This window comes from Brevundimonas sp. FV1ye7S (genome assembly GCF_058680995.1).
Map to the genome: position 1 here is coordinate 2,961,597 of NZ_CM178726.1, position 55,263 is coordinate 3,016,859.

Annotated in this window: 55 protein-coding genes and 1 tRNA gene (1 of these 56 cut by a window edge); 30 read left to right on the forward strand and 26 right to left on the reverse strand. The window is 67.3% G+C overall.

All coding sequences use genetic code 11. From position 1 onward, the window contains the following. The first annotated feature begins 387 nt into the window (after positions 1-387). From fliQ to cckA, 4 genes are all read left to right on the forward strand, one after another. Complete coding sequence (fliQ, locus tag ACW18C_RS14425; RefSeq protein WP_008258892.1) at positions 388-651, forward strand: flagellar biosynthesis protein FliQ; 264 nt, start codon at positions 388-390, stop codon at positions 649-651. After that, positions 651-1,436 (forward strand): flagellar biosynthetic protein FliR, encoded by a 786-nt coding sequence (gene fliR, locus ACW18C_RS14430; RefSeq protein WP_183198784.1) that lies wholly within the window; start codon positions 651-653, stop codon positions 1,434-1,436. Before fliQ ends, fliR begins: the two co-directional genes overlap by 1 nt. Then, positions 1,429-2,505, forward strand: coding sequence for a flagellar biosynthesis protein FlhB (gene flhB / locus ACW18C_RS14435; RefSeq protein WP_008262919.1), 1,077 nt, complete (start codon positions 1,429-1,431; stop codon positions 2,503-2,505). Before fliR ends, flhB begins: the two co-directional genes overlap by 8 nt. A gap of 63 nt (positions 2,506-2,568) precedes the next feature. Next, on the forward strand, positions 2,569-4,617 hold the full coding sequence (cckA, locus tag ACW18C_RS14440) for a cell cycle histidine kinase CckA (protein WP_008264323.1): 2,049 nt from the start codon (positions 2,569-2,571) through the stop codon (positions 4,615-4,617). Positions 4,618-4,644: 27 nt separating this feature from the next. On the opposite strand, the gene ACW18C_RS14445 is transcribed toward cckA, so the two are convergent. From ACW18C_RS14445 to chpT, 3 genes are all read right to left on the reverse strand, one after another. After that, a complete protein-coding gene (locus tag ACW18C_RS14445; RefSeq protein ID WP_008259147.1) occupies positions 4,645-5,460 on the reverse strand; it encodes a CheR family methyltransferase in 816 nt (271 codons plus the stop codon). Continuing rightward, positions 5,457-5,834: a response regulator gene (locus ACW18C_RS14450; RefSeq protein ID WP_008263303.1), complete on the reverse strand. Its 378-nt coding sequence runs from the start codon at positions 5,832-5,834 to the stop codon at positions 5,457-5,459. Before ACW18C_RS14450 ends, ACW18C_RS14445 begins: the two co-directional genes overlap by 4 nt. Before the next feature lie 88 nt (positions 5,835-5,922). After that, positions 5,923-6,633 carry a histidine phosphotransferase ChpT gene (gene chpT / locus ACW18C_RS14455; protein WP_008259610.1) on the reverse strand — a complete coding sequence of 237 codons (711 nt, stop codon included), beginning with the start codon at positions 6,631-6,633 and terminating at the stop codon, positions 5,923-5,925. A gap of 66 nt (positions 6,634-6,699) precedes the next feature. On the opposite strand from chpT, the gene cysQ reads away from it, so the two are divergent. After that, the gene (gene cysQ / locus ACW18C_RS14460; RefSeq protein ID WP_492071630.1) at positions 6,700-7,527 is read left to right on the forward strand and encodes a 3'(2'),5'-bisphosphate nucleotidase CysQ; all 828 of its coding nucleotides are present in this window, start codon (positions 6,700-6,702) and stop codon (positions 7,525-7,527) included. A 37-nt stretch (positions 7,528-7,564) separates the two neighbouring features. Here cysQ and ACW18C_RS14465 read toward each other — a convergent pair whose 3' ends face one another. Then, on the reverse strand, positions 7,565-8,206 hold the full coding sequence (locus tag ACW18C_RS14465) for an NADPH-dependent F420 reductase (RefSeq protein ID WP_492071632.1): 642 nt from the start codon (positions 8,204-8,206) through the stop codon (positions 7,565-7,567). 98 nt (positions 8,207-8,304) lie between these two features. On the opposite strand from ACW18C_RS14465, the gene ACW18C_RS14470 reads away from it, so the two are divergent. Next, the gene (locus ACW18C_RS14470) at positions 8,305-9,195 is read left to right on the forward strand and encodes a LysR family transcriptional regulator (protein ID WP_492071633.1); all 891 of its coding nucleotides are present in this window, start codon (positions 8,305-8,307) and stop codon (positions 9,193-9,195) included. Between the two features lie 9 nt (positions 9,196-9,204). Here the strand turns inward: ACW18C_RS14470 and ACW18C_RS14475 are convergent, their stop codons facing one another. Together ACW18C_RS14475 and ACW18C_RS14480 are read right to left on the reverse strand one after the other, a co-directional pair. Beyond that, entirely contained in the window at positions 9,205-10,428 is a 1,224-nt protein-coding gene (locus ACW18C_RS14475) for a hypothetical protein (RefSeq protein ID WP_492071634.1), read from the reverse strand. 111 nt (positions 10,429-10,539) lie between these two features. Further along, positions 10,540-10,878 carry a hypothetical protein gene (locus ACW18C_RS14480; RefSeq protein ID WP_154726679.1) on the reverse strand — a complete coding sequence of 113 codons (339 nt, stop codon included), beginning with the start codon at positions 10,876-10,878 and terminating at the stop codon, positions 10,540-10,542. Positions 10,879-11,075: 197 nt separating this feature from the next. Here ACW18C_RS14480 and ACW18C_RS14485 point away from each other — a divergent pair, with 197 nt between their 5' ends. Further along, positions 11,076-12,356, forward strand: a complete 1,281-nt coding sequence (locus ACW18C_RS14485; RefSeq protein WP_492071635.1) for a polyhydroxyalkanoate depolymerase — start codon at positions 11,076-11,078, stop codon at positions 12,354-12,356. Next, on the forward strand, positions 12,322-13,050 hold the full coding sequence (locus ACW18C_RS14490; protein ID WP_426026456.1) for a M48 family metallopeptidase: 729 nt from the start codon (positions 12,322-12,324) through the stop codon (positions 13,048-13,050). The genes ACW18C_RS14485 and ACW18C_RS14490 overlap by 35 nt, the downstream gene beginning before the upstream one ends. A gap of 131 nt (positions 13,051-13,181) precedes the next feature. On the opposite strand, the gene ACW18C_RS14495 is transcribed toward ACW18C_RS14490, so the two are convergent. From ACW18C_RS14495 to ACW18C_RS14505, 3 genes are all read right to left on the reverse strand, one after another. Continuing rightward, entirely contained in the window at positions 13,182-15,293 is a 2,112-nt protein-coding gene (locus tag ACW18C_RS14495) for a transglycosylase domain-containing protein (RefSeq protein ID WP_492071636.1), read from the reverse strand. 106 nt (positions 15,294-15,399) lie between these two features. Next, a complete protein-coding gene (locus tag ACW18C_RS14500; protein ID WP_492071638.1) occupies positions 15,400-16,023 on the reverse strand; it encodes a class I SAM-dependent methyltransferase in 624 nt (207 codons plus the stop codon). Beyond that, the gene (locus tag ACW18C_RS14505; RefSeq protein ID WP_492071639.1) at positions 16,020-16,967 is read right to left on the reverse strand and encodes an alpha/beta fold hydrolase; all 948 of its coding nucleotides are present in this window, start codon (positions 16,965-16,967) and stop codon (positions 16,020-16,022) included. Before ACW18C_RS14505 ends, ACW18C_RS14500 begins: the two co-directional genes overlap by 4 nt. 109 nt (positions 16,968-17,076) lie before the next feature. Between ACW18C_RS14505 and ACW18C_RS14510 the strand changes: the two genes are divergently transcribed. Continuing rightward, positions 17,077-18,207: an aromatic ring-hydroxylating oxygenase subunit alpha gene (locus tag ACW18C_RS14510; RefSeq protein WP_492071640.1), complete on the forward strand. Its 1,131-nt coding sequence runs from the start codon at positions 17,077-17,079 to the stop codon at positions 18,205-18,207. A 165-nt stretch (positions 18,208-18,372) separates the two neighbouring features. On the opposite strand, the gene ACW18C_RS14515 is transcribed toward ACW18C_RS14510, so the two are convergent. Beyond that, positions 18,373-19,389: an adenosine kinase gene (locus tag ACW18C_RS14515; protein ID WP_492071641.1), complete on the reverse strand. Its 1,017-nt coding sequence runs from the start codon at positions 19,387-19,389 to the stop codon at positions 18,373-18,375. A 92-nt stretch (positions 19,390-19,481) separates the two neighbouring features. Here ACW18C_RS14515 and ACW18C_RS14520 point away from each other — a divergent pair, with 92 nt between their 5' ends. Further along, complete coding sequence (locus tag ACW18C_RS14520) at positions 19,482-20,354, forward strand: ATP-grasp domain-containing protein (RefSeq protein WP_492071643.1); 873 nt, start codon at positions 19,482-19,484, stop codon at positions 20,352-20,354. Here ACW18C_RS14520 and ACW18C_RS14525 read toward each other — a convergent pair. Next, the gene (locus ACW18C_RS14525; protein ID WP_492071644.1) at positions 20,351-21,814 is read right to left on the reverse strand and encodes a methyl-accepting chemotaxis protein; all 1,464 of its coding nucleotides are present in this window, start codon (positions 21,812-21,814) and stop codon (positions 20,351-20,353) included. The genes ACW18C_RS14520 and ACW18C_RS14525 overlap by 4 nt on opposite strands. Before the next feature lie 225 nt (positions 21,815-22,039). Here ACW18C_RS14525 and ACW18C_RS14530 point away from each other — a divergent pair, with 225 nt between their 5' ends. After that, entirely contained in the window at positions 22,040-22,486 is a 447-nt protein-coding gene (locus ACW18C_RS14530) for a MarR family winged helix-turn-helix transcriptional regulator (RefSeq protein WP_492071646.1), read from the forward strand. On the opposite strand, the gene nth is transcribed toward ACW18C_RS14530, so the two are convergent. Both nth and ACW18C_RS14540 read right to left on the reverse strand, forming a co-directional pair. Beyond that, complete coding sequence (gene nth / locus ACW18C_RS14535; protein WP_492071647.1) at positions 22,483-23,238, reverse strand: endonuclease III; 756 nt, start codon at positions 23,236-23,238, stop codon at positions 22,483-22,485. The two genes, ACW18C_RS14530 and nth, sit on opposite strands and share 4 nt — an antisense overlap. Next, entirely contained in the window at positions 23,235-24,536 is a 1,302-nt protein-coding gene (locus ACW18C_RS14540; RefSeq protein ID WP_492071648.1) for a flavin monoamine oxidase family protein, read from the reverse strand. Before ACW18C_RS14540 ends, nth begins: the two co-directional genes overlap by 4 nt. Before the next feature lie 123 nt (positions 24,537-24,659). Here ACW18C_RS14540 and ACW18C_RS14545 point away from each other — a divergent pair, with 123 nt between their 5' ends. The 5 genes from ACW18C_RS14545 to ACW18C_RS14565 are packed head-to-tail and all read left to right on the forward strand — an operon-like array spanning position 24,660 to position 29,227. Then, positions 24,660-25,739: an HlyD family secretion protein gene (locus ACW18C_RS14545; RefSeq protein ID WP_292148885.1), complete on the forward strand. Its 1,080-nt coding sequence runs from the start codon at positions 24,660-24,662 to the stop codon at positions 25,737-25,739. Then, entirely contained in the window at positions 25,736-27,343 is a 1,608-nt protein-coding gene (locus ACW18C_RS14550; protein ID WP_492071650.1) for a DHA2 family efflux MFS transporter permease subunit, read from the forward strand. Before ACW18C_RS14545 ends, ACW18C_RS14550 begins: the two co-directional genes overlap by 4 nt. After that, positions 27,343-27,957, forward strand: coding sequence for a TetR/AcrR family transcriptional regulator (locus ACW18C_RS14555; RefSeq protein ID WP_492071652.1), 615 nt, complete (start codon positions 27,343-27,345; stop codon positions 27,955-27,957). Before ACW18C_RS14550 ends, ACW18C_RS14555 begins: the two co-directional genes overlap by 1 nt. Before the next feature lie 26 nt (positions 27,958-27,983). Continuing rightward, positions 27,984-28,757: a creatininase family protein gene (locus ACW18C_RS14560; RefSeq protein WP_492071653.1), complete on the forward strand. Its 774-nt coding sequence runs from the start codon at positions 27,984-27,986 to the stop codon at positions 28,755-28,757. Between the two features lie 53 nt (positions 28,758-28,810). Further along, complete coding sequence (locus ACW18C_RS14565; RefSeq protein WP_008261317.1) at positions 28,811-29,227, forward strand: hypothetical protein; 417 nt, start codon at positions 28,811-28,813, stop codon at positions 29,225-29,227. Between the two features lie 126 nt (positions 29,228-29,353). Here the strand turns inward: ACW18C_RS14565 and chrR are convergent, their stop codons facing one another. Continuing rightward, positions 29,354-29,992, reverse strand: coding sequence for a cadmium/peroxide/UV radiation responsive anti-sigma factor ChrR (chrR, locus tag ACW18C_RS14570; protein WP_492071654.1), 639 nt, complete (start codon positions 29,990-29,992; stop codon positions 29,354-29,356). Then, positions 29,989-30,630 carry a sigma-70 family RNA polymerase sigma factor gene (locus ACW18C_RS14575; protein ID WP_492071655.1) on the reverse strand — a complete coding sequence of 214 codons (642 nt, stop codon included), beginning with the start codon at positions 30,628-30,630 and terminating at the stop codon, positions 29,989-29,991. Before ACW18C_RS14575 ends, chrR begins: the two co-directional genes overlap by 4 nt. A gap of 65 nt (positions 30,631-30,695) precedes the next feature. Here ACW18C_RS14575 and ACW18C_RS14580 point away from each other — a divergent pair, with 65 nt between their 5' ends. Together ACW18C_RS14580 and ACW18C_RS14585 are read left to right on the forward strand one after the other, a co-directional pair. After that, positions 30,696-32,051 carry an NAD(P)/FAD-dependent oxidoreductase gene (locus ACW18C_RS14580; protein WP_492071657.1) on the forward strand — a complete coding sequence of 452 codons (1,356 nt, stop codon included), beginning with the start codon at positions 30,696-30,698 and terminating at the stop codon, positions 32,049-32,051. Further along, positions 32,048-32,827: a DUF1365 domain-containing protein gene (locus ACW18C_RS14585; RefSeq protein WP_492071658.1), complete on the forward strand. Its 780-nt coding sequence runs from the start codon at positions 32,048-32,050 to the stop codon at positions 32,825-32,827. Before ACW18C_RS14580 ends, ACW18C_RS14585 begins: the two co-directional genes overlap by 4 nt. 5 nt (positions 32,828-32,832) lie before the next feature. Here the strand turns inward: ACW18C_RS14585 and ACW18C_RS14590 are convergent, their stop codons facing one another. After that, the gene (locus ACW18C_RS14590; RefSeq protein ID WP_492071660.1) at positions 32,833-33,279 is read right to left on the reverse strand and encodes an EF-hand domain-containing protein; all 447 of its coding nucleotides are present in this window, start codon (positions 33,277-33,279) and stop codon (positions 32,833-32,835) included. Positions 33,280-33,386: 107 nt separating this feature from the next. Further along, positions 33,387-33,884 (reverse strand): hypothetical protein, encoded by a 498-nt coding sequence (locus ACW18C_RS14595; protein ID WP_492071661.1) that lies wholly within the window; start codon positions 33,882-33,884, stop codon positions 33,387-33,389. 149 nt (positions 33,885-34,033) lie between these two features. Here ACW18C_RS14595 and ACW18C_RS14600 point away from each other — a divergent pair, with 149 nt between their 5' ends. Then, the gene (locus ACW18C_RS14600; RefSeq protein ID WP_492071662.1) at positions 34,034-34,738 is read left to right on the forward strand and encodes a response regulator; all 705 of its coding nucleotides are present in this window, start codon (positions 34,034-34,036) and stop codon (positions 34,736-34,738) included. Continuing rightward, the gene (locus ACW18C_RS14605) at positions 34,735-36,057 is read left to right on the forward strand and encodes a sensor histidine kinase (protein ID WP_492071663.1); all 1,323 of its coding nucleotides are present in this window, start codon (positions 34,735-34,737) and stop codon (positions 36,055-36,057) included. Before ACW18C_RS14600 ends, ACW18C_RS14605 begins: the two co-directional genes overlap by 4 nt. Here the strand turns inward: ACW18C_RS14605 and ACW18C_RS14610 are convergent, their stop codons facing one another. Further along, positions 36,058-36,957, reverse strand: a complete 900-nt coding sequence (locus tag ACW18C_RS14610; RefSeq protein ID WP_492071664.1) for a LysR family transcriptional regulator — start codon at positions 36,955-36,957, stop codon at positions 36,058-36,060. It abuts the gene before it with no gap. Between the two features lie 91 nt (positions 36,958-37,048). Between ACW18C_RS14610 and ACW18C_RS14615 the strand changes: the two genes are divergently transcribed. Continuing rightward, on the forward strand, positions 37,049-38,026 hold the full coding sequence (locus tag ACW18C_RS14615) for an NAD-dependent epimerase/dehydratase family protein (protein ID WP_492071665.1): 978 nt from the start codon (positions 37,049-37,051) through the stop codon (positions 38,024-38,026). A gap of 38 nt (positions 38,027-38,064) precedes the next feature. Here the strand turns inward: ACW18C_RS14615 and ACW18C_RS14620 are convergent. Both ACW18C_RS14620 and cpdR read right to left on the reverse strand, forming a co-directional pair. Next, positions 38,065-38,139: transfer RNA gene (locus tag ACW18C_RS14620), tRNA-Val, on the reverse strand. A gap of 138 nt (positions 38,140-38,277) precedes the next feature. Then, positions 38,278-38,634, reverse strand: a complete 357-nt coding sequence (gene cpdR, locus ACW18C_RS14625) for a cell cycle two-component system response regulator CpdR (protein ID WP_035310150.1) — start codon at positions 38,632-38,634, stop codon at positions 38,278-38,280. 114 nt (positions 38,635-38,748) lie between these two features. Between cpdR and ACW18C_RS14630 the strand changes: the two genes are divergently transcribed. Continuing rightward, positions 38,749-39,573 (forward strand): N-formylglutamate amidohydrolase, encoded by an 825-nt coding sequence (locus ACW18C_RS14630; protein ID WP_492071667.1) that lies wholly within the window; start codon positions 38,749-38,751, stop codon positions 39,571-39,573. A gap of 288 nt (positions 39,574-39,861) precedes the next feature. On the opposite strand, the gene ACW18C_RS14635 is transcribed toward ACW18C_RS14630, so the two are convergent. Then, entirely contained in the window at positions 39,862-40,545 is a 684-nt protein-coding gene (locus ACW18C_RS14635; RefSeq protein ID WP_008259721.1) for a DUF599 domain-containing protein, read from the reverse strand. 127 nt (positions 40,546-40,672) lie between these two features. On the opposite strand from ACW18C_RS14635, the gene ppa reads away from it, so the two are divergent. From ppa to ACW18C_RS14650, 3 genes are all read left to right on the forward strand, one after another. Next, complete coding sequence (gene ppa / locus ACW18C_RS14640; protein ID WP_154726613.1) at positions 40,673-41,233, forward strand: inorganic diphosphatase; 561 nt, start codon at positions 40,673-40,675, stop codon at positions 41,231-41,233. Positions 41,234-41,529: 296 nt separating this feature from the next. Beyond that, complete coding sequence (locus ACW18C_RS14645) at positions 41,530-41,931, forward strand: hypothetical protein (protein ID WP_492071669.1); 402 nt, start codon at positions 41,530-41,532, stop codon at positions 41,929-41,931. A gap of 206 nt (positions 41,932-42,137) precedes the next feature. Next, positions 42,138-42,701, forward strand: a complete 564-nt coding sequence (locus ACW18C_RS14650; protein WP_492071671.1) for a hypothetical protein — start codon at positions 42,138-42,140, stop codon at positions 42,699-42,701. A gap of 105 nt (positions 42,702-42,806) precedes the next feature. On the opposite strand, the gene ACW18C_RS14655 is transcribed toward ACW18C_RS14650, so the two are convergent. After that, on the reverse strand, positions 42,807-43,484 hold the full coding sequence (locus tag ACW18C_RS14655; RefSeq protein WP_492071672.1) for a DUF6624 domain-containing protein: 678 nt from the start codon (positions 43,482-43,484) through the stop codon (positions 42,807-42,809). Positions 43,485-43,867: 383 nt separating this feature from the next. Between ACW18C_RS14655 and ACW18C_RS14660 the strand changes: the two genes are divergently transcribed. Further along, positions 43,868-44,341 (forward strand): hypothetical protein, encoded by a 474-nt coding sequence (locus ACW18C_RS14660; RefSeq protein ID WP_492071674.1) that lies wholly within the window; start codon positions 43,868-43,870, stop codon positions 44,339-44,341. 290 nt (positions 44,342-44,631) lie between these two features. Here the strand turns inward: ACW18C_RS14660 and ACW18C_RS14665 are convergent, their stop codons facing one another. Next, a complete protein-coding gene (locus ACW18C_RS14665; RefSeq protein WP_492071676.1) occupies positions 44,632-45,666 on the reverse strand; it encodes a hypothetical protein in 1,035 nt (344 codons plus the stop codon). Positions 45,667-46,348: 682 nt separating this feature from the next. On the opposite strand from ACW18C_RS14665, the gene hslU reads away from it, so the two are divergent. Next, complete coding sequence (gene hslU, locus ACW18C_RS14670; protein ID WP_492071677.1) at positions 46,349-47,650, forward strand: ATP-dependent protease ATPase subunit HslU; 1,302 nt, start codon at positions 46,349-46,351, stop codon at positions 47,648-47,650. Here the strand turns inward: hslU and ACW18C_RS14675 are convergent. Continuing rightward, a complete protein-coding gene (locus ACW18C_RS14675; RefSeq protein ID WP_492071679.1) occupies positions 47,640-48,944 on the reverse strand; it encodes a YihY/virulence factor BrkB family protein in 1,305 nt (434 codons plus the stop codon). The genes hslU and ACW18C_RS14675 overlap by 11 nt on opposite strands. A 93-nt stretch (positions 48,945-49,037) precedes the next feature. Between ACW18C_RS14675 and prmC the strand changes: the two genes are divergently transcribed. From prmC to ACW18C_RS14690, 3 genes are all read left to right on the forward strand, one after another. Continuing rightward, the gene (gene prmC / locus ACW18C_RS14680) at positions 49,038-49,952 is read left to right on the forward strand and encodes a peptide chain release factor N(5)-glutamine methyltransferase (protein WP_492071681.1); all 915 of its coding nucleotides are present in this window, start codon (positions 49,038-49,040) and stop codon (positions 49,950-49,952) included. Between the two features lie 868 nt (positions 49,953-50,820). Further along, complete coding sequence (locus tag ACW18C_RS14685) at positions 50,821-51,867, forward strand: GmrSD restriction endonuclease domain-containing protein (RefSeq protein WP_492071683.1); 1,047 nt, start codon at positions 50,821-50,823, stop codon at positions 51,865-51,867. Between the two features lie 155 nt (positions 51,868-52,022). Next, positions 52,023-52,334, forward strand: a complete 312-nt coding sequence (locus ACW18C_RS14690; protein WP_492071685.1) for a hypothetical protein — start codon at positions 52,023-52,025, stop codon at positions 52,332-52,334. On the opposite strand, the gene clpB is transcribed toward ACW18C_RS14690, so the two are convergent. Next, positions 52,331-54,919, reverse strand: coding sequence for an ATP-dependent chaperone ClpB (gene clpB, locus ACW18C_RS14695; RefSeq protein ID WP_492071686.1), 2,589 nt, complete (start codon positions 54,917-54,919; stop codon positions 52,331-52,333). The two genes, ACW18C_RS14690 and clpB, sit on opposite strands and share 4 nt — an antisense overlap. 284 nt (positions 54,920-55,203) lie before the next feature. Continuing rightward, positions 55,204-55,263: the end of a TonB-dependent receptor domain-containing protein gene (locus ACW18C_RS14700; RefSeq protein ID WP_492071688.1), read on the reverse strand. 2,250 nt of this gene lie beyond the right edge of the window; only the last 60 of its 2,310 coding nucleotides appear in the window; its start codon lies beyond the right edge, outside the window; it ends in the stop codon at positions 55,204-55,206.

The window sequence follows — 55,263 nt, forward strand, 5'->3', positions numbered from 1 at the left end:
AACGCCTGATAGGGAGTTGTACCTATCGATAAGCCTCTAAGATTGGTGGATTTTTTTGATCAACGAAGGTCGAACCGCAGCCCGCCGGCCATGCACTTTCAGGTCGTTCCGCCACAGAATCTCACCCCGCCTGAAATACATCTACGGGTCGCAACACGCAGCAGATCGTGGAATTTCACAGCAAGCCCACGTCCGAATTCCCGCTACGATCCGTCGGACTGACGAGACGGTCCAGGCGGCCCGGAAGCCGGTTCCGGCATTGGGGCGGAGATGGCTCCTATTTGCTTTCTACAGACCGAAAAGGATTGGGGAGGGATCCGGCCATTATCTCCCCGTTAACCATCCTCCCGGCATTTTCTGCCCAGTGATTTGCGGGAGCGTGGGCCGATGAACGGCGCGGAAGTTCTGGATGTGGGGCGCGACGCCATCTGGCTGACGATCCAGCTGTGCCTGCCGGTCCTGCTGGTCGGCCTGGTCGTGGGCGTCGTGATCGGCCTGTTCCAGGCCCTGACGCAGATTCAGGAACAGACCCTGATCTATGCGCCCAAGATCATCGCCATCTTCGTGTCCCTGTTGCTGTTCCTGCCGCTGATGGGCGCCCTGCTGGGCGGGTTCATGCGCCAGATCGCGGCGCGCATCGCGGGCATGTAGTGGAGGCTTACGCCACCGCGGATCAGGTCTGGGCCGGGGGGCTGATCTTCGCCCGCATCGGCGCGATCCTGATGCTGATCCCCGGCTTCGGGGAAACCTATGTGCCGCCGCGCATCCGCCTGTCGCTGGCCCTGCTGATCAGCCTGGCGCTGTGGCCTGTGGTGCGCGACAGCCTGCCGGGCCTGCCCGAGACCCTGGGCGGCATGGCCGGGTGGGTGATCCGCGAGGTGGTGGTCGGCCTGATGATCGGCATGCTGTTGCGCATGTTCCTGACGTCGCTGATGACGGCGGGCGAGATCGTCTCGCTGCAGACCACCCTCAGCTTCGCCCAGACGGCCAATCCGCTACAGGCCCAGCCGGGGTCGACGGTCGGTTCGTTCCTGCTGCTGTTCGGGGTGACGTTGATCTTCGCCACCGACACCCACCACCTGTTCATCGCCGGCATGGTCGGTTCCTACAGTCTGATCGCCCCGGCCAAGCCCCTGATCATGGGGGATTTCACCGAATTGGCGGTGCGGACCCTGGGGGACAGCTTCCTGCTGGGGGTGCAGTTGGCGGCGCCGGTTCTGGTGTTCGCCCTGATCTTCAACCTGGCCTCGGGCCTGATCGCGCGGGTCATGCCGTCGTTCCAGGTCTATTTCGCCGCCGCGCCTCTGAGCGTCATCCTGGGCCTGTCGATCTTCGCGCTCAGCCTGGGCGCCTTGGGCACCGTCTTCATCGACCGCTACCGCCGCCTCGCCGAGGTGTTCGCGGCCGGCGCCTTCGGGGGAGGGGCGGGTGGCTGACGACACCGATCCCGAGTCGAAAACAGAAGACGCCACCCCCCGAAAACTCGAGGACGCCCGAAAGAAGGGCGACGTCGCCAAGTCTCAGGACGTCGGCCAGGTGCTGTCCCTGGCCGGGGCGGCGGCGGTGATCCTGGGCGCCGGGGGCTGGTTCGCCGGGTCGATGGCGCAACAGCTGCTGCCCTTTATCGCGGCCCCTCACCAGATGCTGGGGATGCTGGATTCGGGGGCGGGGGCTCAGATTCTGGCCCAGGCTCTTTGGGCCATGACCCCCTTCCTGGGAGCGGTCATGCTGGCGACCATCATCGGCGGGGCGGGCGGACACCTGGCCCAGTCCGGCCTGATCTTCACCGCCGAAAAGCTGAAGCCGAAATGGTCGTCGGTGAACCCGATGTCGGGGTTCAAGCGCATCTTCGGCCCCGACGGCCTGATGCAGTTCGTCAAGACCTTCCTGAAGCTGATCGCCGTCTGCGTGGTCTGCTGGATGGTGCTGAAGCCGCATGTGCGCGAGTTCGAGAACATGGTCACCCTGAGCCCGGCGGCCCTGCTGCCGCTGGCGCGGGACATGGCCCTGGCCCTGTTCGTGGCGGCCATCATCCTGCTGGGGGCGACGGCCGGAGCCGACTTCATCTGGCAGAAGATGCGCTTCGCCAAGCGGATGCGGATGACCAAGGAAGAACTGAAGGAAGACTACAAACAGTCCGAGGGCGATCCCCACATCAAGGCCAAGCTGAAGCAGATCCGCATGCAGCGCAGCCGCCAGCGGATGATGGCCAATGTGCCCAAGGCCACGGTCATCGTGACCAACCCGACCCACTATTCGGTGGCCCTGCGCTACGAACCCAGCGAGGGCGACGGGGCGCCGGTCTGTGTGGCCAAGGGGGTCGACGCCCTGGCCATGCGTATCCGTGAAGTCGCCAAGGAACATGGCGTGCCGATCGTCGAGAACGTCCCTCTGGCCCGCGCCCTTTACGCCTCGGTCGAGATCGACGCCGTCATTCCCAAGGAACATTTCGAGGCCGCCGCCAAGATCATCGGCTTCGTGTTCCAGTCCCGCAAACGTCGGTAAGACCCCCGTAAGGCTTGGCGCCGGATTTGGGGGTATGATCAGACCACTGATTCGCGAGGCCGCATGAAGCCCAACCGTCGCCTTCCGTTCGACCTGCTCTCCGTTGCGACGGCGTTCGGCGTGGTCGTGGCCGTCGCGGCCCTGGCCTATCCGGCCTTCAAGGCCAATCCGATGTCGGGGCCGGGCATGATCCTGATCGTCACGGCGGGTCTGATCGCCCTGATCGGCCTGTTCGGTTTCCGCCGCGCCGAGACGGTCAAGCCGTCCAGCGACGTGGCCGTGGACATGCTGGACGCCATGGCGGAGCCGGCGGCCCTGGTGTGGGAGACGGGCCAGGTCCTGGCCTTCAACGGCGCCTGGGCCCAGTCCAACGGCACGACCACCGCCCTGCCCCGCGGCAAGTCGGCCCAGGCCCTGTACATGGCCTTCGCCCAGGCGCGTCGGGGCGAGCCGGGCCACGCCATCGTCCAGATCGGCGACCGCGAGGTCGAGGTGGTGATCGGCAAGGCCGGCCCCGACCGGTATCTGATGCGGGTCGCGCCCGAAGCCGTCCTGCCCCTGCCCGTGGCGACGGCCCCGACGAACGGCGCGGCGACGGGCGAATCCCGCGCCATGGCCGCCGGCGCTCCCTTCGGCTCGGCCGTGATCGACGGCCCCGACCTGTTCGCCGGCCGGGCGCAGGAGGCCAACGCCGCCCTGGCCGTGCTGACCGGCCCCAACGCCGCGCGCGACGCCGCCTTCGGCCATCTGTTCGACCCGACGGGCGTGGCCGAGGCGCGGGTCAAGCTGGCGGCCGGTTCGTCCGGCCCCATCGAACTGGTCGCCCGCGCCTATCCCGACAAGATGCTGCACCTCTATGTGGCGCCAGAGGGCGAACAGAAGCGCATCTGGCTGTTCGACGTCTCGGCGCAGAAGTCGATGGAGCTGCAGCTGTCGCAGGCCCAGAAGATGCAGGCCGTGGGCCAGCTGGCCGGCGGCGTGGCCCACGACTTCAACAATCTGCTGACGGCCATCCAGTTGCAGCTGTCGGGCCTGCTGGAGCGGCATCCGGTCGGCGACCCCTCCTATGAGGGGCTGAACGAGATCCGCCAGACCGCCATTCGCGCCGCCGACCTGGTGCGCAAGCTGCTGGCCTTCTCGCGCAAGTCCACGGTGCGGCGTGAGCGGCTGGATCTGGGCGAGCTGGTCGGGGAGTTCGCCATCCTGCTGCGGCGCCTGCTGCGCGAGGACGTTCGGCTTGAAACCGACTACGGCCGCGACCTGCCGGTGGTCCTGGCCGACAAGAGCCAGCTCGAGACCGCCGTGATGAATCTGGCCGTCAACGCCCGCGACGCCATGCGCGGCGTGGTCGAGCCGGGCGACGCGGTCGTCACCATCACCACCCGCCGTCTGACCGCCCAGCAGGCGCGCGAGATGGGCTGGCCCGACGCTCCCACCGATGAGGTCGCCCTGATCGAGGTGTCGGACACCGGCCCCGGCGTGCCGCCTGAACTGGTGGACAAGATCTTCGAGCCCTTCTTCACCACCAAGGCGGTGAACGAGGGCACCGGCATGGGCCTGGCCACCGTCTACGGCATCGCCCAGCAGGCCGGCGGCCATATCTCGGTCAGCAATATCGAGGGCCCGCACGGCATGAGCATGGGCGCGGCCTTCCGCATCTTCCTGCCGGCCGCCGGCGAGGCGGAACTGGCCGAGGTTCAGCCGGTCGAGGTCAAGGTCAAGGCGCCGCGCGACCTGTCGGGCGCCGGCCGCATCCTGTTCGTCGAGGACGAGGACGCGGTCCGCGGCATCGCCGCCCGCCTACTGCGCCAGCGCGGCTATGAGGTCATCGAGGCCGCCGACGGCGAGGAGGCCCTGATCCTGGCCGAGGAATACGCGGGCCAGATCGACATGATGATCTCCGACGTCATCATGCCCGGCCTGGACGGCCCGTCCCTGCTGAAGAAGGCGCGCAAATACCTGGGCGACGCCCCGGTCATGTTCATCTCAGGCTATGCGGAAAGCGACTTCTCGGACCTGCTGCAGGACGAGGTCGGGGTCTCCTTCCTGCCCAAGCCTCTGGACATCAAGACCCTGGCGGAACGGGTGAAGCAGGAACTGCACGCGGGCTGAATCCACGTCGCGGTTCAAAGCGGCCGTTCAGGCGGCTCTGCGCGCGGCGGAGGGGGATTTCACATACAGGCCCTTGCGGCCGGTGACGGGGCGGAAGGCGACGGTCTCGCCTTCCAGCCGTTCATCCATGCCCAGGAACAGGCAGCCGTCGTCGACCAGGCGGCGTTCCAGCCCGTCCAGCACGCGGGCGCGGCGCGAGGGCTCCATGTCCCCGAGCACGTAGCGGCAGAAGATGACGTCGAAACGGGCCTCGTCGGTCGGCTCGTCCAACAGGTTGGCGCGTCCGAAACGGACGGTGTCGGCCAGTTCGGCGCGGACGCGCCAGTTGTCCTCGGCCGGCTCGAACCAGCGCAGCATGGTCTTGGCGGTCAGACCGCGCTGGATCTCGAAGCCGGTATAGAGGCCTGAACGCGCCTTCTCGATCGCACGCTGCGACAGGTCGGTGGCCGTCAGATCCAGCGGAACGCCGATGTCCAGCCCCGCCATGGCGATCGACCAGGCCTCCTGCCCCGTCGAACATCCGGCGGACCAGACCTTGACCCGGCCGTTCGGCCGGGCGCGCGACAGGGCCGGCAGAAGCTCCTTCTCCAGCACGGTGAACGGGGTGCGATCGCGACGGAACCAGGTTTCGGCGTTCAGCAGGGCCTCGATCACAGCCCAGCCCAGGGAGGCGACCGGATTGGCCCAGAGATTCGTCAGCAGGGCCTCGACATTGGCGTAGCCTTCACGACGCGCGATCGGTCCCAGACGGTGTTCGGCCAGATGAATGCGATCCCGCGCCAGCCGATAGCCGGCGCGGGTGGCCAATAGTCCCTGAAGCTTGTCGAAGTCCTCGGGTGTCATGCCGCGATCGCGCCGACCTCCATCAGCTTGGACTGAAGAATTTCGCCGTCAAAAGGTTTCATAACATAGTCGTCGGCGCCGGCGGCCAGGGCCTCGGCGATCCGCTCAGGCCGGGTTTCGATGGTGCAGAACAACACCTTCGGAACCTCTCCTCCGGGCGAGGCGCGCAGGCGGCGCAAAAAGGTCAGCCCGTCCATCACCGGCATGTTCCAGTCGATCAGCAGCACGTCGGGCATGACGCCTGAGCAATAGGCCAGGGCCTCGGCGCCGTCCGCAGCCTCGTCGACCTCGTAGCCGAGGCCCTCTACGATCCGGCGGGCGACCTTGCGAATGATCCGGCTGTCATCGACGATGAGGCAGGTTTTGAAATCCAAGACGGGCTCCCCGGCGCCGGACCTTCAGCAGAAGTCACGCGTCGTAGCAGCATCGCCCGATTCCAGTTAACGAGTCGTTGGGAAAGCCTCACACGGGCATTCGCGCGACCAGGACGACGCGGCCGTCCTCGACCGTCACATGCAGCGAGCCGCCGGCCTCGACCACGGTCAGCCACAGCCAGTAGGGCTGGATCCACTGCCCCGCCAGCCCTTCGATCAGGCGCTCGCCGGCCAGGCCCGTGACCGCTTCCGGCTTCAGCCGGGCGCGGGCGCCCTCGGCGAATCCCTCGATGAACAGGAAGCCGTTCTCGACGCGCGACTGGATCACCGCATCGCCCCCCATCGGCAGGGCGCCGACGGTGAGATAGGCCAGATTGGTCAGGGCGCGCGCCTGGGGCTTGGAAAACTCGCCCTCGTGGATGCGCCAGTCCAGCGAGGCGCGCCCGCCCTCGGTCAGACCCGTGACCAGCGACTGGAGCTCGCGTGCGGTGAACCGTTCGCTGGTCGTCGCCGCGCCGAAGGCGACGCGGGCGAAATGGACCAGGGCGACCATCTTGCGGGCGCTCTGTTCGATCAGGGACAGGGCGTCCTCGCGCATGTCCTGGGCCGAAGGATCGCGCATGAGATCCAGGCCCGAGACGATCGCGCCCGAGGGGCTGATGAAGTCGTGGCACAGTTTGGCGGCGACATAGGTGGCCAGTTCGATTCCGTCGACAGGCAGGTCCAGCGGGGCTTTGGCGGCGTCGGTCGAATTCATGGAGGCCAGCATACTCTCGTCGGCGTTCAGGTCACAGTTCATGTCGTGCGCGAAGCTGACGTGATTTGCCGGTTCATGGAACCGCCGCAATGGTCTATCGAGCCCATAATGACGACCTCCCCCACGAACACCCTGGCCCTCGACCTGGAGTCCGGCGCCCTGGCCCTGGCCATCGCCGAGATCGCCGAAGACGCCGCGCGCCTGATCCTGCCCTACTGGCGCAGCAACACCGCCGTCGAGACCAAGTCGGACGACAGCCCCGTCACCCAGGCCGACCGCGCCGCCGAGGCCCTGATCCTCGAACGGCTGGCCGCCCTCTATCCCGGCGTCCAGACGGTGGCCGAAGAAGCTGTGGCCGCGAACGGCGCCCCGGACTCGGCCGAGGACTGGTTCTGGCTGATCGACCCGCTGGACGGCACCAAGGGGTTCGTGCGCGGCGGCGAGGCCTTCACGGTCAACATCGCCCTGATGCATGCGGGCTATCCCGTCGCGGGCGTGGTCACGGCTCCGGCGACGGCCACGACCTGGCGCACGGACACGCCGGGCGGCGGCGCCTTCCGTCGTCAGTACGGCGAGCAGCAGGAGGGCGAGGCCCACGCCGGCGCCGAATGGCGGCCGATCAAGGTCCGCGACCGCCCGCAGGAGGGCATGGCCCTGCTGAGCCACAGCGTCACCGATGAAGAGGCCGCGCGTCTGGCCGCCCGCCACGGCTGCACCCGCTGGCAGGGCACGGATTCCTCGCTGAAATTCTGCCTGATCGCCGAGGGCCGCTTCGACGCCTATCCGCGCTCCGGCCCGACCTCGGAATGGGACACTGCGGCCGGTCAGGCCGTGCTGGAAGCCGCCGGCGGCCGCGTCCTGGCCGACGACGGCCAGCGCCTGGCCTACGGCAAGCCCCAGTTCCTCAACGGACCCTTCGTCGCCATGGGCGGCTGAGGCCGATCCCGCCACGCTTCATCGTGTGGCGGGGACCTCACCGGCGGCCGCTACGGCGCGCCGTCGATGCAAGCGCCCGTTCAAGATCCTCCTTCGTCATCGACGTACAATAGGCTGGCGCTCCACGCTCGAAGCGCCAGCCTTCCGAAAGCGCGCCGGCATCCACGGCGTCGAAACCGAATTCGTCGTAGAGTCTGATAGCGATAGCCTTGGCTTCGGCGTCGTCGCTTGCGACCGGCAAGGCGCGTCGATCAGGCGCTCCTGCGGGTCTCCCGTCCCTTTCCAGTTCGTTCATTGGTATGGCGTTGAACGCCTTGACGATGCGCGATTGTGGAAGGTGTCGTGCCAGCAACTCGCTCGTCGTCGTTTTCCCGTCATCCAGATCCGGAATCCGGCCGTCGCGTTCGACATAATAATTGTTCGTATCGATGACGACCTTGCCCACAAGCGGTGCAACAGGGGTCGTGCGATAGGCCGTCAGTGGAATGGCGACGATGACAACCTCGCCGAATGCGACGGCGTCATCGACCGTGCCGACTTCGCAACCGACGCCGTACCGCAGGCTGAATAGGGTTTCGGGGCCGCGCGAGTTGCTGAGCATGACCTGATGGCCGGCCTGAACCGCCAGCTTCCCGACGACCCGCCCGACGAAGCCCGCGCCGATGATGCCGATTTTCATGACTGTCTCTCCTGAGTGAGCCAGCAGATTTAATTGCCATTCATATCGCCATAAATATCCATTAGTAGACGACATTGACAACCAAATGAGATCAATCAATGGACCGGCTCACCAGTATGGCGGTCTTCGTCAAGTCTGCCGATCTCGGCTCTTTCGCCGCCGCCGCCGAGGCGATGGGAATGTCTCCACAGATGGTCGCCAAACACGTGGTGTTTTTGGAGGATCGTCTCGGAGCCACCCTTCTCCACCGGACGACCCGGAGGCAGAGCCTGACGGACGTTGGGCGGGCCTATTATGATCGCTGCAAGCTTGTGCTGGCGGAGGCTGAAGCCGCCGACACGATTGCGCAGGACATGCGCTCCCAGCCCAAGGGCGTCCTAAGGGTCAACGCCCCGATGACGTTCGGCTCCTTCACTCTCGCCCCCTTCATCACGCGCTATCTTGCGCGATACCCCGATATGCAGATCGACCTCACGCTCAACGACCGATTTGTCGATCCTCTCGAAGAGGGTTTCGATGTGATGGTTCGGATCGGCGCCGTCGAGGACAGCAGCCTCATCGCCCATCTGTTGGCGCCTTACCGGTTGATCGCCTGCGCCTCGCCGACCTACCTCGCCCGTCGTGGCGCGCCCGAGACGCCTGCTGATTTGGAACGGCATGATTGCCTTGCCTACGCCTACTGGTCTCCTTCAATCCCTTGCCGTTGGCTGTTCACTCGCAATGGCCGAGACGAAGAAATCAAGGCGAGCGGACGGATGCGAAGCAACGACTGGAAGGCGTTGCTGCACGCCGCGATCGAGGGTTACGGCGTGACGCTCGGACCGGAGAGCGTGATGAAGGCGGAAATCGACTCTGGCCGGCTTGTCCGTGTCCTACCCGAGTACGAGGGGCCGGTGCGGCCCATGCATGTTCTCTATCCGGCCGGACGGCGCCCTACAGTCAATGTTCGCAGTTTCGTCGAGGCTTTGACGGAAGAATTCCGCCCTTGATGACGGCGCCTAAAGCCCCGCCTTCCACAGCAGCATCCCGGCCCGGTCGGCCAGGGCCGGCACGCCCAGTTCGCGCGCGGTCAGGACGGCTTCGTTCAGGATCAGGTGCAGGTGGGCGGGCGCAGGGCCGCCCAGGCGATGACGGGCCAGGGCCAGTTCGGCCAGACCGATCTGGTCGGCGGCCCAGTCCAGCGGCGCAGCGGCGGCGAGCCGGTCGCGCAGGCGGGCCTCCATCAGCTCCAGCCCCGCCAGGTCGCGCACAGCCTCGGCCAGGGCGATCTCGCGCGATACCCGGCGTTCGCGCACCAGGGCGCCGATGATCAGGCCGCGGCCCTGGGTCAGGGCCTCGGCCTGGTTCAACAGCATCAGGGGCGTGGCGTCGTCGCCCGCGCGCAGCACCTGAATGACGGCCCAGTCCAGCGGGCTGTGGTCGGGCGTGAACTGATCGGCGGCGGCGTCGAACATCATCCGTCCCTGGGCCAGGGCCTCGGCATGATCGGCGACGGAGGCCAGGGCCGAAAGACCCGCGCCGCACAGGGCCAGGGCGCGAGCGCGCGTCAGGGGGCGATAGTCGGGCGAGGCGTTCTCGACCAGGGCGCCGAGATCGCGTCCGGCCTGGTCCAGCAGGCGGGCGTCGCGCTTGATCACCCCGGTCTCCAGCGCCAGTCCCGCCCGATCCAGCCGCAGTTCGACGTCGTTCGCCCCCGCCTCATGCAGGGCCAGGTCCATCAGGGCGGCGGCGTCCATCAGGGCGGCGGGATCGCCGGACAGACGGGCCTTGCGTGTCTTGAGCCGGGCATGGACCGAGGACAGCTCGCCTGCGGCATGGGACCGACGCGGCCGCCCGGCGGCGTCGAGCGCGGTCAGGGCGCGATCCAGGTGGATCGGATCGCCGCACAGATCGAAGCGCAGCATCAGGGCCTGGGCCTTGTCGATCGCGGCCCGCGCCGCCCGATCCTCGCCCACGGCGGCGCGCACCAGGCTGTCGGCGCAACGGTCGGCGCGGTCCAGGCTGTCGACGGCGCCGCTGCGGCGGGCGTGTTCGCGCCACAGGGCGGCGGCGCGACTCTCGGTCTCGAACGGGCGGGCGCAGGAGACGCGACCGGCGTCGGTGGTTTCGCGCCGCGCCTCAGCCGCCAGCAGATCGACGCCGATCAGCTCGACCCAGCCCAGATCCTCGCTCTCGCGGGCCTGGGCGAACAGCTTGCGAAGGTCTCGGCCGAACTCGAACATGCGATGGACGCCTCTAAATCCCGCTTCGGGACGACCAATGCGTCCCCCTGGGGTTCCAATGCAAACGCGACGCCGCCAAGGGGGTTCAGCCTGGCCTTAAGGATGATTTCGTCAATTCAGATCGGGGGTTTTCTGACGGCAGCGCTGCAGGGCGGCGCGGGCCTCGGAGGCGTCGGCGTTCAGCCGACGCACGGCCTCGATCCGAGCGCGGGTCTGGTCGGCCTCGGCCGCGCGCGAGGGCTTGCCGGCGGCGGTCGCGGCCTGCATGGCCGCCAGCGACCAGAACAGGGCGGCGTCGTACAGGCGTCTGCCCTCCGCGCTTTCGCCGCCTTCCAGTTCGGACGCGGCCTGGGTCAGGCCGGCGCAGCGCACCGCCTCCTCGTAGGAGACGAGGCCGACGTTCGGCGCGTGCTGAAGCAGCAGACTGGCGATGGTCAGCAGGACCAACATGGGAAGGCTCCATAGACATCCCCCCGGACATCGCCGACATCAGATCACGTTCCGACGACGGGGAGAAGATCGAACCCGGGCGGGAATTGGACAGGATTGCGAATAACTGCCGCGCTGAGCTCAAACCCTGTATGCTGCTCTGCAGCAAACGGCCGGAACCCGGTTTTCGGTCTCGGCAAGACCCGCAATGGATCGTCATGCTCTACGCCTTTCATGAACTCGCCTATCAGTCGGCCCTGCCGTTTCGGGTCGGCGCCCAGATGGCCCGGCGCTTCTGGACCTCGCCGTTCAATCCGGCGGCGGACACGGCGGTCGGACGCACCGCCTACGCCTCGGCCGAACTGTTCGAGAGCGTCACGCGTCGCTACGGCAAACCGGACTGGAAGCTGGAAACCATCGAGATCGCCGGCAAGCCGGTGCGCACCGTCGAACAGGTGATCTGGCAGAGCCCCTGGTGCCGCCTGGTCCGGTTCGCCCGCAATATCGGCGACCTGAAACGGGCCGGAAAGCCCGCCTCCGGCCCCGCCGTCCTGGTCGTCGCGCCCCTGTCGGGCCACTACGCCACCCTGCTGCGCGGCACGGTCGAGGCCTTTCTTCAGGACCACGACGTCTATGTCACCGACTGGATCAACGCCCGCCAGGTGCCGGTGCTGGAAGGCCGGTTCGATTTCTTCGACTATATCGACCACGTCCGGCGGATGCTGGCCGAGATCGGCGGCCGGGCCCATGTGGTCGGGGTCTGCCAGCCCGGCCCGCCCGTTCTGGCGGCCTGCGCGATCATGGCCGAGGACAGCGACGAGAACCGCCCCCTCTCCATGACCTTCATGGGCTCGCCCATCGACGCCCGTCTGTCGCCGACCGTGACCAACCAGCTGGCGGAGGAAAAGCCCTTCACCTGGTTCCGGTCGAACATGATCCACACCGTGCCCCTGCCCTATGCGGGGTTCGGGCGGCGGGTCTATCCGGGCTTCGTCCAGCTCTACAGCTTCATGTCGATGAACGAAGAGCGCCATCGCGACGCCCACTGGGACTATTTCAACAGCCTGATCGACGGCGACGGCGACGGGGTCGAGAAGCACGAGGAATTCTACGACGAATATCTGTCGGTGCTGGACCTGACCGAGGAATTCTACCTCCAAACCATCGACATCGTCTTCCAGCAGCATCTGCTGGCGCGCGGCCTGCTGGAGCATCGCGGACACAAGGTCGATCTGACGAAGATCAGAGACATCGGCCTGATGACGGTCGAGGGCGAGAAGGACGACATCTCCGGCGTCGGCCAGACCCAGGCGGCCCACGGCCTGTGCCCCAACATCCCCGAGGACCGACGGGTGCTGTACGTCCAGCCGAATGTGGGCCATTACGGCGTCTTCAACGGTCGTCGCTTCCGTGACGAGATCTATCCCCGCGTCCGCGATTTCATCGCCCAGAACGAGGCCCTCGGTGGCGTATCGCAACGGTCAGCGTCTGCCGCTTGACGACGGGGGCTTGGGCTCCGGTTCCGGCCCCACACTGAGACTGTCGGTCAATCCCCGCGCCCGGCGTCTTTCGGTGCGGATCGATGCGCGCGCGGGCGAGGCGGTGGTGATCGCCCCGACCGAACGCGGCCTGGCCCAGGCCGTGGCCTTCGCCCGTTCGAAAAGCGTCTGGATCTCCGAACGCCTGGCGGTGCGGCCCAAGGGCCGACCGCTGGAGCCCGGCCAGGTCATCTCATTGCGCGGCCGCCCGGTCCGCCTGGAGGCGACGCCCGGCGCCGGCGCAGCCCGCCTGGTCGAAGACGGAACCGTCATCCGCTCGGGCGGCGAGGGCGAGGCCTACGCCCGCCGGGTCGAGAACCTGCTGAAGCGCGAGGCGCGTAGCACGCTGTTGGACCGCACCGACCACCATCTGCGCGCCCTGGGCCAGACGCCGGTCACGGTCTCCATCGCCGACACCCGCTCGCGCTGGGGCTCGTGCAGCCCGCATAACCGCACCATCCGCTATTCCTGGCGCGTCATCATGGCCCCGCCCCCGGTCATCGACTATCTTGCCGCCCACGAGGTCGCCCACCTGGTCCACGCCGACCACAGCCCGGCCTACTGGTCGGTCGTCGAACGCCTGGTCGGCGACCACAAGCCCTGGCGCAAATGGCTGAAGGACTATGGCGCGGCCCTGCACGCCGTGGGCCGATAGAACCCACTCATCCCCCCTTGGGGGAGGTGGATCGGCGCGTAGCGCCGAGACGGAGGGGGCAAGAGAGCGCCGCTAAGGCGGCGCCTTCAGACAGCGAGCCTGTGTCGCCCCCCTCCCCCAACGGGAGAGGATCAGAAGAACAACGGGTCGCTTCGCTTCTCGGCCGGCAAACGGCCTTCGAGCTGTTGGTCCGGCGTGTCGCGCGGGGCGGGCTGGGGCGAGGTGGGGCGAACGACCGGCGGCCTCGACGCCGGTTGAGACGGTTGCTGGGCCGGCTCTTCCACATAGGGGTCGCCCAGGCTCGGATCGACCGGCTCGACCGGGGCTCCACCTTCATCCAGGCCGCCCTGGCCCAGACCCGACATCAGATCGCCGACGGGATCCGGCGCGGTCCAGCCCTCGGGCATGGGCGGGCCGTCCGGGATGCGCGGTGCGTTCAGGCGCGGCAGGGCCGCCTCCATGAAGCCCTTCCAGATGGCGGCGGGCGACGAGCCGCCGGTCACGCCGCGCATGGCGGTGTTGTCGTCCTTGCCCACCCAGACGGCGGTGACGAAGCCGCCGGTGTAGCCGACGAACCAGGCGTCCTTGTAGTCCGAGGTCGTGCCCGACTTGCCCGCCAGATCGCGCCCGGCGATGGCCGCGCTGCGCCCGGTGCCCGAGGTCATGACCCCGCGCAACATCTGGTTCATGTAGTACAGCGACGGATTGTTGATCGCCTGGCCGCTCTGGCCGCTGGCCCGCTGATAGATGACCCGGCCCTGGGGGGTGCGGATGCGGCTGATGCCATAGGCCTCGACCCGGCGACCGCCGTTGGCGAAGGCGTCATAGGCGGTGGCCATCTCCAGCGGCGAGACCTCGACGGCGCCCAGGGCCATGGCGGGCTCCAGACCGATGCGGCTCTCGATGCCCAGGCGCCGCGCGGCGCGGGCCACGCTGTCGCGTCCGATCTGGTCGGCGACATAGGCCGCCACCGTATTGGTCGACTGGGCCACGGCCTGGGCCAGGGTCATGTTTCCGCTGAAGGTGTTGGAATAGTTCTTGGGCGACCAGTTGCCTATGGTGATCGGCTGATCGACCACCGGGGTCTGGGGCGTGTAGCCGGCCTCGACCGCCGCCAGATAGACGAAGGGCTTGAAGGCCGAGCCCGCCTGGCGACGCGCCTCGACGGCGCGGTTGAACTGGCTGTCGGCATAGGAGCCGCCGCCGATCATGGCCCGCACCCGGCCGTCGCCGTCCAGGGCGACCAGGGCCGCCTGTTCGACGCCCTTGCGCTCGTCACGATCCAGAATGCGGCGCACCGACCGTTCGGCGGCCGTCTGCAGCGTCAGGTCCAGGGTGGTCTCGACCACCATGTCCTCGGTCGGTTCGCCGACCAGGCCGCGGATCGACTGGTCCAGCCAGTCGATGAAATACTGGGCGTGCTGGGTCGCCAGGGTGCGCGACACGATGATCGGCTGGGTCACGGCCTCCTCGCGCTGGGCGGCGGTGATGACCCCGGCCTCTTCCATTTCGTTCAGCACGACGGTGGCGCGGGTGGCGGCCCGCTCGCTCTCGGACACGGGCGAATAGCGCGAGGGCGCCTTCAGCAGCCCGGCCAGAAGCGCGGCCTCGCCGACCGTCAGATCCTTGGCCGACTTGTCGAAATAGCGTTGCGACGCCGCCTCGATCCCATAGGCGCCGGCGCCGAAATAGACCCGGTTCAGATACAGGGCCAGGATCTCCTTCTTGGAGAATTTCATCTCCAGCCAGACGGCCAGCATCAGCTCCTGCACCTTGCGGCGCAGGTTCTGGTCGGGCGTCAGGAACAGGTTCTTGGCCAGTTGCTGCGTCAGGGTCGAACCGCCCTGCACCACCCGGCCGGCGCGCATATTGGTCGCCGCCGCCCGCATCATGCCGATGGGGTCGAAACCGGGGTGGTGATAGAAGCGCCGGTCCTCGATGGCGATGAAGGCGGCCGGCACATAGTCGGGCAGGGAGTCCAGATCGGCGGGCGGCGCCATCTGGGTGCCCCGGGTGGCGATCAGGGCGCCGTTGCGGTCCAGATAGGTGATCGAGGGCTGACGATCGACATTATACAGGCTTGAGGTGTCGGGCAGGCCGCGCGCGAACACGGCGAAGAAGACCACCAGGAAGATCAGTCCCCAGACGGCCAGCACCGCGCCCCAGTAGAGCGCCTGTTGCAGCCGCGTGCGAGCCGGCTTTGCGCCGCCCTGCTGCCCGCCCCCGAACCCTGGACCCGCCATGACTTTCCTTCAGATGCCGCGCTCAGCGGGATTAAGCTCTACGGACATGTATCGCGTATGAACCGCCGCCGAAACGGCCCCGTCGATATCACGCGACCGTGAGCGGCTATTTCGCCGAAAGAAAGGCGCGACGGGCCAGCCAGACGCCGGTCTCGGCCCCGTCGGCCTGCACCGACAGGCCGGCCTCGATCAGCAGGGCCCGATAGGCGGCGGGATCCAGACTGCCGTGATACAGCGGTTCGCCGCGCCATTCGCCGATGGTCTCGCCATGGGCGGGGCCGCTGGTGAACATCAACCGCCCGCCGTCCGCCACCTGTCGGGCGAGAGCGGGCAGGACACGCCGCTGATCCTCGGGCGTCAGATAGAACAGGCTGTGCCAGGCCAGAACGCCGTCAAACACGCCGTCCGGCGGCGGGTCGCGCATGTCGGCGGTCTCCCAGACGCCGGCCGGCAGGGTCTGGCGCGCATGGGCGATCAGGGCCGGCGAGGAATCCCGCCCCACGACCCTGAACCCCCGCTCCAGCAGGGCCGCCCCCATCGGCCAGCCCGAGCCGCATCCGACATCCAGAATGGACGCGCCCGACGGCAGGTCGGCGACGAAACGATCCAGCCACTTCGCTTCGTCCAGCCCGCGCGCCCCGGAATACAGGGCCGCGCCGCGATCCCTGATCCAGTCCGCCGCCCTGTCCTCGTACAGACCGACGATCCGATCCGCCGCCGGATGGCTCATCGCGCCAGGAAGGCGTCCAGTTCGCCGTAGAAGGCCTGGGGCTGGTCCAGCATGATGAAATGGGCGCTGTCGTCGATCCGTTTCAGGGTCACGCCGGGCAGGTTGGCGAAGCTGCTGCGGAAAATCTGATCGGTAATCTCGGGCGTCATGCGCGGATCGTTGAACTTGACGTACATCACCTCGGTCGGGGCGACGATACGGGACAATTCAGGCCTCAGATCTGTCACGATCAGTTCGCGGAAGGCGGCGGCTGAGACCTTCTGATCGCTCGTGCGGCTGTCTTCCAGAGGGCCGGCCCGCAAACCTTCGGTCGCGATCATGCCCGTGAGCGACACCGTCGCGCGCTCGTCGTACTCTGCGCGAGGAACATAGGCCATGCTGGCGTAGACCTGATCGGCCATCGTGGTGATCGCCTCGTTCGAAGCGCCAGGCGGCGCGAACATCGCGCCCATGAAGGGGATCATGTCCACCACCATCAGCTTGCCGACGCTGTCGGGATGACGCGCGGCCAGCATCAGGCCGATAGTCCCGCCCATCGAATGGCCGACCACGGCGGGCTTCTCCAGACCCTGTTCGGCGATATAGCGGGCGATCTCCTCGGCGACCGGGGCCGCCACCGGGGTCGGCGTCGCGCCTGTCTGGGCGTTGCCCTTAACCGGGGCCCCCGCGAAGCCCTGGACATGGATCCGGTGCACTCTCCACCCCGCGCCGAGATGATCGACCGTGCCCTGCCAGACTTCGGGCGAGGAACTCAGACCGGGGATCAGGATGATGTCGCGACCGCCCGCTTCGCCGTCCACGCGGACGTGGATGCGGTCGGAGGTGAAATCCGCGTGATGATGGCCGTGCGCATGGCCGCTGTCGGGATGGGCCCCGTGCCCGTCCTGAGCCTGGACGGCGGTGGCGGCGAACAGCATGGCGGCGAAACCTAAGGCGCGAAACATGATGAAATTCCCCTGCAAGGCGACCCTTATGCCGCCTTCACTTTGTTATGTAAAGTTCTCTATCGGCTCCATAGGGACAGACCCCGCGTCCCTCTGTTAGAAGGCGCTCATGAAGCCTGTAGACGCTCCCCCCGTCCAGTCCCCTCAAGCCGAAGCCGCCCCCTCCAAGGCGGGCGCCCAGCCCTTCGGCAAGGGGTTCGTCGCCGACGCCTGGTATTTCGTCGCCCTGTCGCGCGACGTCGCTCCGGCCGGCTTGAAACGCTACGAGATCATGGGCGAGCCCGTCCTGGTCGGCCGCACCCGCGCCGGGGCCGTCTATGCGATGCGCGACATCTGCCCCCACCGCGCCGCGCCGCTGTCGGCCGGGAAACTGGTCGAAAAGCCCGGCGAGGGCGAGACGATCGAATGTCCCTATCACGGCTGGCGCTTCCGCCCGGACGGGGTCTGCGCCGCCATTCCCTCCCTGGTCGAGGATCAGGCGTTCGAGGCGAACCGCATCAAGGTGCGCGCCTTTCCGGTGCGCGAGAGCCAGGGGATGGTCTTCGTCTGGATGGCGTCCGACGCCCGCAATCCCATGGAGCCGGACCACGCGCCCCCCGTCTTCCCGGGCGTGGTCGGCTCCGGCCCGAAACTGGTCGAGGCGATGGAGTTCGACAGCCATATCGACCACGCCGTCGTTGGCCTGATGGACCCCGCCCACGGCCCCTATGTCCACCAGCAATGGTGGTGGCGGTCCGAACATTCGATGCACGAGAAGGCCAAGGCCTTCGTCCCCGCCGATTTCGGCTGGGCCATGGCGCGCCACACCCCATCGTCCAACAGCCGGCTCTACAAGATCCTGGGCGGCGCCCCCGCGACGGAGATCACCTTCCGCCTGCCCGGCTATCGCTGGGAACATATCCAGGTCGGCGAAAAACAGGTCCTGGCCCTGACCTGCCTGACCCCGATCAGCGAGACCAGGACCCGCATCACCCAGGTCTTCTGGTCGGACCACTGGGTCTTCGACCTTGCCAAGCCCTTCCTGCGCATGGGGGTGGTCGCCTTCCTGAAACAGGACGGCGGCATGGTGAACCTGCAGAACGAAGGCCTGCGCTACGACCCCGCCCTGATCTGGATCGACGACGCCGACAAACAGGCTAAATGGTATCAGCAGCTGAAGCGCGAATGGGCGAAGAGCCGGGCTGAGGGGAGGGAGTTCGTCAACCCGATCCAGCCGACGACGCTGCGGTGGAAGAGCTGAGTTGTAAGACCCTCTCCCGCCGGGAGAGGGCTTGAGCGCCCGAGAGCGTCAGCGATCGGTCTTGCGCGAAAGGGTGAGGGGCACAGTGGTGCGAATTGGCCCACCGGCGGACCCCTCATCCGGCCCTTCGGGCCACCTTCTCCCGCAAGGGGAGAAGGAAAATGTTTACAGCTTCAGCCCGTTCTCACCGGCCAGATCGGCCAATTTCACCATCGGCCGCGGGCCCCAGTGGGCGATGACTTCGGACGCCGCCAGCGAGCCCAGCTTGCCGGCCTCTTCCAGCGTCAGGCCGCGCGCGACGCCCAGCAGGAAGCCGGCGGCGTACTGGTCGCCGGCGCCCGTGGTGTCGATCACCTTGGCGACCGGATAGGCGGCGACCGTCACCCGCTCGTCGCCGGCGATCACCACCGAGCCGTGCTCGCCGCGCGTCACAGCGGCGATCTCGACGATGGCGGCCAGTTTCGCGGCGGCGGCGTCAAAATCATCGGTTTCGAACAGGGCGGCCAGTTCGGCTTCGTTGGCCAGGACGATGTCGGCCGACTGTTCGATGAAGCTCAGCAGTTCGGCGCGCCAGCGGGCGACGACGAAGGTGTCGGACAGGGTGATGGCCACCTTGCGGCCGGCCTTGTGTGCGGCGGCGGCGGCGCGTTCGAAGGCGGCGCGGGCCGGGGCCGGGTCGAACAGATAGCCTTCCAGATAGACGATCTGGCTGGCGCCGATCAGGGCCTCGTCGATGTCGTCGGCGTACAGCTGGTTGGCGGCGCCCAGGAAGGTGGCCATGGTGCGCGCGCCGTCGGACAGGACGTTGATCAGGCAACGACCGGTGCCGAAGCCGTTGTCCGCTCCGCCGGTCAGGACCGGGGTGTCGAAATGCACGCCGGCGGCGCGGATGTCGTGGCTGAACACCTCGCCCAGGACATCATCGGCCACCTTGCCGATATAGGTCGCCCGGCCGCCGAACGAGCCGACGCCCGCCACGGTGTTGCCGGCCGATCCGCCCGAGGCCTCGACCCCCGGCGCCATGGCGTCATACAGGGCGGCGCTGCGTTCGGCGTCGACCAACTGCATCGAGTTGGGGGCCAGGTCCTGGGCCGTCAGGAAGGCGGCGTCACAGGGGCTGAGCACGTCGACGATGGCGTTGCCGACAGCGCAGACGTCATATTGGGCGGTGTTCTGGGTCATGGTCGCGCCTTAGCGGTTGAAGGCCCGCACGTCACCCGAAAACATATAAGGAAGCCCTTATATGCATCGGCGGGTTGCGATACGGAGGCGTCATGATCCAGATCGCCGTCCTGACCCCCGATCCGACCGACACATCCTACATCGGCCGCTGGCCCGAGGTGCTGACACGGCTGACGGCGACGCTGGAAGGGACCGGCGCGACGGTTACGGCGACGCCCTGGACCGATCATATCGAGGACGCCTCGGGTCTGGCCGCCTATGACCTGATCCTGCCGGTCATCGCCTGGGGGTATCACCGCGACCACGCCCGCTGGCTGAAGGCCTGCGCGACCTGGGCCGGGGCCGGCCTGCCGGTCGCCAATCCGCCCTCGGTGCTGGGCTGGAATTCGGACAAGACCTATCTGGCGCGGCTGGCCGACAAGGGCGTGCCCATTCCGCCGACGCGGTGGAGCAAGGCGATCACTCAGGACCAGGTGGATGCGGCCTTTGCGGAAACCGGCGCCCCGGTGCTGATCGTCAAGCCGACCGTCTCGGCCGGCGCCTTCCGCACCCTGCGTCTCACGCCCGGCCAGGCCCTGACCGATGCGCCGGAAGGCCCGGCGATGATCCAGCCCTATCTGAAATCCATCGAGACCGACGGCGAGACCTCGCTGCTCTTCTTCGGCGGCCGGTTCAGTCATGCGGTCAACAAGCGGCCGGTTCCCGGCGACTTCCGCATCCAGATGCAGTTCGGCGGCCTCCACACGGCCGTGACGCCCGACGCGGCGGCCATGGCCCTGGCCGAACGCGTGCTGGCCGCCATTGACGACCCCCTGCTCTACGCCCGCATCGATCTGGCGCGCGACGACGCCGGGCGCTGGGTGCTGATGGAGGCGGAACTGATCGAGCCCGACTTCTATCTGGACCATGATCCGGCCGACGGCGCCGGCTTCGCCCGCGCCGTCAGCGAACGGCTGGGCGGCTAGAAGCCCGCCTGACGCGAGCGGGCCGGCGCCCGATCGGCCGCAAAGGCCGCGATCCGGGCGTGGGCGTCACGAATCGGGGCCGGGGCGCGGTCGGCGCCGCCTTCGCTGACCTGGAACCGTCCGACCAGGTGCGTCAGGTCCGACGCCTCGCGGCTCAGGCTCAGGCTGGCGGCGGTCGATTCCTCGACCATCGCGGCGTTTTGCTGGGTGACCTGGTCCATCTCGTTCACGGCCGTATTGACCTCGGCCAGGGCCAGGGCCTGTTCCTGGGTCGAGGCGCGAATCTCGCCCATCAGATGGGTGATGTCGTTGATGCGCACGGCGATGGCCGACAGGGCCTCGCCGGATTCGCGGACCAGCACGACCCCGCTCTTGACCTGGGTGCTGCTGGTCGAGATCAGGGTCTTGATCTCCCGCGCCGAGTCCGCCGACCGCTGGGCCAGGGCCCGAACTTCGGAGGCCACCACGGCAAAGCCGCGACCGGCTTCGCCCGCGCGCGCCGCCTCGACCCCGGCGTTCAGGGCCAGAAGGTTGGTCTGGAAGGCGATTTCATCAATGACGCCGATGATCTGGCCGATCTGATCGGAGGATTTCTCGATCTCGCCCATGGCGGTGATGGCGCGCTGGACGACGGCGCCGCCAGTCTCGGCCTGGCTGCGGGTCTGGCCCACGACCACATCCGCAGCCTGAGCGTTCTCAGCCGCCTTGCGGACGGTGGCGGTGATCTCGTCCAGGGCGGCGGCGGTCTGCTCCAGACCGGCGGCCTGACGTTCGGTGCGACGCGACAGATCCTCGGCTGCGCTGCTGATTTCATTGGCGCCCGACTGCATGGACCCCGCGTTGCCGCGGATGACGGCGACCGCCTCATCCAGGGCCGCCATGGCGCGGTTGAAGTCCTCGCGCAGAATGGCGTAGTCGCCGGGGAAGGCCTCGCCGATCCGATACGACAGGTCGCCGGCCGCCATGGCCGACAGGCCGCGCCCCGTGGCCTGGACGACGGAAGCCTGAACTTCGGCCGCCACGCGATCAGCCTCGGCGCGGCGCTCGCGCTCGACCTCCGCCGCCGTGACGTCGGTCGCGAACTTGACGACCTTGTAGGGTTTTCCGTCAGCGCCGAAGATCGGGTTGTAACTGGCCTCGATCACTGCACGGGCGCCGCCCTTGCCGTAGCGGATGAACTTTTCGGCGATGAACTCGCCCGCGTTCAGCCGACGCCAGAATTCCGTGTAGGCGGGCTTGGCGGCCTCGGCAGGGTCCATCAGCATGCGGTGATGGCGGCCCTTAACCTCGGCCAGTTCATAGCCGATCACCGCGAGGAAGTTCGGATTGGCCGTGATGATGGTGCCGTCCAGCTCGAACTCGATCACGGCCTGCGACCGCTGAACCGCCGCCATCATGCTGCGCAGCTCGGCGGTCTCCGCCGCATCGGGGGAGGGGCGGGGCTGGAAGAAGGATTTCATGACGGACGTTCTACGCGAGCAGTTGATGTTCTGAAGCGTGACATCAATTCGTTACGACGCGGCGCCCATGTATTTAGCCTAGACAAGCATCTAAATAGTGCATCCACTCGTATTTGGAATAAGCGCGGCAAATCACGATAGGCGATCATTCAACCCTGAATATCGCAATCCAAGGACCTGCCATTGTTACAGTTGCTTTCTACAGCATTATCGCCCCGCCAAGTTTTGCAACTGAAAATCGCTTTCGCCATCACCTTGGCGGCCCGGCGTTTCCAGACCGTAGCCGCCGAAGCCCGACAGGCCTGCGGCCAGGAGGCGGCGCGGACCAGTCTGCTCTACTTCCTGGAGGAATCTCCCAGAGGCCTGACCCAGACGGAGCTGGCGAGCCGTCTGGAGATCTCCGGCCCCAGCCTGACCCGGCAACTCGACAAGCTCGAGAGGCTGGGCTTCGTCAGCCGGCGCCGCATGATCGGAGACGGCCGGGTGCGTCTGATCATGATCGAGCCGGCCGGACGCGAAGCCTTGCTGGAGTTGGACGTCCACGCCTCCGAAATGCGCGACCGCATATTCGGGGATATTCCACAGGCGGATCTGGAAACAGCCCAGCGCGTGCTGGACAAACTGGCGGCGCGCCTGGCCGTCCATCCAGGCCTGGCCGCGAAACCGTCCTAGCCCGCCTCGCCCAGCGCCATCAGCCCCGCCCTCGACGGGCACAGGTCGGCGATGACGCAAGACAGGCATTTGGGTTTGCGCGCCGTGCAGGTGTAGCGTCCGTGCAGGATCAGCCGGTGGTGCGCCTTGGGCAGCCACTGCTCCGGCACGACCTTGAACAGCTGGGCCTCCACCTTGTCCGGCGTGGCCGCATTGGCCAGGCCCAGCCGGTGCGAGACGCGGAAGACATGGGTGTCCACCGCGATGGCGGCCTCGATCCCCAGTTCGTTCAGCACCACCGACGCCGTCTTTCGCCCCACGCCCGGCAGGGCCTGGAGATCGGCCCGGTTCAGCGGAACCTCGCCGCCGTGCTTCTCCAGCACCAGGCGGGACAGAGCGATCACATTGCGGGCCTTGCCCCGGTACAGGCCGATCGAGGCGATGCAGGGGATCAGCCCCTCCTCCCCCAGGGCCAGCATCTTCTGCGGCGTGTCCGCCACCCGGAACAGCCGCTCGGTCGCCTTGTTGACCGACACGTCCGTCGCCTGGGCCGACAGGGCCACGGCGACGACCAGGGTGAAGGGGTTGGAGAAGTTCAGCTCGGTCTTCGGCTCGGGCATGATCCCGGACAGACGCTCGAAAATCGTCTCGACCCGGTCCTCGTCCGGCGGCCAGCGCAGTACGGGCACGGATGCGCCGGTCATCACCGCCGGACGTTTCGCACCGGGCGTCTTGGCCTTGGCGACAGGTTTTCGGGCCTTGGGCGGCGTCATGCCTCGCTGTCGCCGTCGTCGCGACGCGGGTCAAGACCCAGGCTGGCCAGGGCCGCGTCCGCCGCCCGCTCGCCCTCCATCCAGGCGCCGTGTGCCGTGCCGTAATAGACCGGCGCCGTCGCCTCTCCCGCCAGGAAGATCCGGTCCTCCACCGCGACCCGCAACCTGGCCCGATCCCCGGCATGGCCCGGCAGGGCGTGGGAATAGGCGCCGCGCGACCAGGGATCGACGCCCCAGTTCGACACGGCCACGGCCTCCAGCCGCCGCCGCAGGTTCGACCCCAGGGCCGCCACCAGTTCGGACACGGCGAAATCGACCAGGGCGGCGGGCCCCTCCGCCTCCAGCCCCCAGGCCAGCCCGGCGCCGAAATAGGCCTCGATCATCGGCCGCCCGAACGGCCGCAGGTGATAGCCGCCGGTCTCCGCCGTATCGGTCCGCGTCCACAACTGGGTGTCGGGCTGGAAGTCGCCCGCGCCCCGCACCGTCATATGCACCTTGGACGCCAGCCCCAGAGGCATGCCCGCCGTCGCCTCCAGCCAGGCCGGAACCGGCGGGTCGATCCGCACCGTCTCGGTCGCGATCAGGCTGTTGGGAACCGTCAGGATCACGACCCGCGCCGTCAGCTCGCCCCGGCTGGTCTCCAGCCCCAGCAGGGGTCCGGAGCGGTCGATCCGACGCACGGCGCAGTCGCGCACCACGACGTCGGACACCGCCTCGCCTAGACGGGCGATCAGCCGGCCATAGCCCTCGCGCACCCGCCAGTTCACCCCGGTGTCGCCATAGGCGTCATAGTCCAGGCTGGACACCTCGGCGAACCGCGCCCCGTTCAGGGCGCCCGAGATGGCGTCCATCCGGGCGTTCCAACGGCAGTCGGGGTCGAAGAAGTCGGACGCGGGCCTGTCTTCACCCCGCCCGGCCGCTTCCGTCACACGCTGGTCGAAGGCGGCGAAGGCCTCGCCGAACTCGGCCAGATCGGTCCGCGTGACCTCGTGGTCGAAGGCCTGGGTCCGCCACGGCGGCGGCGTCTGGTCCAGCGTCAGCCCCTCGGCCTCGACCCGCCCGGCCAGGACATTGTCGTCGGCCGAGTGCAGCCAGCCGCAGCCCATGTCCAGACCCTCGCCCTCGACCCGCGCCGTCCAGGCGCGCCCGCCCATCCGGTCGCGGGCTTCCAGCACCAGAACCGACAGGCCGGGCCGCATCAGCCGGCGTGCGGCGGCGATCCCGGCCGCGCCCGCGCCGATCACGACGACATCGACCTGGGACGGCAGCGGATTGGAGGCTCGGGCGCGGTCGCTCATGGGTCGAGGACATACACGAAAAGAGGCTTTGATCGGCCTCTTCGCGATTGGACATTGATTTTTGGACGGCGACGTCCATTTTAGCCTCGCTTCAAAACGCCGCACCCTCCCCCCGGATGTCCCATGTCGCCTGAACTGAAGAAACGCCTGCCCCTGGTCGCCGCCATCCTCGTCGGCCTCGCCCTGATCGCGGGCGGGATCGTCTGGTGGATCAACGGCCAGAGGTGGGAAAGCACCGACAACGCCTTCGTCCAGGCAGACACCACCCTGATCAGCCCCCAGCTGGCGAGCCGGGTGACCGAGGTCCTGGTCGGCGACAACCAGCGGGTCGAGGCCGGTCAGATCCTGGTCCGGCTGGACGACGCCAATCAACGCGCCGAACTGGCCCGCGCCGAGGCCAATCTCCAGGCGGCCATCGCCGCCGTCGGCAATGTCGACGCCCAGGCCGAGCAGGAGAAGGCCGCCATCGCCGCCCGCGCCGCCGCCGTGACCCAGGCCCGCGCCCAGGCGGGTCTCGCCCGCGCCGAGGTCGACCGCTACGGCAAGCTGGCCCAGCAGGGCTGGGTCTCGCAGCAGCGGATCCAGACCGAACGCGCCGGCGCCGCCACCGCCGACGCCAGCGTGCAACAGGCCCAGGCCGCCCTGGTCGCCGAACAGCGCACCGCCGGGGTGCTGGGCTCGACGCGCGAACAGAGCGTCGCCGCCGTCGAACAGGCCCGCGCCGTGGTCGAAACCGCCCGCATCGCCCTGGAACGCACCGTCATCCGCGCCCCCATCGCCGGCGTCGTCGGCGCCCGCAGCGTCCGGCCCGGCCAATACGTCAACGCCGGGACCCAGCTGCTGTCCATCGTGCCCCTGACCCAGACCTATATCGTCGCCAACTTCAAGGAGACCCAGCTGGACCGGATGCGCCTCGGCCAGACGGTCGAGATTTCCGCCGACGCCTTCCCCGGCCGCAAGATCGAGGGCCGGATCGACAGTTTCGCCCCCGCCACCGGGTCCGAATTCGCCCTGATCCCGGTCGAGAACGCCACCGGCAACTTCACCAAGATCACCCAGCGGGTGCCCGTGCGGATCGTCGTCAGCGGCGCCGACCGCAGCCTGGCCCTGCGTCCCGGCCTGTCGGTTGACGTCAAGGTCGATCTGAAGAGCCAGGGCGGCCAGAGCTTCGCCGAGGCCTCCATCGGGACGCCTCGCCCGTGACCACCGCCAACCCGGCTGCGGCTGGGGGCGGGGTCACGCCGCAGAGCCCCGTCGCCGGCCATCCCGAGATCAACTGGACCATGCTGCTGCTCGGCTTCGCCGGCATGGTGGTGGGCCAGTTCATGGCCATTCTGGACATCCAGATCGTCGCCGCCTCCCTGCCCCAGATCCAGGCCGGGGTCGGCGCCTCGGCGGACGAGATCAGCTGGATCCAGACCGCCTATCTGATCCCCGAGGTGGTGATGATCCCCCTGTCCGGCTTCCTGTCGCGGCTATGGGGCACCCAGAAGCTGTTCCTGGCCTCGTGCGCCGGCTTCGTCCTGATGAGCATCGCCACGGGCCTGTCGACCTCCATCGACATGATGATCCTGTTCCGGGCCATCCAGGGCTTCGTCGGCGGGGCCATGATCCCGACCGTCTTCGCCGTGGCCTTCACCGCCTTCCCGCCGGACAAGCGGGTCACGGCCAGCGTGGTCATGGGCCTGATCGTCACCCTGGCCCCGACCGTCGGCCCGACCCTGGGCGGACACCTGACCGAATGGCTCAGCTGGCGCTGGCTCTTCTTCATCAATGTGGCGCCGGGCCTGCTGGTCCTCTTCCTGGTCGGCCGCTACGGAAACTTCGACAAGGGCGACCCGTCCCTGGCCAAGGGCTTCGACTGGTGGGGCCTGGGCTTCATGGCCGTCTTCCTGATGAGCATGCAGTATGTGCTGGAGGAGGGCGCCAGGAACGACTGGTTCGACGACACCTCCATCCTGCTGCTGGCGGTGGTCGCGGCCGTGGCGGGGCCGGTCTTCGTCTGGCGCTCGCTGACCTATCGCCAGCCGATCGTCGAGTTGCGCGCCTTCACCAACCGCAACTTCCTGGTCGGCTTCATCATGACCTTCACAGTGGGATTCGCCCTGTTCGGCGGCACCTTCCTGCTGCCGCTGTTCCTGGGTCGGGTGCGTGATTATTCGTCGGCCGAGGTGGGCACCACCATGGTGGTTTCCGGCCTGGCCATGTTCGCCACCGCCCCCTTCGCCGGGCGACTGGTGCGCAAGATGGACGCCCGCATCCTGATGTTCGGCGGCTTCATGATGTGCGCCTGGGGCATGTGGGAGGCGCGGCTGGTCACGGACGAATGGGGCTTCTGGCAGTTCGCCTCGGTCCAGGCCTTCCGGGGCGTCGGCGTCATGCTGGCGATGATCGCCTCGCAGCAGGTGACGATGGCCACCCTGCCGCCGCACATGGTCAAGAACGCCTCGGGCCTGGTGAACCTGTCGCGCAACGTCGGCGGGGCCTTCGGCCTGGCGATCCTGAACACCGGCCTGACCACCAACACCGCCGTCCATATCGGCGAACTGACCAGCGGCATCGCCCAGGGCGACCAGGCCATGCGTAATATGATGGCCGGCATGGCCCAGCGCTTCGCCGGCACCATCGACCCCGCCGCCTCGGCGATGAAGGCCGTCTATGGGATTCTGCAGAAACAGGCCACGACCATGGCCTTCGGCGACGCCTTCGCCCTGCTGGGCATCATGTGCGCCGGCGCCGCCTTCGTCACCCTGCTGGCCCAGCCGGTCAAGGCCCAACCGGGCGCGCCCCCGTCGGACGCCCACTGATGGCCCGCCGCCGGGGTCAGGTCGACGAGAAGAAGAGCGAGGCCATACTGGAGGCGGCCGCGACCCTGTTTGCCGAAAAGGGGCTTTCGGCGTCGATGGAGGAGATCGCCCGCCTCGCCGGGGTGTCGAAACAGACGGTCTACAACCGCTTCGCCTCCAAGCTGGAGATCGCCAAGGCCATGGCGCACGAGAGGGCCGAGGCGATCGTGGCGCCGCTGAGAACGAGCGGATCGCCCCTGATCGTGCTCGAAGCCTTCGCCCAGGGCCTTCTGACGCTGGTCTGTCACCCCGACAAGGTCAGTTCGATACGCGGGGTGGTGCTGCTGTCGGCCGATGCGCCCGAACTGGCCCGGACGGTCTATGAGGCGGGGCCGCGCCGCAGCCTGAGCCTGCTGTCGGCCTGGCTGGCGGAGCAGACCCGCGCCGGACAGCTGAGCGTGCCCGACCCCGACGAGGCGGCCGAGATGTTCACCGGCCTGGTCCTGGGTCACGCTCATTTGCGGTCTATGCTGAACGTGCCCCAGATCGACGATGAACGCCGCGCCCATCGCGCCCGAGAGGCCGCGAGGATCTTCGTCACGGCCTATGCGCCGAAGGTGGATCAGGCTAGTTGAGACCCGTCGCGTAGAGGAGTTCGCCCATGCTGATCCACCTGTCGTCTTGGCCCGAGATCGACGCCCAGATCGCGTCGGGCCGGCCCCTGTCGAAGACGGTCGTCGTGCCGATCGGCTCCAACGAGCAGCACGGGCCGACCGGCCTGTTGGGCACCGACTGGCTGTGCCCCGAGATCATCGCCCACGAGGCCGAGCGTTCGGACGCCGCCCTGATGGTCGCCCCCACCTTCAACATCGGCATGGCCCAGCATCACCTGGCCTTCGCCGGCACCATCAGCCTGCGCCCCTCCACCTTCATGGCCGCCATCACCGACTGGGTCTCGTCGCTCAGCCGCCACGGGTTCGAGCGGATCTATTTCCTCAACGGCCACGGCGGAAACGTCGCCACCATCGAGGCGACCTTCTCGGAAATCTACGCCGAATGGAGCTTCATGGAGGAGGAGCCGCCCTTCATCCTGAAGCTGAAGAACTGGTGGGACCTGCCGGGCGTCCAGGGCCTGTGCAACTCGATCTTCCCCACCGGCCACGGCATGCACGCCACCCCGTCCGAGATCGCCGTGACCCAGGCCGCCTATCCCGACCGGATCAAGACGGCGGAATACGCCCCCAAGATCGCCCCCAGCGGCCCGATCCGCGACGCCCTCGACTATCGCGCCCGCTTCCCCGACGGCCGCATCGGCTCCGACCCGGCCCAGGCCAGCCCCGAGAAGGGTCGCCGCATCATCGACCTGGCCGTGCCCGCCCTGCTGTCCGACGTCGCGGCCTTCGCCGCCGAGGCCCGGCCCGGAGACGCGTCCTGACCCGCAAGACCTGCGCCACCGGCGTTCCAACACCGGCTGTTCTGGGCGCCGAAATGCTGTCCGCCTCGGCCGAGGTCATCGCGGCGCGCACCACCCTGATGGTCCACGGCCTGACCGATCCGGCCGGCCAGGACAGGGTCGAACTGTCGCTGATGAGCTCGGAAAAGACCGAGGCCCTGTCCGCCTCCGCCGCCGCGCTCGCCGCCAGCGCCGGGACCGTCGGCAAACGCCTGGGCCAGGCCGCCCTGGACGAAGGCGCACGCGCCCTGCAAGCGGCGACTGAAATCGCCGGCGCCCGGACCCCGGCCGAAGCCGCCCAGGCCCAGTTCCGCTACGCCCTGGGCTGGTGGAGCCGCGCCGCCGGCCAGGCCCTGACCCTGAACGCCGAACTGACCCAGGCCCAGACCGACGCCCTCACCCCCATCCACAAGACCGCCGTCGCCAACGCCAAGCGGTTGAGGAAGTCGTAGGGGCAACCGCCAGGAGGTGGGGCGCCCTCCCACGTCCATGCGAAGGGCGTTTGGGGTGCGGCGTTCGCCGTGGCCTTCCGGGCCCCTATCCGGACCTTCACATGGTCGATCTCGGTGCGGTCTCGCCTATAGCTTGATGAACGGCTGCATCAGCCGGCCCAGCCAGCCGTCCAGTTCGATCTGCCCGTCCAGCGCCACCACGCACAGGCAGGGATCGGGCGAGACCACGCGCGGCTGGTGCAGCACTTCGCCGTCCGCCTCCTCGAAGTCGCCGACGTCGAACCGGGCGGTTTCGGTGGCGTAGGCGCCGTGGATGACGCAGGTCAGTTCGATCCCGCCGTGGGTGTGGCGCGGCGTCTCACGCCCCGGCCCGATTTCCAGCAGGATGACGCGGCAGTCGCCGTCGCGCGGCGCATGGACGTCGCGGGCGCGCATGCCCGGTCCCAGCCATCGCCACGGTCCCAGCGCATAACGGCGCAGGGGTTCAGGCAGGCCGACCATGTCGTTCAGCGGCGTAGACGCCAGAACCTGTCCGGCGTCGGCCTCGGCCCGCGCCAGGACGCGCGCCAGGGCGTCGTCCGGCATCGGTTCGGGCTCCAGATCGTCCAGCAACTCGCCGCCCACGGACTGAAGCGTGCGGACCCAGGCGTCGTTCTGCGGCCGCATCGCCAGATGGGCGGCGACCACCACGGCCTCGGGCGGGCTGAGGGTGCCGGCCGCATAGGCCAGAAGCCGTTCTTCGGAGGGGTTGCGACCGCCGGTCATGCCTCGCCTCCCTTTTCATCGTCCAGCAGGGTGCGCAGTTTGATCATGGCCTTGCGTATTCGGGATTTGACTGTGCCCAGCGGCAGGTCCAGCCGCCGGGCGATTTCGGAATGGGGATTGTCCTGGAAGAAGGCCAGACGAAGGACCTCGATCTGATCCGCCGTCAGCCGCGCCATGGCCGTCTTCAACCGCGCCGCGTCCTCGGCCATCAGCACGATCTGGTCCGGGCGTTCCGGCTCCTCCTGCGACAGTTCGATCTCGGGCATGGGCGTGCGCCGCGCGTCCTGGCGCAGCACGTCCAGGCGCCGGTTGCGGGCGATGGTGAAGATCCAGGTCGCGGCCCGCGCCTTGGAGCTGTCGAACAGTTCGGCCTTGCGCCAGACGGTCAGCATGGCGTCCTGGGCGAAGTCCTCGGCCGCCCCCGCAGGCGCGCCGGCCTTCATCAGATAGGCCTTCAGACGCGGCGCGAAATGTTCGAACAGGCGCGCGAAAGCCTCGCGGTCGCGCCGTAACGCCACCGCCTCGATCAGCCGGTCATGCTCGCCGCCCACAGCCGTCACGGGTGGCCGAATCCGCTGATAGGTTGAAACCTGTCCATGCATGGAACCTAGTACGGTTCTGGCGAAAGTCTGGATCATTTCGTGATCCGGCCGCGTGCGCGGCGCGTATCTTCGCCACCTGTAGCCCGTCGTTTGGAGTCTTTATGGCCTTGTCGTCCCCTTCCAGCGAGACCGGTCCGCGCCTGCGGATCGCGGTGGTGGGCTCGGGGATCGCCGCCCTGTCCAGCGCCTGGCTGCTGTCGAAGCGCCACGACGTGACGATCTATGAACGCGACGACCGCTTGGGGGGCCACTCCAACACCGTGGGCGTCCGCACCCCGACCGGAGAGACGGCCGTGGACACCGGCTTCATCGTCTTCAACGACGCCACCTATCCGAACCTGATCGCCCTGTTCGCCCATCTGGGGCTTGAGACGCGGGCCACCGACATGTCCTTCGCCGTCTCCCTGGATCAGGGCCGGTTCGAATACGCCGCGCCCGCCCTGTTCGCCCAGCGCCGCAACCTGTTCCGCCCGCGCTTCTGGTCGATGCTGAAGGAGATCCTGCGCTTCTATCGCTCGGCCCCCGGCGGCATGGCCGCCCTGGGCGACAGCGACGTGACCCTGGGCCAGTATCTGAAGCGCGAGGGCTTCAGCGAGGCCTTCCGCGACGACCATCTGCTGCCGATGGCCGCCGCCATCTGGTCGTCGCCGGCCCATACGCTGATGGATTATCCGGCGGAATCCTTCCTGCGCTTCTGCGGCAACCACGGCCTGCTGAAACTGGTCGGCCGGCCCCTGTGGCGCACCGTCGTCGGCGGCAGCCGGGCCTATGTCGAGGAACTGGCCCGTCAGGTCGGGGCCGGGCGAAAGGGCGACGCAGTCCGGCTCCGGCGCGGGGTGGACCAGGTCCAGCGCGTCGACGGCGGCGTCGTGGTTCATGACACCACCGGCGCCCGGGAGCGGTTCGACCATGTCGTCATCGGCGCCCACGCCGACCAGGCCCTGGCCATGCTGGCGGAGCCCACGGCGCAGGAGCGCGATCTGCTGGGCGCCTTCCGCTACAGCCGCAACCTGACCATCCTGCACACCGACGCGGGCCTGATGCCCCGGCGCCGGCGAGCCTGGGCCTCGTGGAACTATATCGGCGCGGACGGCGGCCTGTGCGTCACCTACTGGATGAACAGGCTCCAGGGCCTGCCGGGCCAGGACCTGTTCGTCACCCTGAACCCGCCGCGCCCGCCGGCCGCCGGAACCCTGTTGCGCAGCGAAGTGTACGAGCATCCGATCTTCGACCCTGCCGCCATCAAGGCGCAGAAGTCGCTGTGGAGCCTGCAGGGCCAGGGCGGCGTCTGGTTCTGCGGCGCCCATTTCGGGGCCGGCTTCCATGAGGACGGGCTTCAGTCCGGTCTGGCGGTGGCCGAACAACTGGGCGGGGTGCGTCGTCCCTGGACCGTCGAGAACGAAAGCGGCCGCATCCATCTGTCCTCACCCTCGATCCAGATGGAACCGGCGGCGTGACAGGCTCGGCCCTCTATGTCGGCAAGGTGTTTCACGCCCGTCTGCGGCCGACGCCGCACCGGCTGAACTACCGCGTCTTCTGGCTGATGCTGGACCTGGCCGAGATCGACGCCCTGCACGGCCGGCTGAAGACCTTTTCACGCAACCGGTTCAACCTGCTGTCCTTCCACGACCGGGACCACGGCGACGGCTCGGACCGTCCGTTGCGGGCCCAGATCGAGGCGCGGCTGGCCGAGGTCGGGGTGGACGTCGGTCAGGGCGCGATCCGTCTTCTGACCATGCCGCGCGTCTTCGGCTTCGTCTTCAACCCGATCAGCCTCTATTACTGCCATCACGAAGACGGGCGGCTGGCCGCCATGGTCTATGAGGTCACCAGCACCTTCGGCGAGCGGCGGTCCTATGTCCTGCCCGTCCTGGCGGCCGACGCCCAGGCCGGCCGGTTCCGGCAACAGACCGACAAGCGCCTGTATGTCTCGCCCTTCATGGCCATGGGCATGACCTATGACTTCCAGGGTCAGACGCCGGGCGACACCCTGGGCCTGGTCATCAACGGCTCGGACAGCGAGGGCCTGCTGATCGCCACCAGCATGAGCGGCGCGCGTCGGCCGATGTCCGACCGCGCCCTGATCGCCGCCGCCCTGTCCATGCCCCTGCTGACGCTGAAGGTCGTGGCCGCCATCCATTGGGAGGCGCTGAAACTCTGGCTGAAGCGCGTGCCCCTGACCCGCAAGCCCGCGCCGCCCCCCGACGTGCTGGACCTGCGGCACAGGGGTTAGGGGCCTCAGCCGCCCAGGGTCATGGCGCGTGTCAGATCGGCGATTTCGTCGCGGGTGACGAAGCCGTCGCGGTTGCGGTCGGCGGCGGCGAAACGGTCTCCGTTCAGGGCGCGGAACTCGTTCAGATCGACGGCGCGGTCATTGTTGCGGTCGATGGCGCGCAGCTTCTGAATCTGCTCGCGGCTGGGTCGCCGCTGCGGAGAGGGGGCGCCGTCCGGGCGCAGGGCGCGCAGTTCGGACATCGTCAGACGGCCGTCGCGGTCGGCGTCGGCCCGGGCGAACCGGCCCTCGCGCGCAGCGTCGAACTCGACCCGCGACAGGCGCCCGTCATTATTGACGTCCGCCTGCTGGAACAGGGCGCGACCGGCGCCGGTCTGGGTCTGGGCGGGCGCGGCCGTGGCGACAACGGCGATAGCCGCGGCGGACAGGACGGACAGAACAAGGCTTTTCATCGGGCTCTCGATCGGAAAAGGGGCCCCGGCCGCACGGTTGGGGGGACGCGGCCGGGGCGACGGGCGAAGCCGGGGGTGAGGCGCTCCGCCCGAACCGGGAAAGGGGGTCAGTAGGGGCGGGTGACTGTAGAACTGCGCGTGGCGCCGTTGTTCTCGGTGGCGGTGCGGTTCACGGTGACGCCGTCGTCGTCGCGATAGGCGTCGATCTGGCGGTCATAGCCGTAGCCGTGCGAGGTCTGCCCGCTGGACGACCGGCTGTAGTGGTCGTCGCCGTAGGCGGTCGAAGCCGCGCGGGTCTGGGTGTTGCCGGCCGGGCCGGTGCGGACGGCCGTCGTGGCGTAGCCGTTCCCGGTGTCCACCGTGGTCCTGGCGCGGGCGCTGGACCAGCCCTGGCCGTCCACCGATCCATAGCGGGAGACCGAGGCCGAGCCGGGGCTGCGATAGATATCCGCGCCGCGCATGGCGCTGTGCTGGGCGCCGGTGACGCTGGCCGAGCGGTGGCGGGAAACCGATTGAGCCATGGCGCTGTCGGCCGCAGCGACGAGGCCGGCGACCACCAGCAGGCCCGTCAGGGCGGCGGCTGCGAAGGGACGACGGGAGGTCATGGGCAGGCTCCTTGTGCGAGGTCCGGCCTGTTCCGGACGACTGCAGACTGACAGATCGGCCCGTCCGGGGTGTGTCGCTCCGGCGCCCGTGCGTAACAGCGTGTATCCTCTACTGGCGGGGCCGAGGCGGTTGCGCCAAAGCTTTCCCCATGACGACGGCTTTGATCCATCTGGTCGAGGACGACCCCGAAATCCGCGACTTGGTCTGCGCCCTGCTGGCGCGCGAGGGTCTGGACTGCGCGGCCTTCCCCGACGCCGCAGCCTTTTGGCGAGCCTGGGCGGTCCAGCGGCCGGACCTGGTGGTGCTGGACCTGATGATGCCGGGCGAGGACGGCCTGTCGGTCTGCCGCCGCATCCAGGGCGCCGTCCCGGTGCTGATCGCCTCGGCGCGAGGCGAGCCCATGGACCGGATCGTCGGGCTGGAGGTCGGGGCCGACGACTATGTCGCCAAGCCGTTCGTGCCGCGCGAGCTGGTCGCCCGCATCAAGGCCCTGCTGCGTCGCCGCGACCGGGCCGAACCCCGGCCGCCGGCCCGCCGTCTCGCCTTTGGCGGCTGGCGCCTGGACCTCGCCTCCCGCGCCCTGACCGATGCGGATGGCCAGGCGGTGGAACTGACCGGCGGGGAGTTCGACCTGCTGGCCGCCTTCGTCAAACGCCCGCAGCAGGTCCTGTCGCGCGACGACATCATGGACGTGCTGAAGGGGCGTCAGGCCGACGTCTTCGACCGCTCCATCGACATCCAGGTCTCGCGCCTGCGCCGCAAGCTGGGCGACCATCCCCGCGAGCCCCGCCTGATCCGAACGGTGCGCAACGCCGGCTATCTGTTCACCGCAGACGTCGAGGTCCAGTCGTGAGACGGTTGGGCCTCGCCAACCGCCTGACGCTGACGCTGGTCCTGGTCGTGGTGGCGCTGCAGGCGGTCAGCGTCCTGGGCCTGATGAGGTTCCAACGCGGCGATCAGGACGAATGGCGCCTGCCTGTGCCGGTGCGGATCGCCGCCGCAGCCGCCGCCCTGGACCGCACGCCGTCGCAAGAGCGGGACGACCTGCTGGTGGCCCTGAACGGCGACGCCACCCGCTTCTTCATCGCCGACGGGGTTCCGGCCGGCTATCGCGTGCACGGCGGGCCCCTGCCCGCGCTGTTGCGCAGCTATGGCGCGGCGCTGGGCGCGCGCGACGTCCGCCTGCTGGTTCCCGAGGAGCGCCGCCGCTTCCGCCCTCAAGTCCAGCGACGACAGACCGCCGTCTATGCGGTGTCGGTCGCGTTGGCGGACGGCCAGAGGCTGGTGGTCGCGCCGGGCCTGGGGCAACGTCGCCGCAGCATGGCCATGGCCGCCCTGGTGTTCAGCCTGCTGGTCGGGCTGACGGCCGCCTTCCTCGTGTGGCGGATGGTGCATCGGGCGACCCGCGACCTCCAGGCCATCGCCGACGCTTCCGACCGTTTCGCCCGCGATCTCGGCGCCCCGCCGATGGACGAGACCGGCCATGCCGAGGCGCGCCGCGTGGCCTCGGCCTTCAACCGCATGCGGGCGCGCATCAAGGCCCTGGTCAGCGAGCGCATGCGGATGCTGGCCGCCGCGGCGCACGACCTGAAGACCCTGATGACCCGGCTTCGGCTACGGGTCGCCCTGATCGAAGACCCGGACCAGCGGGCGCGGGCGGACCGGGACGTGGCCCTGATGGCCACCTTGATCGAGGATGTGCTGCTGGTCGCGCGCGGCGAGGAGCGGCCGGTCGTTCTGGCGCCCATCGATGTCGTCCGGCTCCTGACGGACCTGGTCCATGAGCGTCAGGCCCTGGGCCAGTCGGTGACGCTTGAGATCCTCGAACCCGGACGGGTCCAGGCGGATTCCGGCGCGCTGCGTCGGATCATCGAGAATCTGGTCGAAAACGCCGTCGCCTACGCCGGCGCCGCCGAAGTCAGCTTCCGGCGCGACGACGATCGCTGGCGGCTGGCTGTGGTCGATCACGGGCCCGGCCTCAGCCCCGGTTTTGCAGACCAGGCCTTCGAACCCTTCGCGCGGGGCGAGGCGTCGCGCAGCCGCGAGACCGGAGGTTCAGGCCTGGGCCTGGCGATCGCCCGTTCCCTGGCCGAGCAGATGGGGGCCAGCGTCCGCCTGGAAACCACGCCCGGCGGCGGCCTGACCGCCGTAATTCTGTTCAGGGCCGACTGACTACCGCGCCGAGGACTCTATGATCCCCGACAGGCCCTCGACCAGGGCGTCGAAGACGGTGCGGCAGCGGGCGTTTCCGCGCAGATCCTCGTGCATGACGATCCAGGTCTCCAGCGCCATATGAAAGGCGTCGGGCAGGACGCGGACCAGATCCGGCTGGCGCGCCGCGAGGGCGGTCTGACATATCCCGATGCCGAATCCGGCGCGGATGGCCGCCAGCTGGGCCACGTCGCTGTCCACCCTCAGGGCGAAGGCGTCGCGGCTCAGGGCCGGATACTGCTGGACCGCAGCCCGGATCGCAGGGGTTTCGACATCATAGCCGATCAGGTCGTGATCCTTCAGATCGGCCAGGGTCCGGGGCGTCCCGCGTCGCGCCAGATAGTCGCGATGGGCGTGCAGGCCGATGGCCAGGGCGCCGACATGGCGCGAAACCAGGGCCTGCTGCTCGGGCCGGACCATGCGAACGGCCACATCGGCCTTGCGCTGCAACAGGTCGTCCAGTGCGTTGGACGGCGACAGCTCCAGCGCCAGCCCCGGATGGGCCTGACGCATCCGGGCCAGTATGGGCGGCAGATGTTCGACCGCCACCACCTCGCTGGCGCTGATCCGCACCGTGCCGGAGAGGGCCCCGCCCCCACCCTCGACTGTGCGGCGCAGGGCGGCCGAGGTCGCGGCCAGCCGCTCGGCCAGGGGCTTCAGCTCCAGAGCCGCGTCCGTGGGGGACAGGCCCCGGGGCGTGCGCAGGAACAGCTTGGCGCCCAGGGCCGTCTCCAGGGCGTCGATATGGCGGGCGATGCTGGGCTGGCTCATGTCCAGACGCCGCGCCGCACCGGACAGCGACCCCTCGCGCAGCACGGCGTGGAAGGTGCGATACAGATCCCAACTCGGCTCACTGTTCATTGGTTTTCGTATAGCAGGTGCAGATATTTCGACAATTCCGTTGATCCGGCGTTCGGTCGATACAGGCTTCATCAAACGGATGGAGCGCGACATGACGACGAAATCAGCCCTGGTTCTGGGCGCCACGGGCGGCGCGGGCGGGGCGGTGGCCGCGCGGCTGCTGCAGGCGGGATGGTCGGTGCGCGCCCTGCATCGCCGACCCGAGGGCGTGCGCGGCGACGCGCGGATCGCCTGGATCAGGGGCGACGCCATGTCGGCGGCGGACGTCGCGGCGGCGGCCGAGGGCGTGTCCCTGATCGTCCATGCGGTCAATCCGCCCGGCTATCGCAACTGGAACACCCTGGTCCTGCCGATGCTGGACAACACCATCGCGGCGGCCGAACGGAACGGCGCGCGCATCCTGCTGCCCGGCACGGTCTATAACTACGGCCCTGACGCCTTCCCCGACATAGCCGAGGATGCGCCCCAGAACGCCAGGACCCGCAAGGGCCGCATCCGGGTCGAGATGGAACGTCGCCTGAAGGCGGCCGCCGATCGCGGACGGGCCAAGGTGCTGATCGTCCGCGCCGGCGACTTCTTCGGGCCTGAAGCGGCCAACAACTGGTTCAGCCAGGGTCTGGTCAAGGCCGGTGAACGGCCGACCGCGATCACCTATCCGGGCCAGCCGGGCGTCGGGCACCAGTGGGCCTATCTGCCGGACGTGGCGGAGGTGATGGTCCGCCTGGTCGAACGCAACGACCTGGAGGCTTTCGCCCGCTTCCACATGGAGGGCCAGTGGGACGCCGACGGAACCCGGATGACCGGCGCCATCCGCCGCGTCCTGGGCGAGCCCAAGCTTCCGATCAATCCCATGCCCTGGCTGGTGATGCGTCTGGCCGCGCCCTTCGTGCCGCTGATGCGCGAACTGATGGAGATGGCCTATCTGTGGAAACGCCCGGTCCGCCTGACCAACACCCGGCTGGAGGCCCTGATCGGCCCCGAACCGCGCACCCCGCTCGACGAGGCCGTGCGAGCCACCCTGGCGGGGATCGGCAGCCTGTATCCGGCCCATGCGGACAAACGCCCGTAGAGGCGACGGGCGAAGAAGACTGACTGTAGAAGGGAGAATGGTGGACGCGACAGGGATTGAACCTGTGACCCCCTCGATGTCAACGAGGTGCTCTCCCGCTGAGCTACGCATCCGCCGTAGGGCCCCGGGAAATCGCCCCGGGGCGGGAAGAGCGGTCGTATAGCGGCCCGGCCTGGCGGCATCAAGCCGATTTCACGGCCAGATTACGATTTTTGGGAGAACGACGTTAAACGCGCCGCTCAGGTTCAGCGTCAGGCCGCGACCATCCGTTCGACTTCGCTGACCAGATCGCGCAGATGGACCGGCTTGGACAGGACCTTGGCCTGGGGCGAGGCCTGGGCGGCGGTCAGGGCGACGGCGGCGAAGCCGGTGATGAACATGATGCGCAGGCCCGGCTGACGGGCGGCGGCGACGCGGGCCACCTCGATCCCGTCGGCGCCGGGCATGACGATGTCGGTCAGCAGCAGGTCGTAGGGGCCGTGTTCCAGGGCGTCGATGGCGTCGTCGCCGTTCTCGCAGTCGACGACATGATGTCCCGCCCGTTCGAGCGCCCGGGTGAGGAAACCGCGAAGCGAACTGTCGTCTTCGGCCAAAAGGATGCGCGCCATTCGAGAAGTGCCCGTTTAATCAGGGACGCAACCTAGGCCGACAAGCGTAAACCGGCGATGAAATTCACCGGTCGAACGTCTTCCTTCCACAGCGAAACCCGTTATGCGGGGATCATGACCACGGACGGGGCCAGTTTCGCGATCAGCCTGCCGCCCGCCGCGGCCCCGGAAACGGCCCTGGTCTTCGCCTCGCCTCACTCGGGCGAGACCTATCCCGACGACATGGGGGCGGTCGCCGGACTGGCCCGCGCCAGCCTGAAAAGCGCCGAGGACGCCCTGGTCGCCGCCCTGGTGCGTGAAGGGCCGGCCCATGGCGCGCCCCTGATCGAGGGGCGGATCGGCCGGGCCTATCTGGACCTGAACCGCGACCCCGGCGAACTGGATCCGGACCTGATCGTCGATACGGACGGGCCGGTCGGGGCCAAGACCCGGGCCGGATATGGCGTCATCCCCCGGCTGTCGGGCGACGGCCTGGCCCTGTACGACCGACGTCTGTCGCTGGCGGAGGCCCAGGCGCGCATCCGGATCGCCCACGCCCCCTATCATGCGGCCCTGGCCGAACTGATGGAACGGACGCGGGCCCGGCGGGGCCGGGCTGTGCTGATCGACTGGCATTCGATGCCGACGCGGGCGGTGGGGGCGGAGGTGGTGCTGGGGGACCGGCACGGGTCGTCGTGCCAGGCGCGACTGACCCGGCGACTGCGCGACCTGTTCGAGGGACTGGGCTGGCGGGTGGCGCTGAACCATCCCTACGCCGGCGGCTGGTCCACCCAGGTCTGGGGCCGGCCGGCGGACGGCTATGAGGCGATCCAGATCGAACTGAGCCGCAAACTGTATCTGGACGAGGCGACCCAGACGCCCAACGCGGCCCACGCCGCGACCCGCAAGGCGCTGAATCGCGTCATCGCCGCCCTGTGCGCGGACGACGGGGCGGCCTGACCCCGGCCCCCCTGCCCCTCTGACCCCCTGACCCCGGATCGCGGATCGGCGCGGGACGAAAAAAAGCCGCGCCCGGAGGCGCGGCATAAAAGTCTATAGGGAGGAAACGCCCAGGAAGGGCAAGACGCCCGGAGGCGTCGAAGGTCAATCTAGGTTGCGATGCACAATCGGTCAAGCGCTGCGCGCGGTTTTCGGGTCACGGCATGTTACGCAATTACGGCGCTTTCGCCCCAATTCGACGCACTGGGGCAGGAGAGGACGTCTCCTGTCGCACCTGCAAAATAACCGTCATTCACCCAGCAGACGCCGCGCATTTCGAATGGCGCGGGCGGCGGGCGACGCCTCCTGGCGATAGATCAGCAGGCCGAAGGACGAGGCCACGCCCAGGGCCAGCCACAGAGGGCCGAACAGCCAGGCCGCCGCCGCCAGGGCGAAATAATAGCCCCGGACCCCCTGGCTGAACGAACTGAGCGCGGGATTCAGCAGTTCGGCCGCCGCCTCGCCGAACGCCTTGCGGTCGATCTCCTTGTTGATCTCGGGCGCCGAGCCGATCAGGGCCAGGGTGTAGTTCATCTGGCGCAGGGCCCAGATGAAATCCAGGAAGCCGCGCGCCAGGCAGATCAGCACCAGGGCCAGCTTGGCCTCCAGGATCCTGGTCGGCACATTGTCCGCTCCGACGGCGGCGAAGCCTTCCAGCTTGCTCTCGCCCCCGAACAGGATGCCGCCCACCGCCGCGATCAGCAGCAGATTGGTCGAGGCGAAGAAGGAGGCCGAGTTGATCGAATGGCCCATCAGCTGGCTATCGACCAGGCGGATCTCGCGGTGGGTCATCGACGCCATCCAGACCCGGCGGACATGGCTCATGTCGTCGTTCAGCGAACCGCCGTGGCGGCCGATGAACTTCAGGATCGGCGCATAGCCGAGCCAGCAGATGAAGAAGAGCGCCAGCGCGGCCCAATCAACCCAGGTCATCGCGCGAATTGAGCCCAGTCGCCGCTGTGGCGCAAGTCCGCCGACTCAAGTCGCGCTTGCCGAGGCCGCGCGCGCGTCCTATCACGCGCGCCTCACAGAATTTCGCAGACGCAGCAAAGACCCCGCCATGAACCTCGACGCTATTCCGGTCGGCCCGAACGCTCCCTGGGACGTCAATGTCGTCATCGAAATCCCGCAGGGCGGGCTGCCGGTGAAGTACGAGATGGACAAGGAATCCGGCGCCCTGTTCGTCGATCGCTTCCTGCACACCGCCATGTACTATCCCGGCAACTACGGCTTCATCCCGCACACCCTGTCGGACGACGGCGACCCCTGCGACGTGATCGTGCTGAACCCGACGCCGGTCGTGCCCGGCTGCGTCATCCGCTCGCGCCCCATCGGCGTGCTGATGATGGTGGACGAGGCCGGCGGCGACGAGAAGATCCTGGCCGTGCCGGTCGACAAGCTGAACCCCTATTACACCGACGTCGCCAGCTATCGTCAGCTGCCGGCCATCCTGATCGAGCAGATCGAACACTTCTTCACCCACTACAAGGATCTGGAGAAGGGCAAGTCGGTCACGGTCAAGGGCTGGGGCGACGCCGGCGAGGCCGCCGAAATGATCGCCAAGGGCATGCAGGCCCACCAGGACAAGCTGGCCGCCAAGAAGGCCGGCAAGGCCGCCTGATCCAGGCTCTCGTCTCCTCCCCCTCCGGGGGAGGTGGCGCGGCGCTTCTCCAGCGCCGTGACGGAGGGGGCGCGACCGCAAGACCGGCGCCTTTGCGACGCCCAGCCCTTCCCCGCCAAGCCTATCCTCGGGCTCGCTTAGGCCAGGCCCATGGGATCTCCTCCCGCCCGAAGGAGACGGGCGCGCGCCAAGGTCTGCTTTCCGGCCTTCCGTCGATTTCGCAAACCGACCCATTGCGGACACTGCCTTGCCGCTTCATGGTTCGACGGATTGGAGGACACCTAGCAGAGGTCGAAGTGCCACTCGCCCTTATTGTCGCCATCGCTAGCCTCCAAGGTTCGCCTACTCAAAGTGCGTTCGGCGATGAATGGCTTGAGGCGGCCATGGTAAATGTCGCTTATCAGACAGCTCTCTGCCAGCCGCACCTCAGTGATTGGCTCGGCACAGTAGACGTTGAAGAATCTCTACGTGATGATTTGGCGTCCGAAACAGATCAGGCTTCAAAAGCCATGTTGCTGGCCGCGATTTCGGCAGCGCAACAGGGAAGGCAGGACCAACTAACAACTGCTATCGATGCGGAGCGGTGTTCTCGACGAGTAGAATCAGCCTTTGCGTATCTATTTCTACCCAATCAGGCACCCGAGCCTAGCGCGATGTTTCGACTTGATGCTCTCCGCGAAAAGCCAGACGCCCGTTAAAATCAAGAGAACGGCAGTTTTTGTGACGACCGGTAGCCCCCCCCTAGCTGACGTCGATCGCAACCGCCTTGAGGCCAACGTCCGCTTTCGGAGCCAAAGCCCAAGGAACGAAATCGACCCGTTGCAGCCCTCAACAATCGCTGCAATCGTGCCCGTAGTGCCGTCTCTACGGTGGAGGGACACCAACAAGGCAAGGAGCAGGAGGCGTGCGCTACGGCACTTGGATCGCGATCAGCGCAGCACTTGCGGCGGGATGTTCCAACAATCCGACCCCGGTGACCGAACCTTATCAGGTCGGTGAGCAGCGCTTCCGTGTTCCTAGGAATGTAGTCGTCAATGCTACCGAAGACTCTCTGTCGATGTACATGCGCGTCTCAGATTCCGAGCTGCTTGATCGCGACGCGGACGATGCGCGCCTTTTTGTGCAGATCCAAGACGGTCGACAGCCGGACATCACCGCCGCTATTGCTGATCTAAAGCGTTATGGCGGTGTTGTCGGCGATGAAGTGTATGGCGGGCTGATGCCGATAGTTGGTGGTGGCGGCGACGGAATATATTTCAATCAGCATCTCTACAGTGGAGCATATATATTCTGTGCACCTCAAGGCTTCGGTTGTCGCGCGCGCGTTCCATACGGCGACTTGTCTATCAGTATTCGGTTTGCTCGACCGTTGCTGTCCAGCTGGGCTAAGCTGCTTGACGGCGTTCTTCGCAAAGTCGAGATGATTGAAGTCCAAGGCAGTGTGGAAAGGTCCGCTAACCACCCCTAGCTGAGATCGACAGCGACCGTTTTTGGGCTGGGAGCCAACGTCCGTTTCAGGCGGGGAAGCCTTGGACTGAAATCGACCCGTTGCGGACCTTCGTCGGCGAGCTGATCAGCAGGTCGGAGGAGCCCCTGTCTTGAAGCTGTCGACATATTCGGCAACCGGCCCGAGGCCAACCGAAGCTCTAAATTCGTCGACGCGCCCCGCATCCTCAAGCCGCCAAAGCGTCCACTGACCGGTGCCGTAAGGGCAGGTCATCTGTGTCCCGTATCTCTGCGGTTGATCTCTCGTCATCTGAAGCCGGTCATACATCATGGCGTACTCCGAACCGGCGACTTCCCCGCTGGGTACAAGGTCGGCGAGAATCGGCAGAAAGCGCTCCCACAGCGTCTCATCGCCATGCTGCACAATGAGGAACGCCGACGCGGCTGCGTTGTCGCCGTAGCGACTTTTTCTGAACCACCCCTCCTCCGGAACCATCGCCAATAACTGCTCTTGGTTTTCGATATCGATCGCCCGCACCTCTGGCCAAAGCGCGCGTCGAACTCGCCCGCGTTCGGGGGGCGGCACGTTCGCCATAGCCCTCCAAAGACCTTGTCGAGCGGCCTGGTCGATAGCCCCCATGCGCTCCAGGCGTTCTTGATCCGTCTGTGGTGGAGGCAATGCACTCTGAGCGCCCTTTACTTCCGCGATGCTGGCACGCAGAGCGTTCAAGGCCGTTTCAGTTAGCGGATCAGGCGCCGTCGCTTGCGCAACCATCAGTGTAAGCGTTGCAATGTTGTGGATCATGACGCTCTCCCTAGAACACCCATCAGATGGTGCTCAGGATGAGCAGTCAAGGATTGGAAAATGGCGTTTGGCTGTGCCCGCTTCCCACCCCTAGCGGCAGTTCGGCGCGTCCGCTTTTGGGCTGTGGGCCCGACGTCCGTTTTCCGGGCTGGTGTCGATGTCGTGGTCCGACCCGAGGCAGACATCGGGAACCGCCCCCCCCCCCACGGCCATTCGACAGGCCTGGTTTGCGCCTGATCAAGGCGGCCGCCGGAACTGTCCTGCAATCAGAACGCTGTGTCTTCTATAGTCACGCTTGGAATGGTCCTTTGAAAATCGCCTGTCCCCTCGTCGTCCTGCCAATCCTGGCCTTGGGCCTATCCAGCCTTGGGGCCTGCGCCTCCATGCCTGGCCTATCGGGCGTCGAGCTGAACCGGGATCAAGCGTCCCAGGGCGGAAAGACTTTTGGCGAGGGCGTGGGCCAGGCGGCGACGGCTTCACTGGATGATCTCAACCTGCGGCGACAGGAGGTGCCAGAGGTTCTGATCGCCGCGCGCCGCACCCCCTATGCGACGGCGGGCCTTCAGCGTTGCTCGGCCGTCGTCGCCCAGATCGACGCCCTGGACGAGGCCCTCGGCCCGGATGTCGATCAGCCGACGCCGGCGACCGGCACGGGCGACCAGGCCGCCAATGCCGCCCTCGACATGGTTCGCGACACCGCCACGGATTTCATCCCGCTGAGGAGCTGGGTGCGTCGTCTGTCGGGCGCTGCGGCCCATGACCGGGAGGTTCAGGCGGCGATCCGTGCAGGCCTGGTCCGCCGCGGCTTTCTCAAGGGCATCGCTCATCAGCGCCGCTGCACGCGGACGGCGGGATAATAACCGTTCGGAGGGAAGCGGATCGGCATCCGGCGGAAAAGGTCCGGCAAGCGCCGGGACCGGTCACGCCCGACCTGTCTGAAAGACGATATTCCGCTCTCGGCGCCGATGTCGGCGTCCGGGCATGAGACGCCTTTGGCCGACGTCTACCCTGTGCCGCCATGGACAGCCTGATGTCAGGCGGTCGCCGGTATGTCTGTCAGCCACTCTATGCGATTGACCGATTTCGACGCTGAGAAGGACATCAGAGGGGCCAGTCCTACGGCAAGTCCGGATCTCAAATTTCCGGATCAGTGGTTCGCGGCGGTTTCGATCAGTTGGTCAACCGCTTCAATGACCAAAGGCTGTGCTTCCTCAGCAGACATGTTGGCCAAGGTCCGCACATCGTGGCTCCGGCCGAGCTGCTGGGCGACCAGAAAGCCCAGGTAGTAGCCTCGACGTTGCGGCAAGGCGGATGTCGCAGGGCCGCCAAAGCCGAACAGGTCGCTGTAGGCGGACGGGTCCTTCAGCGTCAAAACCTGGCGCAAGGCCAGCAAAGACGGCGTCAACTGCGCGCGCGTGGCGGCGGCCATGCCGTCGGGTAGCGTCAGAAGCAACTCAGCCTCGTCGGCGTTCGGATTCAGCTGCGACGCCACATAGGTGGCGAGCCCCTCTTGCCAAAGCGAGCACCAGATCGCCTCGCACCGGCCAAGCCGAGGCCGTTGATAGAGGTGGAAAAGCTCGTGATGGAAGAACGCCGCTTCGTTCGTCACTCCGGCGTCGTGGAAGGCGACCATTCCGTCCACGCCGAACAGCAGGAACGTCTGTCCATCGATGACGCGGGTGCCGCCGTCAAACTCCCCCAAGGAGTGGAGCACCCATATTGGACGATCAGGCCGGAAGTCGGGAAACGTCTCGGAGAAGACCGATGTGTTGCGGGCGAGATCCTTGTCGAATGTCTCCAGCTTCTGGGCATACGCGTCGCGGATAGAGCCGAAGCTCTCGATCGATCTGGCGATCGTGCCGTCGCGTTGGGCTTCGGTCATCTGGCCGTTGAACCGGGCATGACTGTAGAAACCTGGGAATTTGGGCGCAATGTCGCGTTTGAAGAGAGCGACGCGTTCCTCAGTGGTCTTGTCCTGGGTCGCGTCCCAGAAGATCAGGAAATCGCCGGCGATATTATGGACCTCCAAGGTTGGAGCACTCTGCTCTGAACCTGGATGAGGCAAGGTCTTGCTCTGGGCATGGACCGGTTTACCGGCCAGTGACATCAGCATGATCGCGGCGCCAAACACCGCGACTTTCGATTTCAATGAAGCGTATTGAATGTCAATCTCCCCAAGCATCACCTAGCCGGAGTGACATTGCCGGGGGGCACTTGCAACTGCCGTAATGCCGGGTGGCTTCCGGACGCCAGTTGAAGTCCGCGGCGTATGTTCCCGACCAACAGGTCAAGCTGGTACATAAGAGATCGTTTCGGACTGGACGGTCTTTTCTACAACGATCTATCTCCGTCATTCAGGGGGAAAGTCGGGGAGCCCAGCAGCGCGCCAGAGGGCGACCCGAAGGCCGGCGCGGAGCAACCAACCTGTGGCGGACTCGATCGTCCAACGGCATGGGCTAGAGGCGCACGAGGCGTTTCGGGCCTCCGCCGTGCTCGCACGTCGGCGAAGACGCCAGCCATCCTAATTCCGCAAACATTCTGTCGGCAAAACAACCGTCTGACTGAAAGTTCAGCCCCCAACCACCCGCCCGTTCCCGCAGGTCTATACTCCCGGCCGTCGGTAGCGAAAGGGAGGCCCGTTCATTGCATCATTGTACACACTGCACGGTTTCGCGGGCGTAGTGCGAGTTCCCTGATTTCAGACAATTCATACTATTCAGACGCTGTTTTTTCGCCGCACAGTCTGAAATCCTCCGCCGCCTCCGGGACAATCGACGCAGGGGGGTGAAGTCTGGTCTCGCCCCGGAACGCCCCGTCGGCCCCGCCCCCTCCCGCTCGGCTTCCCGACCCCCTATCTGCATCCCATGACTGACCTCTCCCCCCGCGAAATCGTCTCCGAACTGGATCGCTATATCGTCGGCCAGGACGACGCCAAACGCGCCGTGGCCGTGGCCCTGCGCAATCGCTGGCGTCGCAAGCGCGTGCCCGAGGATCTGCGTGATGAGGTGACGCCCAAGAACATCCTGATGATCGGCCCGACCGGCGTCGGCAAGACCGAGATCGCCCGGCGGCTGGCGCGGCTGGCTGGGTCGCCCTTCCTCAAGGTCGAGGCGACCAAGTTCACCGAGGTCGGCTATGTCGGCCGCGACGTCGATCAGATCATGCGCGACCTGGTCGAGAGCGCCCTGGTCATGGTGCGCGACCGCCGGCGCGGCGAGGTGCGGGCGCGGGCCGAGGGTGCGGCCGAAGACCGGATCCTGGACGCTCTGGTCGGTCCCGGCGCGGGGCCGGCGACGCGCGACAGCTTCCGCAAGAAGCTGCGGGCGGGCGAGCTGGACGACAAGGAGATCGAGATCGCCCTGGCCGACACCGCCTCGCCGATCCAGGGGCTGGACATCCCCGGCGGCGGGGCCGTGGGCCTGCTGAACCTGTCGGAGATGCTGGGCAAGATGGGCGGCGGCCGCACCAAGACGGTCAAGCTGACCGTCCGCGACGCCACCGCCCCCCTGATCGCCGAAGAAGGCGACAAGCTGCTGGATCAGGACAGCCTGACCAAGGAGGCCCTGATCCTGGCCGAGAACGAGGGGATCGTCTTCCTGGACGAGATCGACAAGGTGGCGGCGCGCCAGGGGGCCTCCGGCGCCGACGTCTCGCGCGAGGGGGTGCAGCGCGACCTGCTGCCCCTGATCGAGGGGACCACCGTCTCGACCAAATACGGGCCGGTGAAGACGGACCACGTCCTGTTCATCGCCTCGGGCGCCTTCCACGTCGCCAAGCCGTCGGACCTGCTGCCCGAGTTGCAGGGCCGGCTGCCGATCCGGGTCGAGTTGAAGGCCCTGACGCGGGACGACTTCAAGCGGATCCTGACCGAGCCCGAGGCCAATCTGATCCGTCAGAACCAGGCCCTGCTGGCCACCGAGGAGGTGACCCTAACCTTCACCGACGACGCGATCGAGGCCCTGGCCGACGCGGCGGTGGCGGCCAACTCGGCCGTCGAGAACATCGGGGCGCGGCGGCTTCAGACCGTGCTGGAGCGGGTGCTGGAGGAGACCAGTTTCAAGGCCTCGGACCTGGCGGGCCAGACCGTGAACTTCGACGGGGCGGCGGTGCGCGACAAGCTGAGCCTCCTGACCAAGGACGTGGATCTGAGCCGGTTCATTCTTTAGCGGCGGCCTCGCGCTCGCGGCGGTCCCGGCGGCGCATCAGCCGGTCGGCGACCGCCTCGGCGTGGCGCTGGGTGAAGGCCAGGGCGGCGGGATTGCCCCGCTTGGCGCCGATGCTGTCGGCCACCTTGGCGCCCCGCTCGCCGATCGGCATGGCCTTGCCCGTGGTGGTGTCCAGGGCCGTCTGATGCTCGATCTCGGCGTTCAGCTCGGCCCCCATCAGGATCACCTGGACCGACAGCCAGGTCCACAGCAGGAAGCCCATCATGGCCGCCAGCGGGCCGTAGGAGTCGGTGCGGACGAAGTTGGTCAGATACCAGCTGAAGACGAAGGAGACCGTCAGGCTGACCACCGCCGCGAAGATCGCCCCCGGCGTCAGCCAGCGCCAGCGCGCCTTCTGCCGGCACGGGCCGAAGCGGTAGATCAGGGTCAGGGCGGCGACATAGCCGACCAGCAGCAGGGGCCAGCGCAACAGGGCCAGCAGGCCCCACTCCTCCTGCAGTCCGAACAGCCCCACCACCACCGGCACCCCGACCACCAGCAGCGAGCTGAACAGGACGGCGGCCACGGCCCCCAGGGTGAAGCCCATGCACAGCAGGTTGTAGCGGACGATATTGCGCCGCTCGACCTCGTGATAGGCGATGTTCAGCCCGTAGAAGAGCACCTTGACCGCGCCATTGGCGGTCCACAACGACAGGGCCAGGGTCCAGATCAGGGTGAAGGTCAGCTGGCCGTTCGAGTTCGCGGCCAGCCGTTCCATCTCGCCGCCCAGGAAGGCGGCGATGCTGCTGGGCATGACGCCGTACAGGAACTGGAGCCGGCTCCAGGCGTCGGCCGGATCGGCGAACAGGCCGTACAGGGTGACGAACGTCCCCAGCAGGGGGAACAGCGACAGCAGGGTGAAGAAGGTCACGCCCCCGGCGACGAAGCCGACCCGGTCGCCGAAATAGGAGGCGCCGGTGCGCCACAGGATGTCGCTCCAGCCCTTGTGCGGGATCTGTTCGGGCCGTTTGGCCAGGCGGCCGCGGCCGGGCTCCTTAAGGTCGTAGTCCTCGGGCGTCGGCGGGGCGGGCGGCAGGGGTTCGGGACGGGGCGGGCGCAGCTCCAGCCCGACCTTGTGGCCCTGGGTGTAGAGCAGATGGGCGGCGCCGGCGCCGGCGGCCAGGCCGCCCGCCGTCGCGGCCACGAATTTCCACAGGCGGCCCAGCCCCCCGGCAGGGCGCCCGCGCCGCCCCTGCGGCCGGGCGGCGATCAGGCGGCGAAGGGCGGCGGCGGCGGACGGCTTGGGCTTGGACATCAGGAGGCCAACGGCGAAGCTGGCGCGACGTTCCCGAGGCGCCGAAAATCGGCTGCGCTTGAAATCGCGGCCGCGAAGGGCCAATCACCCGAAATGACCACCGAGCCCCTCTCCCCCAAGCCGTCCGACGGCGCCGCGACCCTGCTGACCGTGTGGAAGGCCGCCCAGGCCCGCCTGAAGGGCGGCCGCATCGACAGCCCCGCCATCGACGCCCGCCTGCTGCTGGAAGCCGCCGCCGGCGCCAGCCGCATGGACATTCTGACGGACCCTTACCGCGTCGTCACGCCCGAACAGCACACGGCCTATGAGGCCATGATCGACCGCCGCCTGAAGCGCGAGCCGGTGTCGCGCATCGTCGGCAAGAAGGGCTTCTGGAAGATCATGCTGAACGTCACCCCCGACGTCCTCAGCCCCCGGCCCGACACCGAGACCCTGATGGACGTGGCCATGCTGGCCTTCGCCAAAACCCAGGCCTTCAACGCCATCGACCTGGGCACCGGCTCGGGCGCCATCCTGCTGGCCTTGCTGGCCGAGCGGCCGGCGGCCCACGGCGTCGGCACCGACATCTCGACCGAGGCCCTGGCCGTGGCCAAAGAGAACGCGGCCAACCTGGACCTGAACGACCGGGCGGCCTTCCTGCGCACCGAATGGGCGGCGGGCTTCGGCGACGCCAGCTTCGACCTGGTGCTGTCCAACCCGCCCTATATCCCCACCGACCATATCCCGACCCTGGACCCCGAGGTCCGCGACCACGACCCGCACCTGGCCCTGGACGGCGGCCCCGACGGGCTTCAGGCCTATCGCGACCTGGCCCCCGAGGTGAAGCGGATCCTCAAGCCCGGCGGCGTCTTCGCCGTCGAGATCGGCTGGGACCAGGGCCCCCAGGTCAAGGCCCTGTTCGAGGCCCAGGGCTTCGCCGACGTCAAGGTGGTCAAGGACCTGGGCGAACGCGACCGCGTCGTCACCAACGGCCCGGACCCGAGGACCAATCCGATCCCGCAGGAGTGAGGGCGAGGATTCAGACCCTGGACGAAAAAACAGGGTGCAATTCGTACAATTTGTCTGAAATCCGCCCTCCCGATGACCCCGCCCGTCCGACGCCGACGCGCGGCGTCATCATCCCATGGTTTCGGACCCTGGGCGGAAAGCGGGCGTGATTATTCGTCAGGGCGTTGAAACCTAACGGGTTCGTCGGCGGAATTAGGTGCGCTGGCGCCGGTGCGGCGTCCAGAACCCCTCCACCCCCGCAGGCGGGGAGGAGACGTGCGCCGGCTCTTGCCTCGCTCGGCCTTCCCTCTCCTGTTGGGAGAGGGCTTGAGCGCACGGCGGCGCAGCCGTCGTCCTTGCGCGACCCGAAGGGCGGCGCGAAGCAGCCAAAGGGTGAGGGTCGTGCGCCACCCGGCGTCCGCTGCGGCCCGACCGGTGCGACGGCTTGCGCCGACTTCGACACCCGACCCTCATCCGTCCGCTTCGCGGCCACCTTCTCCCAATGGGAGAAGGAGAAGAGGGGGCGGCGTCCAGAGCCCCTCCACCCCCGCGCAAGCGGCGCGGCGGTCCCCCTCCCCGCAGGCGGGGAGGAGACGGTGCGACGGCCCTTGCCTGTCTCCTCCCCATGAAATGGGGAGGTGGCGCGACGCGCAGCGGCGTGACGGAGGGGTTCTAAGCCGCATCACCAGCCCGCGCACCCCCGTCATACTTCGGCGCGTCCGAAGAGTGATGGGATGTGGGGTGGCTGGGGTGGGGTTCCGCCGTACCGCAGCCGACTGTAGAAAGTCGCGAAGATGGTTTTGAAGCGAGCGGCGGCGACTGCACAAAACGCAGCTTGACGATTTACCCGTCATACGCCGAGATAGACAACCGATACGAGAGAACTCTTATGGCCGCTGAAGACGCTTGGATCAATTCTCAGACTGAGGAGTCTGCGGCTGATGAACTGTACGCGCCGCGTAAGTACGAGATCGTAAATTATCCTGCCGATACAACGTTGAAGGGTTACTACGATCAATGGAAGAACAAGCAGATATATGTACCCGACTTTCAACGACGATATGTCTGGGACGTCAAGAAAGCAAGCAAACTAATCGAGTCGTTCTTATTAGGCTTGCCTGTACCAGGAGTATTTTTATACAAAAATCGGTCCGATTCTTCATTCCAAATCATAGACGGACAACAACGAATCATGTCCGCCGTTTATTTTCAACGCGGCGAGTTTGATGACGAAACAGCATTTCGACTTCGTGGCGTACAACCAGAGTGGGAAGGAAAAAGATACACCGACCTTTCTGAGTCAGATAGATTTAAACTCGACAACAGCGTGCTTCGCGCCACGATAATTCAACAACTCGACCCATACGACGACACTAGCATTTACCTTATATTTGAAAGACTAAATACCGGCGGCGTCAATCTCAACGCCATGGAAATCAGGCGGTCCGTATGCTACGGTGAAGCTGTATATTTTTTAGATAGACTTAACTCTGATAGAAATTGGCGCCGAATTATTGGCGTCGCAAGACCTGACAAGCGCTTTCGCGACGTTGAATTGATCTTACGATGCGCTGCCCTCAGCGAGAGATGGGCACAATACGAAAAGCCAATGAAGGGCTTCCTGAACCACTACATGGCAGATCTAGCCCAGCACCCTGAAACTTACGCAGACATCGCCGAGAGGTTTCTGCTGTCTGCAAAGTTCATCGTTGAGACGCTTGGCGAAAAACCGTTCCACCTTCGCAAGAGGCTGAATTTCGGACTGATGGATTCGGTTATGGCTGCGGCCATGAGAGGTCTTCGCCCGCACGACCTTAGCCAGAGGCTAGACTCGCTTTTGGAGCATCCCGAGTACCTGCACGCCATAACTTATAATACGAGCGACGCAGAAGAAGTTCACCGCCGAATGAACCTCGCTTTTCAGCATCTTTCCTAATGCCGCTCAACAGAACATCGCTAGTTATTGAAACTGCTCGGGCACACCTAGGAGAACTCCCAGAAGCGTCGCCAAACAAAGCGCTTGTGGCAGTCTACCTAGCCCAGGTTGCTACTGTGACTTTCTGTTCTGAGATCGAAGAATCACTTATTCGCATGATCAGAGACCGACTAAGTCGTGCCGAGAATGCGAAAGTGGCGCATTTCATTACAAAAACCAACGAGGGAATGATAAAACGGGTACCAAAATCCGATATAGTGAAAACAGTTGGGCTGTTCGGCGAAGAAGCGACGGCGCAGCTGAATGCAATATTTACGGAACAAGAGATAACTAAATATGGGAACGTTGTAAACGCGCGGCATACAACAGCTCACGGCGCTGGTGGCACCGTGACTTTGCAAGAGGTTGCAGAAGCTGCAGCGATTGCAGAGCGTATGCTCGCAACGTTCGATGCTGTGATCACCTAGTGCACCTGCGCCTTCCCGATCTCCAACCCGCCCTCGCCGGCCGTCACCGCAATCACCCCGCCGTCCTCGATCTCGCCGGCCAGGAGCTTGCGCGCAATCGGGTCCACCAGCTCCTTCTGGATCACCCGCTTCAGCGGCCGCGCGCCATAGGCCGGGTCGTAGCCGCGGTCGGCCAGCCAGGCCAGGGCCGCATCGTCCAGCGACAGGTTCAGCCGGCGGTCGGCCAGCAGTTTTTCGAACCGTGACAGCTGGATCCGCACGATGCCGCCCATCTGTTCGCGGCCCAGGCGGTGGAACAGGATGATCTCGTCGATCCGGTTCAGGAACTCGGGCCGGAAGTGGGCGCGGACGGCGTCCATGACGAAGGGGCGGACGGCTTCGACGTCGTCGCCCTCGCCCTGTTCGGCCAGATACTGGCTGCCCAGGTTGGAGGTCATGATGATCAGGGTGTTGCGGAAGTCGATGGTTCTCCCTTGCCCGTCTGTCAGGCGGCCGTCGTCCAGCACTTGCAGAAGCACGTTGAAGACGTCGGGGTGGGCCTTTTCGACCTCGTCGAACAAGACGACCTGATAGGGGCGGCGACGCACGGCCTCGGTCAGGGCGCCGCCCTCGTCATAGCCGACATAGCCGGGAGGGGCGCCGATCAGGCGGGAGACGCTGTGCTTCTCCATATATTCGGACATGTCGAGCCGGGTGATGGCCGCCTCGTCGTCGAACAGGAACTCGGCCAGGGCCTTGGTCAGTTCGGTCTTGCCCACGCCGGTCGGGCCCAGGAACAGGAAACTGCCCAGGGGTCGGTTGGGGTCGTTCAGGCCGGCGCGGGCGCGGCGCACGGCGTCGGAGACGGCGGCCAGGGCCTCGTCCTGACCCACCACGCGGCCGCCCAGGGCCTCTTCCATCTTCAGCAGTTTCTCGCGTTCGCCCTCCAGCATCTTGTCGACCGGGACGCCGGTCCAGCGGCTGACGACGGCGGCGATCTGTTCGGCGTCGACGACTTCTGGCGTTAGAGGCCCCCCGCCCCCCGTCTCGGCGGCCTCGGCCTCGGCCAGTTGTTTCTCGATCTGGGGGATCTGGCCGTAGGCGATTTCGGAGGCGCGGCCCAGGTCGCCGGCGCGCTGGGCGTTGGTCAGTTCCAGACGCAGGCGGTCCAGGGTTTCACGCAGTTGCGCGCCCTGGCCGACCTTGTCCTTTTCGGCCTTCCACTGGGTGGTCAGGTCGTCGGACTGGCCTTCCAGATCGGCGATCTCGTCCTCCAGCTTTTCCAGCCGGTGTTGGGAGGCCTGGTCGGTCTCCTTCTTCAGGGCCTCGCGTTCGATCTTCAGCTGGACCAGGCGGCGGTCGATCTCGTCCAGGGCCTCGGGCTTGGAGTCCACGGCCATGCGGACGCGGCTGGCGGCCTCGTCGATCAGGTCGATGGCCTTGTCCGGCAGGAAGCGGTCGGTGATGTAGCGGTTGGACAGGGTGGCGGCGGCGACGATGGCGCTGTCCGAGATGCGGACCCCGTGGTGGACCTCGTACTTCTCTTTCAGGCCGCGCAGGATGGAGACCGTGTCCTCGACCGTCGGTTCGGCGACGAAGACCGGCTGGAAGCGGCGGGCCAGGGCGGCGTCCTTTTCGACGTGCTTGCGGTATTCATCCAGCGTGGTGGCGCCGACGCAGTGGAGTTCGCCGCGCGCCAGGGCCGGCTTCAGCAGGTTGGAGGCGTCCATGGCGCCGTCGCCCTTTCCGGCGCCCACCAGGGTGTGCATCTCGTCGATGAACAGGACGATCCCGCCCTCGGCCGCCGAGACCTCGTTCAGGACGGCCTTCAGCCGCTCCTCGAACTCGCCGCGGTATTTGGCGCCGGCGATGAGGGAGCCCATGTCGAGCGCCATGACGGTCTTGTCGCGCAGGCTCTCGGGCACGTCGCCGTTGACGATGCGCAGGGCCAGGCCCTCGACGATGGCGGTCTTGCCCACGCCGGGCTCGCCGATCAGGACGGGGTTGTTCTTGGTGCGACGGGCCAAGACCTGGATGGTGCGGCGGATCTCTTCGTCGCGGCCGATGACCGGGTCGATCTTGCCGTCGCGGGCGGCCAGGGTCAGGTCGCGGGCGTAGCGTTTCAGGGCGTCATAGCCGTCCTCGGCGCCGGCGCTGTCGGCGGTCTTGCCCTTGCGCACCTCGGCGATGGCGGCGTCCAGCTTGTCGGCGCTGGCGCCCGAGGCTTTCAGCACCTCGGCGGCGACCCCGCCCTCGCGCGCCAGGGCGGCCAGCAGGCGTTCGGTGGTGACGAAGGCGTCGCCGGCGGTCTTGGAGGCCTCCTCAGCGGCAGCGAAGACGCGGGCCGTGTCGCCGTCCAGATAGAGCTGGCCCGAGCCGCCGGTGACCTGGGCGCGCTTCTTCAGCGCGGTCTCGACATCGGCCTCGGCGCGTTTGGCGTCGCCTCCGGCGGCGGTGATCAGGTTGCGGGCCAGGCCGTCGCGTTCTTCCAGCAGGATTTTCAGCAGGTGTTCGGGCGCGAACTGCTGGTGACGGCGGGCCAGGGCCAGAGACTGGGCCGACTGGACCGCCTGTTTGGCGCGGTCGGAATAGAGATCGAGATTCATACGTGTCCCCTCGTGAGGCGGAAATGGTCCGACACGCCCTCTGGAGCAAGCGACGCGTCCGTTCGCAGGAAGAAGTGGGTGTGTTGAACCGGCCACACAAGAGCCCGAGCGGGGGCGTGCGCGCCTTGACCGGGGTCAATTGCGGCCGACACCGGTCCGGCATAGCCCGCGCTCCGACCGCTGCACGCTTCGGGCCGACCACACGGCGATCTGCAGCCTGTAGCCGGACCGAGGCGCCGCCCGCCCCTCTCGGCGGCGCGGGCGGCGCAGAACCGATCCGGGCGTCAGCCGCCGGTGGGGCCGGTCGAGAAGTCGAACTGTTCCGGCTGGCGGCGCGGCCCGCC

Excerpts from the sequence above, each read along its gene's own strand:
- ACW18C_RS14580 (WP_492071657.1), top strand. The coding sequence starts at position 30,696 with ATGGCCTTGTCGTCCCCTTCCAGCGAGACCGGTCCGCGCCTGCGGATC.
- ACW18C_RS14495 (WP_492071636.1), bottom strand. The coding sequence starts at position 15,293 with ATGGCGGGTCCAGGGTTCGGGGGCGGGCAGCAGGGCGGCGCAAAGCCG.
- ACW18C_RS14545 (WP_292148885.1), top strand. The coding sequence starts at position 24,660 with ATGTCGCCTGAACTGAAGAAACGCCTGCCCCTGGTCGCCGCCATCCTC.
- ACW18C_RS14485 (WP_492071635.1), top strand. The coding sequence starts at position 11,076 with ATGCTCTACGCCTTTCATGAACTCGCCTATCAGTCGGCCCTGCCGTTT.
- ACW18C_RS14655 (WP_492071672.1), bottom strand. The coding sequence starts at position 43,484 with ATGATCCACAACATTGCAACGCTTACACTGATGGTTGCGCAAGCGACG.
- ACW18C_RS14475 (WP_492071634.1), bottom strand. The coding sequence starts at position 10,428 with ATGTTCGAGTTCGGCCGAGACCTTCGCAAGCTGTTCGCCCAGGCCCGC.
- ACW18C_RS14515 (WP_492071641.1), bottom strand. The coding sequence starts at position 19,389 with ATGACCCAGAACACCGCCCAATATGACGTCTGCGCTGTCGGCAACGCC.
- ACW18C_RS14635 (WP_008259721.1), bottom strand. The coding sequence starts at position 40,545 with ATGACCTGGGTTGATTGGGCCGCGCTGGCGCTCTTCTTCATCTGCTGG.
- ACW18C_RS14565 (WP_008261317.1), top strand. The coding sequence starts at position 28,811 with ATGCTGTCCGCCTCGGCCGAGGTCATCGCGGCGCGCACCACCCTGATG.
- ACW18C_RS14660 (WP_492071674.1), top strand. The coding sequence starts at position 43,868 with ATGCCTGGCCTATCGGGCGTCGAGCTGAACCGGGATCAAGCGTCCCAG.
- ACW18C_RS14675 (WP_492071679.1), bottom strand. The coding sequence starts at position 48,944 with ATGTCCAAGCCCAAGCCGTCCGCCGCCGCCGCCCTTCGCCGCCTGATC.
- chpT (WP_008259610.1), bottom strand. The coding sequence starts at position 6,633 with ATGAACTGTGACCTGAACGCCGACGAGAGTATGCTGGCCTCCATGAAT.
- ACW18C_RS14610 (WP_492071664.1), bottom strand. The coding sequence starts at position 36,957 with ATGAACAGTGAGCCGAGTTGGGATCTGTATCGCACCTTCCACGCCGTG.
- ACW18C_RS14685 (WP_492071683.1), top strand. The coding sequence starts at position 50,821 with ATGGCCGCTGAAGACGCTTGGATCAATTCTCAGACTGAGGAGTCTGCG.
- hslU (WP_492071677.1), top strand. The coding sequence starts at position 46,349 with ATGACTGACCTCTCCCCCCGCGAAATCGTCTCCGAACTGGATCGCTAT.
- prmC (WP_492071681.1), top strand. The coding sequence starts at position 49,038 with ATGACCACCGAGCCCCTCTCCCCCAAGCCGTCCGACGGCGCCGCGACC.
- ACW18C_RS14595 (WP_492071661.1), bottom strand. The coding sequence starts at position 33,884 with ATGACCTCCCGTCGTCCCTTCGCAGCCGCCGCCCTGACGGGCCTGCTG.
- ACW18C_RS14575 (WP_492071655.1), bottom strand. The coding sequence starts at position 30,630 with ATGATCCAGACTTTCGCCAGAACCGTACTAGGTTCCATGCATGGACAG.
- ACW18C_RS14510 (WP_492071640.1), top strand. The coding sequence starts at position 17,077 with ATGAAGCCTGTAGACGCTCCCCCCGTCCAGTCCCCTCAAGCCGAAGCC.
- fliQ (WP_008258892.1), top strand. The coding sequence starts at position 388 with ATGAACGGCGCGGAAGTTCTGGATGTGGGGCGCGACGCCATCTGGCTG.
- ACW18C_RS14540 (WP_492071648.1), bottom strand. The coding sequence starts at position 24,536 with ATGAGCGACCGCGCCCGAGCCTCCAATCCGCTGCCGTCCCAGGTCGAT.
- cpdR (WP_035310150.1), bottom strand. The coding sequence starts at position 38,634 with ATGGCGCGCATCCTTTTGGCCGAAGACGACAGTTCGCTTCGCGGTTTC.
- ACW18C_RS14505 (WP_492071639.1), bottom strand. The coding sequence starts at position 16,967 with ATGTTTCGCGCCTTAGGTTTCGCCGCCATGCTGTTCGCCGCCACCGCC.
- ACW18C_RS14630 (WP_492071667.1), top strand. The coding sequence starts at position 38,749 with ATGACCACGGACGGGGCCAGTTTCGCGATCAGCCTGCCGCCCGCCGCG.
- cysQ (WP_492071630.1), top strand. The coding sequence starts at position 6,700 with ATGACGACCTCCCCCACGAACACCCTGGCCCTCGACCTGGAGTCCGGC.
- ACW18C_RS14665 (WP_492071676.1), bottom strand. The coding sequence starts at position 45,666 with ATGCTTGGGGAGATTGACATTCAATACGCTTCATTGAAATCGAAAGTC.
- ACW18C_RS14500 (WP_492071638.1), bottom strand. The coding sequence starts at position 16,023 with ATGAGCCATCCGGCGGCGGATCGGATCGTCGGTCTGTACGAGGACAGG.
- chrR (WP_492071654.1), bottom strand. The coding sequence starts at position 29,992 with ATGACCGGCGGTCGCAACCCCTCCGAAGAACGGCTTCTGGCCTATGCG.
- ACW18C_RS14520 (WP_492071643.1), top strand. The coding sequence starts at position 19,482 with ATGATCCAGATCGCCGTCCTGACCCCCGATCCGACCGACACATCCTAC.
- ACW18C_RS14555 (WP_492071652.1), top strand. The coding sequence starts at position 27,343 with ATGGCCCGCCGCCGGGGTCAGGTCGACGAGAAGAAGAGCGAGGCCATA.
- ACW18C_RS14560 (WP_492071653.1), top strand. The coding sequence starts at position 27,984 with ATGCTGATCCACCTGTCGTCTTGGCCCGAGATCGACGCCCAGATCGCG.
- ACW18C_RS14470 (WP_492071633.1), top strand. The coding sequence starts at position 8,305 with ATGGACCGGCTCACCAGTATGGCGGTCTTCGTCAAGTCTGCCGATCTC.
- ACW18C_RS14480 (WP_154726679.1), bottom strand. The coding sequence starts at position 10,878 with ATGTTGGTCCTGCTGACCATCGCCAGTCTGCTGCTTCAGCACGCGCCG.
- cckA (WP_008264323.1), top strand. The coding sequence starts at position 2,569 with ATGAAGCCCAACCGTCGCCTTCCGTTCGACCTGCTCTCCGTTGCGACG.
- ACW18C_RS14600 (WP_492071662.1), top strand. The coding sequence starts at position 34,034 with ATGACGACGGCTTTGATCCATCTGGTCGAGGACGACCCCGAAATCCGC.
- ACW18C_RS14525 (WP_492071644.1), bottom strand. The coding sequence starts at position 21,814 with ATGAAATCCTTCTTCCAGCCCCGCCCCTCCCCCGATGCGGCGGAGACC.
- ACW18C_RS14465 (WP_492071632.1), bottom strand. The coding sequence starts at position 8,206 with ATGAAAATCGGCATCATCGGCGCGGGCTTCGTCGGGCGGGTCGTCGGG.
- ppa (WP_154726613.1), top strand. The coding sequence starts at position 40,673 with ATGAACCTCGACGCTATTCCGGTCGGCCCGAACGCTCCCTGGGACGTC.
- ACW18C_RS14590 (WP_492071660.1), bottom strand. The coding sequence starts at position 33,279 with ATGAAAAGCCTTGTTCTGTCCGTCCTGTCCGCCGCGGCTATCGCCGTT.
- clpB (WP_492071686.1), bottom strand. The coding sequence starts at position 54,919 with ATGAATCTCGATCTCTATTCCGACCGCGCCAAACAGGCGGTCCAGTCG.
- ACW18C_RS14615 (WP_492071665.1), top strand. The coding sequence starts at position 37,049 with ATGACGACGAAATCAGCCCTGGTTCTGGGCGCCACGGGCGGCGCGGGC.
- nth (WP_492071647.1), bottom strand. The coding sequence starts at position 23,238 with ATGACGCCGCCCAAGGCCCGAAAACCTGTCGCCAAGGCCAAGACGCCC.
- ACW18C_RS14690 (WP_492071685.1), top strand. The coding sequence starts at position 52,023 with ATGATCAGAGACCGACTAAGTCGTGCCGAGAATGCGAAAGTGGCGCAT.
- ACW18C_RS14445 (WP_008259147.1), bottom strand. The coding sequence starts at position 5,460 with ATGACACCCGAGGACTTCGACAAGCTTCAGGGACTATTGGCCACCCGC.